The 57,671-nt window shown below is 52.9% G+C and carries 55 protein-coding genes (1 of these 55 cut by a window edge); 32 read left to right on the forward strand and 23 right to left on the reverse strand.

Going from position 1 to position 57,671, the window contains the following annotated elements; genetic code table 11:
- Positions 1-8 precede the first annotated feature (8 nt).
- From FN082_RS19590 to FN082_RS30005, 7 genes are all read left to right on the forward strand, one after another.
- On the forward strand, positions 9-1,040 hold the full coding sequence (locus tag FN082_RS19590; RefSeq protein WP_139539836.1) for a LacI family DNA-binding transcriptional regulator: 1,032 nt from the start codon (positions 9-11) through the stop codon (positions 1,038-1,040).
- A 322-nt stretch (positions 1,041-1,362) separates the two neighbouring features.
- Positions 1,363-2,316 (forward strand): ABC transporter substrate-binding protein, encoded by a 954-nt coding sequence (locus FN082_RS19595; RefSeq protein ID WP_142982191.1) that lies wholly within the window; start codon positions 1,363-1,365, stop codon positions 2,314-2,316.
- A 62-nt stretch (positions 2,317-2,378) separates the two neighbouring features.
- A complete protein-coding gene (locus tag FN082_RS19600; RefSeq protein WP_142982192.1) occupies positions 2,379-3,911 on the forward strand; it encodes a sugar ABC transporter ATP-binding protein in 1,533 nt (510 codons plus the stop codon).
- Positions 3,898-4,917, forward strand: a complete 1,020-nt coding sequence (locus FN082_RS19605; protein ID WP_142982193.1) for an ABC transporter permease subunit — start codon at positions 3,898-3,900, stop codon at positions 4,915-4,917. Before FN082_RS19600 ends, FN082_RS19605 begins: the two co-directional genes overlap by 14 nt.
- 77 nt (positions 4,918-4,994) lie before the next feature.
- Positions 4,995-6,365 carry a hypothetical protein gene (locus FN082_RS19610; RefSeq protein ID WP_142982194.1) on the forward strand — a complete coding sequence of 457 codons (1,371 nt, stop codon included), beginning with the start codon at positions 4,995-4,997 and terminating at the stop codon, positions 6,363-6,365.
- Positions 6,362-7,282, forward strand: coding sequence for a carbohydrate kinase family protein (locus tag FN082_RS19615; RefSeq protein WP_142982195.1), 921 nt, complete (start codon positions 6,362-6,364; stop codon positions 7,280-7,282). Before FN082_RS19610 ends, FN082_RS19615 begins: the two co-directional genes overlap by 4 nt.
- Before the next feature lie 234 nt (positions 7,283-7,516).
- On the forward strand, positions 7,517-7,660 hold the full coding sequence (locus FN082_RS30005; RefSeq protein ID WP_180349615.1) for a hypothetical protein: 144 nt from the start codon (positions 7,517-7,519) through the stop codon (positions 7,658-7,660).
- An 18-nt stretch (positions 7,661-7,678) separates the two neighbouring features.
- On the opposite strand, the gene FN082_RS19620 is transcribed toward FN082_RS30005, so the two are convergent.
- The 5 genes from FN082_RS19620 to ecpA form a co-directional block, all read right to left on the reverse strand.
- Positions 7,679-8,344 (reverse strand): fimbrial biogenesis chaperone, encoded by a 666-nt coding sequence (locus tag FN082_RS19620; RefSeq protein WP_139539842.1) that lies wholly within the window; start codon positions 8,342-8,344, stop codon positions 7,679-7,681.
- Between the two features lie 11 nt (positions 8,345-8,355).
- On the reverse strand, positions 8,356-9,969 hold the full coding sequence (locus FN082_RS19625; protein ID WP_142982196.1) for a fimbrial protein: 1,614 nt from the start codon (positions 9,967-9,969) through the stop codon (positions 8,356-8,358).
- On the reverse strand, positions 9,956-12,508 hold the full coding sequence (locus tag FN082_RS19630) for a TcfC E-set like domain-containing protein (protein WP_142982197.1): 2,553 nt from the start codon (positions 12,506-12,508) through the stop codon (positions 9,956-9,958). The genes FN082_RS19625 and FN082_RS19630 overlap by 14 nt, the downstream gene beginning before the upstream one ends.
- Before the next feature lie 10 nt (positions 12,509-12,518).
- The gene (locus FN082_RS19635; protein ID WP_235892136.1) at positions 12,519-13,193 is read right to left on the reverse strand and encodes an EcpB family pilus assembly chaperone; all 675 of its coding nucleotides are present in this window, start codon (positions 13,191-13,193) and stop codon (positions 12,519-12,521) included.
- A gap of 61 nt (positions 13,194-13,254) precedes the next feature.
- The gene (gene ecpA, locus FN082_RS19640; RefSeq protein WP_142982199.1) at positions 13,255-13,842 is read right to left on the reverse strand and encodes a common pilus major fimbrillin subunit EcpA; all 588 of its coding nucleotides are present in this window, start codon (positions 13,840-13,842) and stop codon (positions 13,255-13,257) included.
- An 812-nt stretch (positions 13,843-14,654) separates the two neighbouring features.
- Between ecpA and FN082_RS19645 the strand changes: the two genes are divergently transcribed.
- The 6 genes from FN082_RS19645 (at position 14,655) to FN082_RS19670 (ending at position 20,708) form a co-directional block, all read left to right on the forward strand.
- A complete protein-coding gene (locus FN082_RS19645; protein WP_139539846.1) occupies positions 14,655-15,446 on the forward strand; it encodes a class I fructose-bisphosphate aldolase in 792 nt (263 codons plus the stop codon).
- Positions 15,447-15,460: 14 nt separating this feature from the next.
- Positions 15,461-16,012, forward strand: coding sequence for a glycerol-3-phosphate responsive antiterminator (locus FN082_RS19650; RefSeq protein WP_139539847.1), 552 nt, complete (start codon positions 15,461-15,463; stop codon positions 16,010-16,012).
- Between the two features lie 20 nt (positions 16,013-16,032).
- Positions 16,033-17,571 carry an FGGY-family carbohydrate kinase gene (locus FN082_RS19655; RefSeq protein WP_142982200.1) on the forward strand — a complete coding sequence of 513 codons (1,539 nt, stop codon included), beginning with the start codon at positions 16,033-16,035 and terminating at the stop codon, positions 17,569-17,571.
- Between the two features lie 11 nt (positions 17,572-17,582).
- Positions 17,583-18,344 carry an SDR family NAD(P)-dependent oxidoreductase gene (locus FN082_RS19660; protein WP_139539849.1) on the forward strand — a complete coding sequence of 254 codons (762 nt, stop codon included), beginning with the start codon at positions 17,583-17,585 and terminating at the stop codon, positions 18,342-18,344.
- 16 nt (positions 18,345-18,360) lie between these two features.
- On the forward strand, positions 18,361-19,356 hold the full coding sequence (locus FN082_RS19665; RefSeq protein ID WP_139539850.1) for a 2-hydroxyacid dehydrogenase: 996 nt from the start codon (positions 18,361-18,363) through the stop codon (positions 19,354-19,356).
- A gap of 89 nt (positions 19,357-19,445) precedes the next feature.
- Positions 19,446-20,708: a PTS galactitol transporter subunit IIC gene (locus tag FN082_RS19670; RefSeq protein ID WP_139539851.1), complete on the forward strand. Its 1,263-nt coding sequence runs from the start codon at positions 19,446-19,448 to the stop codon at positions 20,706-20,708.
- A gap of 124 nt (positions 20,709-20,832) precedes the next feature.
- On the opposite strand, the gene ompC is transcribed toward FN082_RS19670, so the two are convergent.
- On the reverse strand, positions 20,833-21,915 hold the full coding sequence (gene ompC, locus FN082_RS19675) for a porin OmpC (protein WP_139539852.1): 1,083 nt from the start codon (positions 21,913-21,915) through the stop codon (positions 20,833-20,835).
- Between the two features lie 564 nt (positions 21,916-22,479).
- Here ompC and FN082_RS19680 point away from each other — a divergent pair.
- Positions 22,480-23,199, forward strand: coding sequence for an SAM-dependent methyltransferase (locus tag FN082_RS19680; protein ID WP_142982201.1), 720 nt, complete (start codon positions 22,480-22,482; stop codon positions 23,197-23,199).
- A 46-nt stretch (positions 23,200-23,245) separates the two neighbouring features.
- On the opposite strand, the gene fucO is transcribed toward FN082_RS19680, so the two are convergent.
- From fucO to FN082_RS19715, 7 genes are read right to left on the reverse strand one after another with little or no spacing between them, the layout of a single operon-like run.
- Complete coding sequence (fucO, locus tag FN082_RS19685; RefSeq protein ID WP_142982202.1) at positions 23,246-24,397, reverse strand: lactaldehyde reductase; 1,152 nt, start codon at positions 24,395-24,397, stop codon at positions 23,246-23,248.
- A gap of 17 nt (positions 24,398-24,414) precedes the next feature.
- Positions 24,415-24,867, reverse strand: coding sequence for a MaoC/PaaZ C-terminal domain-containing protein (locus tag FN082_RS19690; protein WP_142982203.1), 453 nt, complete (start codon positions 24,865-24,867; stop codon positions 24,415-24,417).
- A 21-nt stretch (positions 24,868-24,888) separates the two neighbouring features.
- Positions 24,889-25,221, reverse strand: coding sequence for an L-rhamnose mutarotase (locus FN082_RS19695; protein WP_200780541.1), 333 nt, complete (start codon positions 25,219-25,221; stop codon positions 24,889-24,891).
- A 19-nt stretch (positions 25,222-25,240) separates the two neighbouring features.
- Positions 25,241-26,143 carry a dihydrodipicolinate synthase family protein gene (locus FN082_RS19700; RefSeq protein WP_139539856.1) on the reverse strand — a complete coding sequence of 301 codons (903 nt, stop codon included), beginning with the start codon at positions 26,141-26,143 and terminating at the stop codon, positions 25,241-25,243.
- Positions 26,144-26,191: 48 nt separating this feature from the next.
- Positions 26,192-27,061: an amidohydrolase family protein gene (locus FN082_RS19705; RefSeq protein WP_142982204.1), complete on the reverse strand. Its 870-nt coding sequence runs from the start codon at positions 27,059-27,061 to the stop codon at positions 26,192-26,194.
- A 19-nt stretch (positions 27,062-27,080) separates the two neighbouring features.
- Positions 27,081-28,136 carry a Gfo/Idh/MocA family protein gene (locus FN082_RS19710; protein ID WP_142982205.1) on the reverse strand — a complete coding sequence of 352 codons (1,056 nt, stop codon included), beginning with the start codon at positions 28,134-28,136 and terminating at the stop codon, positions 27,081-27,083.
- A 16-nt stretch (positions 28,137-28,152) separates the two neighbouring features.
- The gene (locus tag FN082_RS19715; RefSeq protein ID WP_142462407.1) at positions 28,153-29,163 is read right to left on the reverse strand and encodes an L-rhamnose/proton symporter RhaT; all 1,011 of its coding nucleotides are present in this window, start codon (positions 29,161-29,163) and stop codon (positions 28,153-28,155) included.
- Positions 29,164-29,429: 266 nt separating this feature from the next.
- Between FN082_RS19715 and FN082_RS19720 the strand changes: the two genes are divergently transcribed.
- The 3 genes from FN082_RS19720 to FN082_RS19730 are packed head-to-tail and all read left to right on the forward strand — an operon-like array spanning position 29,430 to position 32,850.
- Positions 29,430-30,572 (forward strand): extracellular solute-binding protein, encoded by a 1,143-nt coding sequence (locus tag FN082_RS19720; protein WP_139539860.1) that lies wholly within the window; start codon positions 29,430-29,432, stop codon positions 30,570-30,572.
- Positions 30,573-30,574: 2 nt separating this feature from the next.
- Entirely contained in the window at positions 30,575-31,729 is a 1,155-nt protein-coding gene (locus tag FN082_RS19725; protein WP_142982206.1) for a CaiB/BaiF CoA transferase family protein, read from the forward strand.
- A complete protein-coding gene (locus FN082_RS19730) occupies positions 31,729-32,850 on the forward strand; it encodes a CaiB/BaiF CoA transferase family protein (RefSeq protein ID WP_142462409.1) in 1,122 nt (373 codons plus the stop codon). The genes FN082_RS19725 and FN082_RS19730 overlap by 1 nt, the downstream gene beginning before the upstream one ends.
- Positions 32,851-32,993: 143 nt before the next feature.
- Here the strand turns inward: FN082_RS19730 and FN082_RS19735 are convergent, their stop codons facing one another.
- The 6 genes from FN082_RS19735 to FN082_RS19760 all read right to left on the reverse strand — a co-directional run bounded on the left by FN082_RS19735 (position 32,994) and on the right by FN082_RS19760 (position 38,403).
- Positions 32,994-33,731, reverse strand: coding sequence for an IclR family transcriptional regulator (locus FN082_RS19735; RefSeq protein ID WP_142462410.1), 738 nt, complete (start codon positions 33,729-33,731; stop codon positions 32,994-32,996).
- Between the two features lies 1 nt (position 33,732).
- The gene (locus FN082_RS19740) at positions 33,733-34,449 is read right to left on the reverse strand and encodes a FadR/GntR family transcriptional regulator (protein WP_180349617.1); all 717 of its coding nucleotides are present in this window, start codon (positions 34,447-34,449) and stop codon (positions 33,733-33,735) included.
- Positions 34,450-34,628: 179 nt separating this feature from the next.
- The gene (locus tag FN082_RS19745; protein ID WP_142982207.1) at positions 34,629-35,135 is read right to left on the reverse strand and encodes a hypothetical protein; all 507 of its coding nucleotides are present in this window, start codon (positions 35,133-35,135) and stop codon (positions 34,629-34,631) included.
- A 473-nt stretch (positions 35,136-35,608) separates the two neighbouring features.
- Positions 35,609-36,616 carry a FecCD family ABC transporter permease gene (locus tag FN082_RS19750; RefSeq protein WP_139539866.1) on the reverse strand — a complete coding sequence of 336 codons (1,008 nt, stop codon included), beginning with the start codon at positions 36,614-36,616 and terminating at the stop codon, positions 35,609-35,611.
- Positions 36,613-37,569, reverse strand: a complete 957-nt coding sequence (locus FN082_RS19755; protein ID WP_139539867.1) for an ABC transporter substrate-binding protein — start codon at positions 37,567-37,569, stop codon at positions 36,613-36,615. Before FN082_RS19755 ends, FN082_RS19750 begins: the two co-directional genes overlap by 4 nt.
- A gap of 24 nt (positions 37,570-37,593) precedes the next feature.
- Positions 37,594-38,403, reverse strand: coding sequence for an ABC transporter ATP-binding protein (locus FN082_RS19760; protein WP_139540102.1), 810 nt, complete (start codon positions 38,401-38,403; stop codon positions 37,594-37,596).
- 272 nt (positions 38,404-38,675) lie between these two features.
- On the opposite strand from FN082_RS19760, the gene FN082_RS19765 reads away from it, so the two are divergent.
- From FN082_RS19765 to FN082_RS19815, 11 genes are all read left to right on the forward strand, one after another.
- A complete protein-coding gene (locus FN082_RS19765; RefSeq protein ID WP_139539868.1) occupies positions 38,676-39,083 on the forward strand; it encodes a hypothetical protein in 408 nt (135 codons plus the stop codon).
- Positions 39,084-39,316: 233 nt separating this feature from the next.
- Positions 39,317-40,018, forward strand: a complete 702-nt coding sequence (gene deoC / locus FN082_RS19770; RefSeq protein WP_139539869.1) for a deoxyribose-phosphate aldolase — start codon at positions 39,317-39,319, stop codon at positions 40,016-40,018.
- A gap of 57 nt (positions 40,019-40,075) precedes the next feature.
- Entirely contained in the window at positions 40,076-41,005 is a 930-nt protein-coding gene (locus FN082_RS19775) for a ribokinase (protein WP_180349618.1), read from the forward strand.
- 5 nt (positions 41,006-41,010) lie between these two features.
- Positions 41,011-41,511, forward strand: a complete 501-nt coding sequence (gene rbsD, locus FN082_RS19780) for a D-ribose pyranase (RefSeq protein ID WP_142982208.1) — start codon at positions 41,011-41,013, stop codon at positions 41,509-41,511.
- A 12-nt stretch (positions 41,512-41,523) separates the two neighbouring features.
- Positions 41,524-42,570, forward strand: coding sequence for an alcohol dehydrogenase AdhP (gene adhP / locus FN082_RS19785; RefSeq protein ID WP_139540103.1), 1,047 nt, complete (start codon positions 41,524-41,526; stop codon positions 42,568-42,570).
- Positions 42,567-43,718: a mandelate racemase/muconate lactonizing enzyme family protein gene (locus tag FN082_RS19790; RefSeq protein ID WP_142982209.1), complete on the forward strand. Its 1,152-nt coding sequence runs from the start codon at positions 42,567-42,569 to the stop codon at positions 43,716-43,718. Before adhP ends, FN082_RS19790 begins: the two co-directional genes overlap by 4 nt.
- Before the next feature lie 16 nt (positions 43,719-43,734).
- Entirely contained in the window at positions 43,735-44,685 is a 951-nt protein-coding gene (locus FN082_RS19795; protein ID WP_208436573.1) for an aldo/keto reductase, read from the forward strand.
- A complete protein-coding gene (locus FN082_RS19800) occupies positions 44,682-45,563 on the forward strand; it encodes an amidohydrolase family protein (RefSeq protein WP_142982210.1) in 882 nt (293 codons plus the stop codon). Before FN082_RS19795 ends, FN082_RS19800 begins: the two co-directional genes overlap by 4 nt.
- Before the next feature lie 48 nt (positions 45,564-45,611).
- Positions 45,612-46,916, forward strand: a complete 1,305-nt coding sequence (locus FN082_RS19805) for an MFS transporter (RefSeq protein ID WP_208436574.1) — start codon at positions 45,612-45,614, stop codon at positions 46,914-46,916.
- 135 nt (positions 46,917-47,051) lie between these two features.
- The gene (locus FN082_RS19810) at positions 47,052-47,393 is read left to right on the forward strand and encodes an L-rhamnose mutarotase (RefSeq protein ID WP_208431167.1); all 342 of its coding nucleotides are present in this window, start codon (positions 47,052-47,054) and stop codon (positions 47,391-47,393) included.
- Between the two features lie 88 nt (positions 47,394-47,481).
- Positions 47,482-49,002 (forward strand): carbohydrate porin, encoded by a 1,521-nt coding sequence (locus FN082_RS19815; protein WP_185932136.1) that lies wholly within the window; start codon positions 47,482-47,484, stop codon positions 49,000-49,002.
- Between the two features lie 36 nt (positions 49,003-49,038).
- Here the strand turns inward: FN082_RS19815 and FN082_RS19820 are convergent, their stop codons facing one another.
- On the reverse strand, positions 49,039-49,911 hold the full coding sequence (locus FN082_RS19820) for an AraC family transcriptional regulator (RefSeq protein WP_139539875.1): 873 nt from the start codon (positions 49,909-49,911) through the stop codon (positions 49,039-49,041).
- 258 nt (positions 49,912-50,169) lie between these two features.
- Positions 50,170-51,006, reverse strand: a complete 837-nt coding sequence (locus FN082_RS19825; protein WP_142982211.1) for a helix-turn-helix domain-containing protein — start codon at positions 51,004-51,006, stop codon at positions 50,170-50,172.
- Positions 51,007-51,160: 154 nt separating this feature from the next.
- Between FN082_RS19825 and celB the strand changes: the two genes are divergently transcribed.
- Genes celB through FN082_RS19840 form a run of 3 tightly spaced genes read left to right on the forward strand, consistent with a single transcriptional unit; the run spans position 51,161 to position 54,899 of the window.
- Positions 51,161-52,480 carry a PTS cellobiose transporter subunit IIC gene (gene celB / locus FN082_RS19830; RefSeq protein ID WP_139539877.1) on the forward strand — a complete coding sequence of 440 codons (1,320 nt, stop codon included), beginning with the start codon at positions 51,161-51,163 and terminating at the stop codon, positions 52,478-52,480.
- Between the two features lie 4 nt (positions 52,481-52,484).
- Positions 52,485-53,438 (forward strand): N(4)-(beta-N-acetylglucosaminyl)-L-asparaginase, encoded by a 954-nt coding sequence (locus tag FN082_RS19835; protein ID WP_142982212.1) that lies wholly within the window; start codon positions 52,485-52,487, stop codon positions 53,436-53,438.
- Between the two features lie 3 nt (positions 53,439-53,441).
- Entirely contained in the window at positions 53,442-54,899 is a 1,458-nt protein-coding gene (locus FN082_RS19840) for a leucyl aminopeptidase family protein (protein WP_142982213.1), read from the forward strand.
- A gap of 99 nt (positions 54,900-54,998) precedes the next feature.
- On the opposite strand, the gene FN082_RS19845 is transcribed toward FN082_RS19840, so the two are convergent.
- Positions 54,999-56,198 carry an MFS transporter gene (locus FN082_RS19845; protein WP_142982214.1) on the reverse strand — a complete coding sequence of 400 codons (1,200 nt, stop codon included), beginning with the start codon at positions 56,196-56,198 and terminating at the stop codon, positions 54,999-55,001.
- Between the two features lie 108 nt (positions 56,199-56,306).
- Here FN082_RS19845 and FN082_RS19850 point away from each other — a divergent pair, with 108 nt between their 5' ends.
- Positions 56,307-57,263 carry an AraC family transcriptional regulator gene (locus tag FN082_RS19850; RefSeq protein ID WP_142982215.1) on the forward strand — a complete coding sequence of 319 codons (957 nt, stop codon included), beginning with the start codon at positions 56,307-56,309 and terminating at the stop codon, positions 57,261-57,263.
- Here the strand turns inward: FN082_RS19850 and FN082_RS19855 are convergent.
- Positions 57,260-57,671 carry the 3' portion of a pyrroline-5-carboxylate reductase family protein gene (locus tag FN082_RS19855; RefSeq protein WP_142982216.1) on the reverse strand. It continues 377 nt past the right edge of the window, so only the last 412 of its 789 coding nucleotides appear in the window; the start codon falls outside the window, past its right edge; the stop codon is at positions 57,260-57,262. The two genes, FN082_RS19850 and FN082_RS19855, sit on opposite strands and share 4 nt — an antisense overlap.

Genomic DNA, 57,671 nt, shown 5'->3' on the forward strand with positions numbered 1-57,671 from the left:
AGCGAACAATGCGCAAAGCAACGATGCGGGACGTCAGTGAGGCTACCGGATTTTCCATGTTTACCGTCTCACGAGCGCTAAACGGCGGCGATGGCGTTGCTGATGATAGCCGGGAGCTTATCTTAAAAGTAGCGCGTGAGCTTGGCTACGTCCCTAACCGCGCGGCCCAGGCGCTGCGCCGCTCCAGCCGGGACTCGGTGGCGGTGATCACCGCCCATGCCTCGAACTCGTACTATCTCAATCTGATGTCCGGTATTCAGCAGATGCTACAGCCTTCGCAGTGGACCGTGGTGCTTGGCGATATTGCCGTAAACGGTACCTACGAACGGGCACAGGAAGATCGCATGATTAACCGTCTGATCGAATCACGAATGGCCGGGATCATTTCGACGGTCACGCTACAGCCAGAAAGCCTGAACCTTCTGGCAAAATGGGATATCCCGGTGGTATTTGTTGACTCCCCTCCCCGCGGCGAGCACAACTTTCCCAGCGTCACCACCGATAATTACCACGCCAGCCTGTTGGTGGGTAATCATCTGGCGCAGCATGGATACAAAAACTGGCTACTGCTTATTTATCCGGACCGCTGGACGACGCGTTTTGAGCGCGAGCGCGGGATCCGTGAAGCGGCTGACCAATGCGGCGCAACGCTCCAGGTGCTTGAGACGGAAAATGACGCACTATCGGCCTCTGCCAAACTGAGCCATTACCTCGACGGTCAGATGCCGTTACCTGATGTGCTTATTGCCGGTAACAACCCTCTTCTGCTGGGTTCGCTCAAACAGCTCCAGCAACGGCAGATAGACATTCCCGGGGATATGGCGCTTATTGGCTACGACGAATTTGACTGGGCGCCGCTACTCAATCCACCGTTGACGGTACTGAATGAAAATAGTGAAGAGATAGGCAGGCAGGCAGCTGAAATGCTTATCCAATTAATTAATCAGGAAGGAAAAGGAGAAATAAACACTCAACGTACAGTTCCTGCCGAGCTGGTTATTCGCCAGTCCTGCGGCTGTAGAAAAGGAAATAAAAACTAAAAAGAGATTATTCAGATTGCTGACAAAGTGCACCTGGCTGGAATTGCCCGGTGGCGGCTAGCGCCTTACCGGGCCTACGAAAAAAAGCACGTTTTATTGCTATTGTGGGTTTTGTAGGCCGGACAAGGCGTCAGCCGCCGCCCGGCAGAAACGCGAGCACAATCTATAAACCTGGTTTGTCATCAGTCTCAGATTATTTTACCTATTTAAATAACGACAGAATTTTTCAGTTGCAATCACCAAACAACATCAGGGGATTATTTCTGAGGTTCCCCCACACCTGGCCGTACGTCATACCACCAGAAAATGAAAGGAGCAGAATATGACCAAATTTCGCAAAGCATGGCTGGCTGTCGCGGTTACTGCGGTAATAACCACCATGACGGGGTTTATTCCCGCTGCCAGCGCCGCGCCGCAGCACGACAAAAAGATTTCCCACATCGGCTTAATGGTGCAGGACATGTCCAACCCTTTCTTCTCCGCAATGGAAAGGAATGCAAAGCAAGCCGCCAACAAAATCGGCGCCACCATTAACGTTCAGGATGCGCAGGTTGATCTGGCAAACCAGAACACGCAGATTGACGCGTTTATTCAGCAAAAAGTGGAGCTTATTATTATTTCTGCCGTCGATGAATCAGGAATTGAGCCGGCCATTCAGCGAGCAAAAGCCGCCGGGATTATTGTTATCGCGGTCGATACGCCCGCTAAAGGCGCTGATGCAGCCATCATGACCAACGCCATCCAGGCCGGGGAAACCTCCTGCGAGTATCTGTTCAGCCAGATGGGCGGCAAAGGCAAAGTGCTGCTGGTGGACGGTACGCCGATTCAGACCATTATCGATCGTATTAAAGGCTGTAAAAACGTCGCGCAAAAATACCCGGATATCAAAATTGTCGGCCAGCAGGCTTCACGTAACGATCGCGCTTCCGGCCTGATGGTAACGACCGATATGCTCACCGCCAACCCGGACGTCTCCGGTATTTTCGGCATGAACGACCCTTCTGCCCTCGGCGCGGTACTGGCCGTTGAACAGGCAGGCAAAGCGGGCACTATCAAAGTGACCGGCGTTGACGGTAGCCCGGAAGCAGTAGAAGAGCTTAAACGTAGCGGTTCCCCGTTTATCGGCACCGCGACGCAAAACCCAGGGGAGATGGTACGTCAGGCTATATCGCTGGCTCAGGATATCGTGGCTAATAAACCGGTTCCCTCCCATACCATTTTAATCCCCAGCGTATTGGTCACGCGCGATAACGTGGATAGCTATCCAGGTTGGTAAAAATACCACTTTAAGATGCGATAAACGGGATGAATCTCAGGTTCATCCCGGAGGGCAAAATAATGGCCGACAGAACATCACAACCCCTACTGCGACTTGAGGGGATCTCAAAACGCTACGGCGCGACGCTGGCGCTGAACAACGTACGCTTTGATTTATTTGCCGGAGAGGTCCATGCCCTTATGGGGGAAAACGGCGCGGGTAAATCCACGCTGATGAAAATCCTCTCCGGAAATGAGCAGCGCGATAGCGGCGTTATTTTTAAAGAGGGGCACGAGATTGATATTCGTACGCCCCGGGATGCCCGCAAATACGGCATCGCGATTATTCACCAGGAGCTGAATACGGTTCCGGATATGACGGTGGCGGAAAACTTGTTTCTCGGCCAGGAGCCGACCACTTTCGCCGGCATTCTCGACCGAAAACGGATGCATCGGGAAGCAAAGCAAAAGCTGGATCGCATCAATGCGGATATCGATCCTCAGGCACCGCTTGGCTCATTGAGTATCGGGCGTCAACAAATGGTGGAAATTGCCCGCGCCGTCAGTGAAAACGCCAAAGTACTGGTGCTTGATGAGCCGACTGCGGCCCTGTCGCGAGCAGAAACGCTGCAATTATACCGGCTGATCGAGCAGATGCGTCAGGACGGCGTTGGAATGGTCTATATCTCACACCGGATGGAAGAAGTATGGCAGTTGGCAAACCGGGTCACCGTATTCCGGGACGGCAGCTGGATCGGTACGGAAACCATGGGTAGCGTCTCGACCACCGATATCGTACGCATGATGGTCGGCAGGCAAATTGTCGATCTGTATCAGCATGAGCCGCGTATACCTGGCAACGTCCTGCTGGAAGTCAGAGATCTTGCGGGCAGCACGACCGGCCCGGTCTCTTTTGAGGTCAAAGCGGGCGAAGTGGTCAGCATGTCCGGGCTGGTGGGATCGGGCCGAACCGAAGTTGCCCGTCTGATATTCGGTGCTGACCCGCGCAACCAGGGAACCGTGCGCATTGATGGTAAAGCAAGCCACCCATCAGACCCTACCGCAGCTATCGCGGATGGCATCGGGATGGTCACCGAAGACCGAAAAACCCAGGGGCTTTTTCTTGGGCACTCGGTCGAGCACAACATTGATATCAGCTCGCTGGATAACTTTGTCGCCAGCGGGGTCGTCAAGCGCAAAACCATCCGCACCGCCGTCCTTGAGCAGATGCGCAGGCTGCGGTTGCGGGAAAATGCGGTCGAGCTGCCCGTCAGCGCCCTCTCCGGCGGAAACCAGCAAAAAGCGGCGCTGGCGCGCTGGCTGTTGCGCGATTCCAGACTGCTGATTCTTGATGAGCCCACTCGCGGCGTCGATATCGGCGCGAAGAGAGAGATATACGAGCTGATCGACAAGCTCGCCCGCGCCGGGAAAGCCATTCTGGTTATCTCTTCTGATTTGCCAGAAGCCATCGGCATCAGCGACCGTCTGCTGGTCATGCGCGGCGGGCAAATCGTTCACCAGCTCTTCTCACGTTCAGCAACGGAAGAGGAAGTCATGCTGCACGCAACAGGAACCTTTACCAGTCAATCCGGAGAATGCCATGGACAACAATAAACCTGTGACGGAACTGCCGGTCAAAGCGCCGTTTGATTTTGCAAAATGGTGGGATCGGGTGGGGATCTTAATTGTGCTGCTGGTGCTACTGATCCTGATGTCGACCTTCGCCCCAAACTTTAACCGCGTTGATAACTTGCTGAATATCGCCCGTTCGATTTCCGTCAACGCCATCCTTGCGGCGGGCATGACGTTCGTTATTTTAACCAGCGGGATTGATTTATCGGTCGGTTCGATCGTTGCCGTTTCCGGCGTGGTTTCCGTCGTCGCCGCCATGGCGGGACTTCCCGCACCGCTGGCGATTCTGGCCGGCGTTGGCGTCGGCGCGCTCTGCGGCCTGCTTAACGGCGTGCTCTCCGCTTACCTTGCCCTTGCGCCGTTTATTGTCACCCTCGGGACAATGACGTTCCTGCGCGGTATGGCCTACACCATTACTGAAGGGCAGCCGATTGTGTCGAGCAGTCTCAGCTTCCGCGAGCTGGGAAACGGCTATCTTGTCGGTATTCCCATCCCGGTGATTATTATGCTGGTGGTTTATCTACTGGCGTGGTTCATTCTTGAACGTACCCGCTTCGGTCGTCATATTTACGCCGTCGGTGGCAACGCGCAGGCCGCCCGCCTGGCCGGTGTCCGTGTAAAACGCGTGCTGGCGGCAGTGTATATGATTGCTGGCGTCTGCGCCGGCTTGGCGGGCATTATCTTTGCCGCCAGGGTTATCTCCGCCCAGCCAACCGCCGGAACGGGATATGAACTGGATGCGATTGCGGCGGTCGTCCTGGGAGGCACCAGTCTTGCCGGAGGCCGCGGCAGGATTATCGGCACCCTGATTGGGTCGATAATTCTTGGCGTCCTCAGTACCGGGCTGATCCTGCTGAGCGTGCCCTTTTTCACCCAGCTATTAATTAAAGGCATCGTCATTATTCTCGCCGTGGCGATAGATGGCCTGAAGCAGCATCCGGAACTGTTCACCTTCTGGCGGAAAAAAGAGATCGCCCCAACCCGCTAGTTTTCCCTAACGCTTTGTTTATCCGCCGCACTGGCGGCGGGTCTTCGCTTGCTTAAATTCTGATGGAGTACACGCCCATGACATATCACATCACGCTGACGGACCCGATGAGCGGCACCAGGGATCGCGAACCGATTACCTTTACTCTCCCGATGATGCTGCAGGAACCGCTGTGGTGGGCCATCACCGAAACGGGAGACAGGATCCTTTGCCAGCGCCTCAACCACGCGTCCACGGACAGCACGACTGTCTTTATCGCCACGGTCAGCTTCAACGGCACGCTTAATATGCGGCTTGAACGTCCGTGCACGGCGGCTGAAGCCAGCGAAACTCCCGGCATCACCAGGCTAGCGGGCAAAGAGTCTGACTGTTTTGTCCGTCTCAACACCGGCTGCTTCGACCTGGAAATGTGTCGGGGAACCGCTCAGGGAGTGGGATCATCCAAATGGGGTTTGCGCCACTTTCGCCGCCTGGAGGACAATATTGAGCTGCTTCCTTCGGGAAATAATGCCATCGGCGGTTTTTACGGTCCCTTCTTCACTCCTGAAAACGGGCTGATTAACCCGCCGGAGCATACCGTCGTTGATATTGAAATCATTGAAGAAGGACCGGTCTACCATCACTACAGAATGCACGGCGAGATCCCCGACGGACTGTTACCGGAGCTACGTGGTAAGCATTTCGCCATTGACTGGAAGTTCAGCTGGAATACGCCGTGGTTCCAGCGCCGCTACTGCGTGGATGATTTCTCGACGGTGATTAACGGGCGCTCGGTGACCAACAAGATAACCGTTGGCGACGAGTTTGAAAGCGGCCAGGGAAAACTGGTGTTCGACCGCTTCGCCGCTTACGGCAGTACCCGCTATCGTGCGGGAGATCCCTATGCCGAAGAGCTGGTCGCCATGGTGGCTCATACGGTCACTACCTCGGAGAACCAAAGCCCGAAATTTGCCGAATTCCGCGAGCAGCTCGCCGATATGGCCTCCGCCCACTGGGATCTTTACTGGCGAATGTTCTGTCGCTGGGAAAACGTGCTGGAGGAGGCGGAAATTCGCGAAAGACTTAGTTTAGTTCGCGCCCGGGCGCATCTCCGGGCAGACCTGACCGAGCGGGAGTGGATCCTGACCGAATCACCCGTCGATGTTTCTGCGGCACCGGATGAAACCATATTTCCCGGCCCGGCCAGTAAAACCGTCGAATATGACTCAGCAAGCGGTCGGGCAATGATCTGGTGGACCTCGCAACCCTCCGGCGCTTTTCAGATAGTCCAGCGCCGTCAGTCAGGATGGGTCAACTGGGGAAGCAACGGCGAAAACGAGTGCCCGGAACTGCCTGTCGGGGTTGATATCAAAACTGCCTGCGGAATATTTGCCGATAACTGGATGCATATTGCCAATCAACTGGAAACGCCGCCGTACATATCAGTGAGCAAAGGAGACGACCAATGATCCTGTGCTGTGGAGAAGCCTTAATCGATATGCTGCCCTGTCGAACCCGTGAGAATGCCTCAGCATTTATTCCCTGCGTCGGCGGTGCGGCGTTTAATGCCGCGATCGCATTGGGTCGCCAGGGAATGCCGGTGAGCCTGTTTTCCGGTCTCTCAAATGATTTTATGGGCGATATGCTGCGCCAGTCTCTTGAAGCTTCCGGGGTTGATTTCTCACCTTCCACGCGAGCGCCGCTGCCGACGACGCTGGCCTTCGTCAGACTGGTACACGGGCAGGCGCGCTATACTTTCTACGATGAGAATAGCGCGGGCAGAATGCTGGCAGACAGCGATCTGCCCGCGTTGAAAGATGATGTTTCCGCCGTTCTGTTCGGCTGCATCAGCCTGATCGCCGAACCCTGTGGCAGCGTGTATGAATCGCTGATGGTGCGAGAAGCACCGCGCCGGGTGATGTTCCTCGACCCGAATATCCGCGAAATTTTCATCCAGGACCGCGAGAAACACCTGGCGCGGATGATGCGGATGATTGCGCTGGCGGATATCGTCAAGCTTTCCGATGAAGACCTTGCGTGGTTTGGCGAGCCGGGCGATGAACATCAAGTCATTAACCACTGGCTCACTCTGGGGCCAAAGCTTATCGTCGTGACGCGCGGAGCCGACGGTGCCGATGCCTGGACCGCTGATTTCCATATTCATGTTCCCGGTATTGACGTGGTGGTTGCCGATACCGTCGGCGCGGGTGATACGGTGAATGCCGGCATTCTGGCCAGCCTCTCTACTGCGGGGCTTCTGGAGAAAAGCAAGCTAGTGACACTGTCACGCAATCAGGTTCGCCATGCTGTCGAGCTTGGCATGCGCGCTGCAGCGGTGACGGTTTCCAGGCCCGGAGCTAACCCGCCGTGGGATCATGAACTTTGAATTCTGACCCCCGAAAGAATACAGGGAGCAGATGATGGCCTGAAATAATCGTCTATTGACAGGCCATTAGTATTATTTATTTGGTGAATGAATTAGATCTCAATTATTGAATGAAACTTAAACCAGCGTCATTTATTAATGGATATTGTCGTCTAATCCATTAATATCAGGTGATTAGATCATCATTCATTTTCTGCCGGGATTACGACAGACCCCAGAGACAGGACGTCATCAATGAAAAATAATAAATGGTTCACGCGTTTGCGCAACACGCCTATACCGGAACACAAATTCCGTCCGGCGAAGTGGCTTGCGTTTCTTGCTTTCCTTCTGCTCCTGGCGCAGCTGGCGGTTGAATCGTTGCTGCTGTCGGAATAAACGTTGCTATATCAGGCGTTACCGGGCCTCAGCGCAGGCATTCCCTAGCGTAAAGTAACGTTGATTGGCGACAACGAACTTTCTGTTTTTCCCGCTTAAGGCAGCATCGCGATAGCTTTCGCCAGGCAGCATATAGAACTGTGTGGAATGTTCATCATTTCCCGCGCACCCCTGATGAATGATCACGCGGAAAAACGTATTTCCGCTATTGCGAAGTATCCCCTTTTGCTCATCAAGCTGCCATTCAAGCCGCTGCTGGCGAGGCCTGACCACCAGAATGGTGCTCATTGCCACCACCGGCAGCACATCCATTTTTTGCGGCGAATCCCTGAACGGCAATAACGTCACCGGCGTCTCTTTAAACACCACCCGATAATAGCGCTCCTGGCTATCTTCAGGCCCTCTGTAATAGAGGCGAAAATATTCGCTGCTTCGCGGCGGTAAATTAAAACGCAGCGGAGCATAAAGCAGTTCCCCCTGACCAGGCAGAACCGGTTCATCTCCCGCGCCGGGTTTAGCGATTTTCCACGCGGAGATCGTGTACATATTGTTACGCGGCGTGTCGTTATACAGCGGCTGTGAGATAAAGGCCTGGTCAGAGGACATCTCATAAATGACGGCGTTAAAAAATGCGCCCGATACAGCCAGAGGCGCGGCGGCCGCCAGCATGACGGGCGCTTGCATTCGCATAACCATCAGTCAACACCCAGCCATTTAGCGGTGACTTTTACCTCACCGCTGGCGCTGACCGTTCCCACCCAGTCGTTGCCATCCAGCGTGCGCCTTGAACGCGGATCGTCCATCGGAAACAGCAGCTTCAGGCGGGTAGAAAAATAGTAGCCGTCATCGATCGCCGCATTCCACGGCGTCTGCGTCCAGCGCGCCTCGGTCATGTCGATCTCAGCATCAATGCAGCTATTACGAGCGCTGACCGTGTCTCCGGTAGAGGCTGTATATGAAAGCAGCGCTGGAATCGGCACCTGCCAGCCGCCCTCTGGCGAAGTGAACAGGCAATACGATACCCCATCAATAGAGGTGCCTTCTCCCGTCACCTGAGCCGTGACCGAGTCCGCCATACGAACAGAAGATACCGTCACCTGATATTCAAACTCAATTGGCGTCGGGTCGCCGATATTGCCCGACTCTTTTGGCGCAGAATTTCCGTCAGTCGAAAGAATACTGATGCCGTACTCCTTCGGCAGAATATTGATCATGCTTGACGCCGTGAACTGATAAAACCCGGACTGCGCGGTATTGCTGTTATCAAAATAAAAGGTGAACAGCTCATCATTGTTGGTAATGCTGATTCCGCGCTGAACAAGATTCTGAAAAAAGGTTTTCGACAGGAACACATAAACGTACTGGCCCTCAGTGGTAAACACATTGGAATACGTCGTCGAGGCGCTCCAGTTGTACCAGGTTGAGCCATTGCCGCTGTATTTAATCGTTCTGGCTGCCGGACTAAAGCCCAGCGTCGCGGTATCGACCACCATCTTAAATGATAATGAGGACGTCACGCGTTTGGTTTCCCGATAGTTATACGACACCATTTTGCAGGTCAATCCGCTTTCACCTGCAACAATACTCACCTCACAATGTTCGCTGCCCACGTTCACGCTGGGCGTCCCGTCGCTGGCAATCCAGATCTCTGCCATTGAGCCGGTACTATTGAGCGTTAAATGCCCGACTTTGGTCGCATTAATAGTGTAATACCGCCACGTCGCTCCTGAGGCGAGATCCCGGCAGCGCTGGCCTGACGCCGCGTCATAATCCGTTTTGGTATAACAAAGATTCAACACGAAAGCGTCGGTCTCTCCCGGCTGACGATTACGCAGATATTCATACATAGAAGGCGAAAACGTGGCGTAGCCGGTCCCTCCGTTGACCAACGTATTACCGGCCATCGTATGGTAAAAACCTTCACTATCAATCACCTCACCGGAAAGATACCCTTGTGCCGGACAATTCGCCCCGGTAGACATGCAGCGAATACCAACAAACGGCGAGTTTACCGGGGAGTCGGATAGCCACATATCATAGTAATAGGAACGATAACTCCAGCTGACGAACCCCATATAGCCCAGGCTTGTTTGGTTAGTGGAGTAGCGGGTCCAGACGTTCGCACCGGAAAAGCGCGGATCCAGCGTACCGGGCGTCACAAAGTATTCGTTATCAATATGGTTTTCGATAAACAGATAATCTTTATTTCCTGAGCCGCTATTGCTGGCGGTCACCGCCCCACCCTGAAACGACGTTAAGGTCAGGAAAGTGCCCAACGCCAGGCCGATAAATGATTTACAGAGTCCCACGTTGTCTCTCCCCTTGCGACGCCATACGCATTTGCGACTCGCACTGCAAATCGCCCATCCACACCGCACCGCGCGCTTCATGTAAATTCAGCTCCAGCTCGCACCGCTGTCCGTTTTTCTCCACCAGAGTGATGGTCGGGTAGCGTTTGTCTACATCCATAGCGAATTCTCCCTGTTCATCGGTGCGCCCTTTACCGATGTGGTTGTGAATATCGAGGTGCGCGGCGACGGTGCCGTTATCGCGCCGAATGCGGCCAAACACCGTGACCAGCTGTTTTATTTCCGGACGTATAACTTCGACATTGCCGGGGTACAGTACTGACTGATGGCTTCTGCCGCTGACAATATCCACGCTATCGGCGCTGCGTTTGTCATTCATTAACTCCACGCTGTAGCGACCGTATGCAGGCAGTGGGATAAAGTTTTTCTTACCGCTGAGCGGGTAATGCTGGCCGTTTATTTTGGCGGTCATGGTGGCGTTGTCGCTGAAATCGGTATGGATCAATACGCCTGAGGCATAGCTCCCTTTTGCCGGAACCACGTCTCGCCCGGTCCAGGCGACGCTGCCCAGGGTACTGAAATTGACGTTGGTGCTGTTATCCGAGGCGTGGGTGGCGGAGAGCGTTCCGCTGCTGTATTTACTGTCATAACTGACAAAACCGTTGATCGCGCGCTTATCGCTACGGTAGCTTTCGCTCTCTTTGCTCTTCACCCGCTGAGAAGCTGAAAGACCGGCCTGGGTAATCGTGCTGTCCGCAAAGCGCTTTCTGAGCGCCATATTCGCCAGCATATTGCCGTTTTCGCTGGATAGACCCGCGCTGAACCACGCCGCCAGCGGCAGCGAGAAGTCAAGATTGACGTATTTATCCCGTGTGGTGTCCTGATCGCGCTGATAGTGATAGTTCTGCACCCCGGTTCTCAGGGTTACGGTGCCGTAGCGCCCGGAGGCCAGAGTCTGCGAGTAGTCGAGGTTGTTATAGCGCGTTTTATTGGTGTAGTTTTCCGTTCGGCTGAAGGTCAGAGAGCCGAGATAAGGCGTCAGCGACTGCAAAGGCAGCGTCGCGCCATAAGTAAAGTAGTCCCCTTTACGCAGCGGTAAGTGGTTGCCGATATGGGTAAACTCTCTGGAGCCCCAAAGTGAACCGTACCCGGCTGGCAGGCTCAGGTTGAGGGTGGTGATGCTTTTTCGACTGCCGTCATTAGCCAGCAAGACCTGCTGATTGGCCCGCAGAAGTTCGTTAAACATCACATCGATTTCACTTTCATTCACGGCGTTACTGTCGAAACCATATAGCGTCGATTTGAACGATGTCCCGGCAAGCCACGGCAGCGTGACCGCCGCCGCGCCGCCGCTCAGCCAGGTCTCCTGCTTACCCTCGCGCACGGCATTTTGCGGACGATAGTCGGTTTTATGGTATTCCAGCAGCCCGCCAAACACCTGCCACGACCACCGTTCCGTGACGCTCGAACCACGTGCATAGGTTTTATTGATCTGTTCGCTGCGGCTGCTGGCCACTTTACCGTTAATAATGACCTGTACCTCAACGTTATAAATCCCGAACGGCAGCGTCGCGGTATTCACTTCATAACTGCCCATCGCGAAGTTCTGGATGCTCAATAATTTTCCGTCGCGCAGAATATGCACTTCACCCGCAGCCGGTAAAAAGACGGTGATCGGCGTCAGGGACAAAGTGGTATCTTCCAGACGTGAGTTGCTTTTATTGCCATAGCTGACGCCGTAGATACGGCTGGAATTAAGCGCGTTCATACTGGCGATGGATTGCAGATTCCAGGTATCCACCATCCCCAGCGCCAGGCGATTACCGTCCATATCGCGTTCATACATTGCCCGGTAGAGATTGCCGCTGCTGTTGGCCGAGCCGATGCCATAGAAAGATCCGTTCAGATTTAAATGGTGCTCGCGCAGCGCCGAAGTGTTGTCCAGGGTCAGATAGCTGCTGGTGCCGTCATAACCGTTATAGCGATGATGATAGGTGCCAAAGGTGTAGTTAAGTACGTTCGATGGCGCGCTGGCGGTAGAATCTCCCAGCGAACTATGTCTCGCGAGAGTGGTCGCTGCCAGCGCGCTGCGGTCTACGGTCATTTCGAGATAAAACGCCCTGACGTCAAAGGTTATCTGCGCCGCATCAGAGAGGCGCAACGTCATATCGGAGGAGAATTGTTGGTCCTGTAGATCATTGACAATCTCTTCTACCGGCGCAGAAAGCGAGAGATTATCCGCCGTGGAAACCAGGGTCAGTTCGCGGATTGTCAGCGTGCCGTTTTCGGTGGCGATCAGCGCATCGGCGATTTTTTGCCTGCTACGCGTCGGCAGTTCCGTCTGTTTATAGCGGATAAACACCGGCACCCGCATGCCCTGCTTGAGCGCATCGGCAAAAACGGGGGGAATAATATAGTCCCCCACCCGAAGCAGCTTTGTTTTTTCTGTTTCAGCGATATCGCGTGCTGAGGCATCAACCGTGCAGACCAGGCATAGTCCCGACAGCAGCATTCCTTTTCTGAATAACCATCCTGACATCTGTAATTCTCTATTTGACGTGAATGTATTTACCTTCGTGCCAGATGCCGATTCGCGTCTGTTTATCCGCCACCTGCGTTTGTTTTATTTTTGCGCTCAGTCCAGGCATGACGTAATAACGCTCACGGCAGCCTTCACCTTTATTTTTTGCAGGGTCAGCACATGGGCCATAGGAAATAACCCGGAAGGTGACATTACCGGTATTGGTCACCGTATCGCCGCGGTGTTGGTAATTAAATTTTGCCTTGCGCGGCGCCACGACCAGAATGGTGTTAATTTGCGCCGACGTGGTCGCCAAACCGTGACGTGAATTGCTGCTGGCCTGATGATCGCTCACCGGCTCATCCAGCCATGACAGCCGGTAATAACGTTCCTTATCATCTTTCGGGCCATGATAAATAAAACGGAAATGCTCTCTGGCGCCTGCGGGTAGAATCATATTTGCCGGAGTTGAGAGCAGCTCTCCGCTCTGCTCCATCGGGATGATTTTTCCGCCGGACATCGGCGTAGATATCCGATGCGCGCTGACGCTGACGAACCGCGCTGAATCGCTGGCATTGTCGATCTCTTTAGCCAGCATCTGGTCATCGGCAAACATTATCGAGGTCACTTCTCCAACGCCAATAGCCGATGCGCTGCCGCTGATAAACAGCGTAAGAAATAAAAGGTTATCTGATTTTTTCATTATTAATATAAAGGAGGGTTGCCCCTCCTTTTATGCAGGTTAGGATTTAACTATGAGGAAATTACAGCGTCCACTCGGCGGTAAACTGTACTTTAACGTCACCGTTCCAGTAGCCATCGGCCAGGGAAGCGAAAGGTGTCGCAGTCAAGCCATCGGAAGTTGCTGAATCGATGGTAAACAGGAAAGCGCTCTGGGTGCTGGTACGGTCAGCATTGTTGTCATAACCTGCAGCCAGGGATTCCAGGCCGGAAGAGGTATTGATGACCTTGTTACTAATATCAATCATGGTTACCGGAGCGGTTTTAGACAGTTTCTCACCGTTCCATGCTACGCCAACTTCCAGCGTCGAACCATCAGCTGCGCGATTCAGAGTATTTGTCACCAGTTGAGAGGTTAAAACAAAGTCAGAAGCGTTCTCCTGGCCCTGAATAGTGATATCAAACGCACCGTCCTGAGAATTAAACGCCTTCAGACCTTCGGCATATTCAAAAGAAACAGAGCGCAGCGGCGTAACGACCAGCAGGCTGGTGGTATCTTTTGTTGCAGAAGCATCCCAGCTTGCCGTTGCGGAAGCTTCTACATCCGCTGCCATTGCGCCGGAGCAAAAGAGAATAGAGGTAGCGCATGCTGCCAAAAGAGACTTTTTCATTGTATATCCTTAATAAACATTTCCAGATGTATTGCTTTGGCGTTGCCGCCCACAGAGATATTCTGCCCGGAGAGCAAAATAATATTAATTAATGATTATCAATAAGATACATTAGGCCATAAGGCAGATGACAAATGCCGAGCTAAATGTATATTCAAATATGAATGCGGCAGAGTATAAATTTACACGCACTCGCTGTCTATTGCATACCCCCTTAAGAAAAATCATGTTGAAATCCCCCTGCAAAAATACACATTCGCGCCCTGTCAATCCTGAAAGTAATTTCATTAAGAATTTTCTTGCCGGTCTGAAAAAATGGATTTATTTCAACAGAACAAAAAACCTCATAACCTGAAAGATGCAGGCTATAGCGATGAATCCAAACATCAGTTTGGCATAAAAAAACACAGAAATAGCCGAATAGTGAATCAGGTTAACATTACCCTAAGAAAATATGCGTCTTGAATGTTTACTTCTGAAAAGCCCGGACATAAGGTTAGCGTGACAAGATCAGAATCGACTAAAATTAACAAAATCAATTAAGATTAAGCTCAATTTAAATTTGTGATGCGCATCTCATTTTGCCAATAATGACTGGACAGAAAGAACTCGGACATGCTAGTAATTTAGGCAAGCAGGAGAATGGATTTAAATTAAACAGCATTTAAACCCCTTCTCAAAAGGCTGAAAAATTGCATTGATAATGGTTTGGGTTTCTGAACGATTATCAAAAGGGTAAGTGAATCGAAAGCCCTCAGAGACGAAAGTCTCTGAGGGCTTTTTTTGTTTTTTTCTATCTCAGGAGTAAAAAAATGTCTAAAGAACGTCGTCTCTCTCGCATTTTCGCAAAAGATGGTAAATCGGTCACGCTGGCGCTGGATGGCTACTATTTTTCAACCAAAACAAATGGTATTGATAATACAATAAACCAGCTCCCCGCTCTGGTCGAAAGCGGCCTGGACTGCGCGCTGGTGACTTATGGCATGTTGAAAAATTTCCGCGAAGTTTTCAATAGCGTTCCTGTTGTATTACGCGTCGATAGCACAGTGAGTATTTTTGATAATACCGTTCCTGATACAACCCCTGTTTTTTCCATCGAAGATGCGCTGAAAGTTGGTGCTGAAGGCGTGGTTTGTATGACCTTCCCCGGCGCGTTTAATGAAGAAAAAACGCACATCATGGCGATGCAGTTGGCACAGGCAGCCGATCGCTGGAATGTACCGCTGATCGTTGAATCTCTGCCGTACGGCTACCCCGTCACCAGCGATGACTCCAATAACCCGGCCATTATCGCCGCGTCGGCCCGTATCGCCGTTGAGCTGGGCGCCGACGTTATCAAAACCCGTTTTACCGGTACCGAAGATGACCGGCTCATCGTCGAAGCGGCAGGCGTGCCGGTTCTTGCGCTGGGCGGGCCGAAAACCGGCATCGACGGTTATTTTAAATTTGTTCAGCACTGTATGCAGGTTGGTGCAAAAGGAGTGGCTGTGGGCCGCAATATTACCCAGGACCCACAGCCCGCAAAAGTAGTAGCAGGTCTGAATGCCATCATCCATGAAAATGCCACAGCGGAAGATGCCTACAGCCTCTACATGGCTAAATAACATCGGATATTAATATGTTCTTAAATAACACCATCATTCCTTCAGTTAGAAAATATAAACATTTTGAACAGGCATTATCTTGTTCGTCAGAATATGTACTGTTATCCGAAGCCAATATCGGTAATTTGCAGTCGTTGATTGGCAAATGTCATCAGAGCGGCAAAAAAGTGCTTATTCACCTGGAGCTATTAGGTGGTTTTAAACCTGACCAGGCCGGGATCGGCCTGCTAAAAAGTTACTACAAGGTTGATGGTGTTATTTCATCCAATCTCTCGGCCCTACGCTATGCCAAAAAAGAGGGATTGTTAACTATCTTTCGGGTACTGCTTATCGACTCACGTTCGCTGGATCAATCCATCGACATTGTTAAGCATAACCCGCCGGATGCCATTGAAATCTTACCTGCTGAATATGCCTGCCAGTGTCTGGAATTGATTAGCCGGAATTTAAAGGGCTTTGAAGTGATATTCATCGCCGGAGGCTTTGTTAAGCGGAAATACCTTGTAGATAAAATATTCCATGCCGGATTTAAAGGCATTACCACCAGCGAACCCGGATTATGGTAACTAATAAGGAGTCCACGCGAATGAAAGAACAATATGTAATGGGCATTGATAATGGCGGAACCGTCACTAAAGCGGCGATTTATGACCGCGGCGGCAACGTAGTGGCCATTGCGTCGAAATCAACGCAAATGCTGACGCCAAAAGAATTTCATACCGAGCGCGATATTAACGAACTGTGGGCAGCAAACGTTGAAGTGATTAAAAAAGCCATTGAGAAATCGGCTATCGACGCCAGTCAGATCAAGGGTATAGCTGTGACCGGCCACGGCAACGGACTATATATGGTTGATGAAACAGGCGCTCCGGTGCGTGACGGGATTATCTCCACCGATAGCCGGGCAAAAGCTTACGTTGAAAAATGGTACCGCGAGCCAACGTTTCTCAGCGAAATTTTACCTAAAACCATGCAGTCTATCTGGGCCGGACAGCCCGTTGCCCTCCTCGCCTGGCTAAAAGACCACGAGCCTGAAACGCTGGACAAAGCGCGCTACATTTTTATGGTCAAAGATCTGATTCGTTTTTACCTGACCGGTGAAGCCTTCCTCGAACTCACCGATATCTCTGGAACTAACCTGATTAACGTCCGCGACCGGGACTACGACTCGTCGCTGCTGGCCTGGTGGGGTCTTGGCGAACTACGCGACAAACTTCCGCCGATTAAGCGTTCCACCGATTGCTGCGGCTATATTACCGACGAGGTGGCCCGGTTAACTGGGTTATGCGCGGGAACGCCGGTCTCCGGCGGGGTCTTTGATATCTCCGCCTCCTCCGTCGCCTCGGGCATTAATACCCTGGATAAGCTAGCCATCATCACCGGTACCTGGAGTATCAACGAATACGTGACTGACCATCCGGTTATCGACAAAGACTTGTTTATGACCTCTATCTACCCTATTGAGGGCAAATGGTTAATCACCGAGGCTAGCCCGACTTCCGCCAGTAATCTGGAATGGTTTATCAATAACTTTATGGAAGGCGATCGCACCGCCGCCTCGGCGCAGGGATCGTCGGTCTACGATCTGTGCAATGAGCTGGTTTCTACGACAACGCCCGATGAGAGCCATCTGCTGTTTTTCCCGTTCGTATTTGGCTCCAATACCATCCCGGATGCCTCAGCCGGTTTTATCGGCCTCAATAGTTTTCATAAAAAAGCGCATTTTCTGCGCGCAATCTACGAAGGCGTCGCGTTCAGCCACCTTTATCACACCGAACGGTTACGCAACATCAACCCGGACTTGAGCCGCACGATCCGTATTGCGGGCGGCGTCACCAACTCACCGGTCTGGCTACAGGTGTTTGCCGATATTTTCCAGTCCACTCTGGAAATTGTTGACGTTAAAGAGCACGGCACGCTGGGAACCGCGATGACCGCAGCGGTCATGATTGGCTGGTTTGATGATGTCTTCGCCGCCTCAAACGAAATGGTCCACGTTTCGCGAACCGTCACCCCGAATCCGGACAACAACAAGGTCTATCAGGATAAATATCAGCTCTACAAAAACCTGTTATCGGAAATGCAGTCTCCGTGGAAAAGCTGCAGCAACTACATCACGCATTGAGTGAGGAAAGTATGGATCTGAATTTACACAACCGCACCGCTATCGTCACCGGCGGCGCAACGGGTCTGGGCAAAGAGTTTGTCCTTTCACTGGCCAAAGAAGGGGTCAATATCTGCTTCACGTATATGCGTGATGAAGAGCGCCCGGAGCTGCTGGTCGAAACGGTGAAAAGTACCACCAACGTCGAGATTATAGCGGTTAAAACCGATCTTTCCGCTGAGCAAAGCCGGGAAAACCTGTTCGCGACCTGCATCGACCGGTTAGGAAATGTCGATATTCTGGTGAACAACGCCGGCATCTGGCTGAGCGGCTACGTTAGCGAAATTACGCCGCAGGATTGGGATATGGTGATGAACGTGAATCTGAAGGCGGTCTTCCACTTAAGCCAGCTGTTTGTTAACCACTGTCTGGCTAAAGAACAGGCGGGCAGCATTCTGAACATCACTTCGCAGGCGGCCTTCCACGGCTCAACCACCGGTCATGCCCACTATGCGGCCAGTAAAGCGGGTCTGGTGGCATTTTCTATCTCGCTGGCGCGTGAAGTGGCCAAACAGAAAATCAATGTCAATAACATCGCCGTCGGCATTATGGATACCGCGATGATCCGTAAAAACATTGAACAGAATCCTGACTATTACGTCAGCCGAATTCCGGTAGGCCGGGTGGCCCAGCCGCAAGAAATTGCCGACATCGGGGTCTTCATGGTTTCTCCTAAAACCAGCTATATGACGGGAGCGACTCTGGATGTCACCGGCGGTATGTTGATGCGTTAATTTATGGAGAATCATTATGAAATGTCTGGCAATTGCCGATCTTTTTATCAATGCAGCGATGATGGACGCAGGCCTGAAGGCGCTCAGAGATAAAGGTATAGCAGTGGAAGTACGCGAATGGTCGCACGAGTCGATTGAGAAGCTGCAGGAGGATAATTTACAGGTTGAACAACAGGGCGCTGAAGCGGTGGCATTACCTGCCGCCCTGCTTGAGGGGGCGGAGGACGTTGAGATCCTGATAACCCAGTTTGCCCCAGTTAACACGGCGGTCTTTGACAAATTGCCAAAGCTAAAGTACGTGGGCGTGCTGCGTGGCGGAATTGAAAACGTCAACCAAACGGTGGCAAAAGCGCGCGGTATTGAGGTGATGAACACGCCGGGCCGCAACGCCCGCAGCGTGGCGGAATTTACCGTCGGGATGATCCTGGCGGAAATGCGCAACATCGCTCGCTCGCATGATGCGCTGCGCGATAAGTTCTGGCGCAAAGACAGCCCTAATCACCAGGCCATTCCTGAGCTAGGCGGTAAAGTGGTCGGTCTGGTCGGGCTGGGGCACATCGCCCAACTGGTCGCTGGTTTTCTGCGCGGTTTTGGCAGCGAGATTATCTTTTACGATAAATACGTTTCCGGACACGATAGCTATGAGAAGGTGGATTCGCTGGATGAACTGGTCCAGCGAGCGGATGTCGTTTCCCTTCATGCCCGCATGACGGCGGAAACCGAAAACCTGATCAACGCCCATCATTTTGCCTTAATGAAGGAGAGCGCCATTATCGTTAACACTGCCCGCTCCGGTTTAATTAATGAAGGCGACCTGATTGCCGCGCTACAAGAAGGGAAAATCATGGGCGCGGCTCTCGACACCTTTGATGATGAGCCGCTGCCGGACGATAGCGCATTTTACACGCTGAATAACGTCACGATAACGCCGCATATTGCCGGTAGCACGATTGACGCGTTCAGCAATTCGCCAAAGTTATTTTCTGAGATCTTATTAAAGAAACTCGGCTAATTTTTAAAAGAACCAGTTAAGGTTTTTATACGGCCCATTGGGCACGGGTTCGCTCGCGCCCAATTCGCCCTCCTGTTTAAGGAATCATTATGGATATTATCAACAGCATTATTAGTCTGGGGGCATCAGTAATGATGCCAGTAATATTCTTTATTATCGCACTTTGCTTTGGGGTAAAAATCGGCACCGCATTTAAAGCCGGGATGTTAGTGGGCATCGGTTTTGAAGGGGTTGGTCTGGTGATTGGTCTGCTTTTAACCAACCTCGGCCCGGCATCACAGGCCATGGTCGAGCGTATTGGGCTGCACCTGACGGTCGTCGACACCGGCTGGCCAACCGCCTCGACTATCGGCTGGGGTTCGCCGCTGATGCTACCGGTGGTAGTAGGTTTTATCGTTATCAATATCGCTATGCTGCTGCTGAAGTTAACCAAAACGGTGAATATCGATATCTTCAACTACTGGATTTTCCTGATTATGGGATCGGTAGTATATGCCGGAACCGGCAACTACTGGCTCTCCGTCGGTATTACTTTCGGTATATTTGTCTTAACCCTACTGGCGGCAGATTTAACAGCCCCCTATTTGCAAAAAAATTATAACCTTAAAGGGATTTCGTTTCCCCATCTTACCTGTATAACCTACGTACCGTTTGGTATTGCCTGTAACTACATTATTGATAAGATCCCGCTGATCAATAAAATTAATTTCGACCCGGAAAGCATTAATAAGAAATTTGGCGTCTTTGGCGAACCGCTGACGCTGGGCTTCGTGCTGGGGCTGCTGCTGGCCTTCCTTGCCGGGTACGATGTTTCGGCTGCAGTATCGCTGGCGATTAAGGTTTCCGCCGCCATGCTGCTGCTGCCGAAAATGATCGAAATTTTAGTTCAGGGCTTACTGATCGTTCGCGATGCTGCCGAAGCCAAACTGAAGGCGAAATTCCCTAACCGTGATTTCTATATCGGCATGGATACCGCGTTGCTTATCGGCGAGCCTTCGGTGCTGGCGACCGGGCTGCTGCTGATCCCAATGGCGGTAGTGCTGTCAATTATCCTGCCGGGCAACCGCGTGCTGCCGTTTGTTGATTTGGCCTCGCTGATGTTCCTGCTGGCAATGGTCACCCCGTTCTGCAAACGCAATATGTTCCGCATGTTCGTGACAGGAACTCTGGTTATAACCTGCATTTTATACGTCGGGACGGATATTTCGCAGGAATACACTCAGGCCGCGGTCAATTCCAATATTCCGGTACCGGAAGGGATGTCCGAAATCACCAATATTGTCGGAGGAGCAACCACCCCGGTTGGCTGGCTGGCGGTGAAATTCGGTGAGTTTTTCAGCACTGCGCCTTAAATTTCCCTTCTCTCCCTGCCCGGCGCTGGAAACGGCGTCGGGTTTTTTATCACCCTGCTGCCAGCAAAAAAAAATGCCTGCCAGGAGGGTTATCTGGCAGGCATCGCACGATAAAACGCTTTACTTAGAACTGATAGGTCAGACCCACAGCAACGATGTTGTCGGTGCTGATGCTGGCATCTTTGGTGAACGTATTGTCATCCAGCAGGTTGATTTTATAATCCACATAAGTAGACATATTTTTATTGAAGTAGTATGTCGCGCCTACATCAATATATTCAACCAGATCCTGGTCGCCGTAGCGGCCCAAATCTTTACCTTTTGATTTCAGGTAGGCGATGGACGGACGCAGGCCGAAATCGAACTGATACTGGGCAACCACTTCAAAGTTTTGCGCCATGTTCGCAATGTTGCCATCCCCGAACTTGGTCATATTGCGGGTTTCAGCATAGGTCGTCGCCAGGTAGATGTTATTGGCGTCATACTTCAGACCGGCAGCCCAGACTTCCGCTTTTTCGCCACGAGCATAGGCGTTCGGGAAATCACGACCGGCTTTAACCTGAGCATCGGTACGATCGGAAGCCGCATAAGCCGCACCTACGCCAAATCCTTCGTACTCATAGGTAGAAGCCAGACCCCAGCCATCACCATGCTGTTTAGCCAGAGAACGATCGCCCTCTTCCTTACCCTGGTACTGAACGGCAATGTTCAGGCCGTCAACCAAACCGAAGAATCCGTTGTTACGGTAAGTAGCAACACCGGTAGTACGACCGGTCGCATAGACATCGGTCTGCGTCCAGGTATCACCACCGAACTCTGGCAGCATATCGGTCCATGCGCCGATATCATAGGCGACGCCGTAGTTACGGCCATAATCCAAAGAACCATACTCGCCAAACTTCAGGCCCGCGAATGCGAGACGCGTTTTGTCGCCGGAATTGTCGCCTTCAACGTTATTCGCGCTGAATTCATATTCCCACTGGCCGTAGCCGGTCAGGCGATCGGTGATTTGCGTTTCACCTTTAAAGCCCAGACGCGCGTAGGTATGGTCGCCATCTTCACCTTTATCGCTGGAGAAATAATGCAGGCCGGTCACTTTCCCATAGAGGTCGAGTTTGTTTCCGTCCTTGTTATACACTTCTGCTGCCTGCACGGTTCCTGCAGCAAGAAGTGTAGAGACGGCCACTGTTAGTAATTTTAATTTCATATTATTTCGTCCCTAACTATTAATAGAATATCAAATCTCAGAAACGTTCTGAGCGGATCCATTATGCGATAATTCGCAAGCTGACTTAAAATTAAAAGTTCCTGCTTTTTACATTAAATACTATAACTGTGACAACAGCAGTGGTTGTTAATTGATGCATGTCAATTAATCGCTCCACCAAAATCACTTTGTTCTGAATCAAAACCCTTACAACCCGTGAAAACAGGATGTTCAGCCAAAATATAAAATTTATCATAAGGAAATTCTAATGATAAGAATAGTTAATCATTTTAATATGTTAAATCATAATAAAATCAATAGTTTAAAAAAGTAAAATCACCAGGAAAATTCTTATACATAAACAGATTAATTAGCCAGATCGGCTTTACAAAGGTATATTCAGAGCTTTCCATGCTAAGGGTGTTTTGTCCTGATTTATTGAATCCGTTTTATTGATGTTTTTTTACAAAACTCAAAAACATTATACCACCGCTGTTTAATGTTTGTTTAGTATTTCTGTGAAAGGGACGTTAGCGATAGTATTTTTAAGGGATGATTTGAGTAATGAATAAATTTAGTCCTGGAAATTGCCCGAGAGATTATCTTAATCAGAATATGATGGGGCCGAATGTACTGAGGCTGGTTGAAGAGCTTAGCCGTTCCCTGGAACTTTGGCCTGGCATGCGCATTCTCGACCTGGGCTGTGGGACCGGGTTGTCATCAATGTATCTGGCGACTGAATTTGGTGTCGAAGTTGTGGCAGCGGATTTGTGGGTTAACGCCGATGATAATGCCCGCCGCTTTGCGTCCGCAGGCATGGAAAACAAAATTACTCCCATTAATCTTGATATCACTACCTCTCCGGGACTGGGCATTTTCGCCCGCGACGCTTTTGACGCCGTCGTCAGCATCAATGCCTGGCACTATTTTGGCGCCGATGGCTGTTTTTTCGACCAATGCATCGCTCCGTATATCAAAGATGGCGGCACGGTGGCCGTCATTATTCCGGGGTTGCGTACTCAAAACGCAGAAGCACTCCCCGAAATGCGTTCTCTTATTGATAGCGGCGTGAATCTCCTGACCACCGATCGCTGGCGTTCCGTCTGGTCAAGAAGCCAGCATCTTGCCGTCAAACAATGTCGTCATATGACATCCGGCCGCCAGGCGTGGCTCGAGTGGCAAAAATGCGAAAATGCGTTTGCCGCAGCGGATACCGCCTGGCGAAATGAGGAGACGGGTAAGCAACTGCGTTTTATCGAAATGATCGGTCAGGTTAATAAATAAGTATTTTGCGCAGGCTCGCCATCGGTTGTCCGATGGCGAGGCGTGATTACATCGCCTGTTGATAGAGCGCTTTAATCTCTTCCAGAGAGGCGGTACGTGGGTTGCCGCCTGTGCATACATCGTCCAGAGCCGCCTGCGCTAGCTGAGGAATATCCGCGCGGCTTGCGCCAGCCAGAGTAAGCCCCTGAGGAATACCCACCTCGCAACATAGCTTGCGCACGGCATCTACGGCCAGTTTGCGAGCGTCGGCAAGGCTCACGCTATACGCATTCTCTACCCCCATCGCATGGGCAATATCGCGATATTTCTCCCCGGTATAGTCGGCATTCCATTCCATAATGTGGGGCAGCAAAATGGCATTGGCGACCCCGTGCGGCATGTTATAGAACGCGCCTAACGGGTGCGCCATTCCATGAACCAGGCCCAACCCCACGTTGGAAAAGCCCATCCCGGCAATGTACTGCGCCAGCGCCATCCCCTCGCCACCTTCAGGTCTTCCCACGACGGAAGCGGCAAGGCTGCGGGAGATCAGCGCTATCGCTTTGAGGTGCAGCATATCCGTCATTTCCCAGGCTCCGAGGGTAGTGAACCCTTCAATTGCATGGGTTAGCGCATCAATCCCGGTTGCCGCCTTTAACGCTGGCGGCATGGTGGCCATCATGTCGGGATCAATAATCGAAACCAGCGGAATATCGTGCGGGTCGATACAGACAAATTTCCGCCGCTTTTCTTCATCAGTGATGACATAGTTGATAGTCACTTCCGCAGCGGTACCCGCCGTGGTCGGCACGGCGATAATCGGCACGCTGGGCTTGCGGGTGGCGGCGAATCCTTCCAGACTGCGGACATCGGCAAATTCCGGGTTATTGATAATTATGCCAATGGCTTTGCAGGTATCCTGGGGCGATCCGCCGCCAATGGCGACCAGATAGTCAGCCGAGGCGCGTTTAAATACCTCAACCCCCTGCTGCACCATGGCAATAGTCGGGTTAGGCAGAACGTCGGCAAAAACGTCAAACTCCAGCCCGGCGTGCGCCAGCAGGGAGGTGACTTTATCCACTGCACCGCACTCCACCAGTACCCGATCCGTCACCACCAGCCCCTTTTTGTATCCTCTGCGTTTGACTTCATCAACGATATGGTTAATCGCCCCGGCGCCAAACCAGGCAGTTTCATTAAGTATCATTCTCCAGGTCATGATTCACTCCTTTTGATTTAATCCACAAGATCCCGTTTTTCCACCAGCAGCACGTGTTGCGTCGCCATGACGCACTCATTACGTTGATTAACAACCTCGAGCTTTTCCGTCACAAAGCCATATTTTGTATTACGTGGGTGATCGCGTTTGTCGCTAATAGAAATATTGACCCGAATGGTATCGCCAATAAAAACCGGGTGCGGGAAACGTAACTTTTCATAGCCATAGGTCATGGCTTTAGAATTAATAACGCCAGCCGTCATTCCTACGGCAACGGCAAACGTTAAGGTGCCATGAGCAATACGCTGACCAAAAGGTTGAGTTTTACACCACTCGGCATCCATGTGATGAGGATAAAAATCCCCGGTCTGTCCGGCATGAATAACAATATCGCTTTCAGTAATAGTACGCCCCGTAGTTGTCCGGCATTCAGACAGAGAGAAATCTTCGAAATATTTATCGATAAACATAATTCTTACCTCGACAGGCGGTTACTCCAGGTGATAAACCTCTTCCATTGATGCCCACAGCTCCCCCTCTTTCCTGCTTTCAAGAGGCGTCAGGCAAGGGATGCACTCATCCCACCAGCGCTGAGTAACGGGGTCTGCGGCCATCTTCGCCATATCCTTTTGATAATCATCGCCGTGATATTCGTAATAGCTAAATAGCCAGCCATCTTTAAAATAAATTGAGTAGTTAGAGATATTGCAGGCTTTAATCATAGCGTTCACTTCCGGCCACGGATTAGCATGCAGCTGCGCATAATAAGCATATTTATCAGGTTTGACCTGAATGACGCCACCGAACCGCTGGATAGTTTTCATATTAACCCTCATAAATTCATTAGATAATGGCGCTTTGCTTCAGCACCTCACGAACTTTAATTCTCCGCTCTTCAGTTAATGGGCCGGTTGGGCGCAACGAATTAACCGGCACATCAAGCCCGATAAGCTGCAAGGCATATTTGATGACATTATAAAAAGGCACATCCAGGCCGTAGAGCGGCGGGATCCAGGAGAGCCGCTGCTGCAACGCGACCGCTTCACTCAGCTCACCGTTACGCCAGTGCTGATAAATGCCGCAGGTGAGTTCCGGAGCAAAGTTAGCACTGGCGGGGATCGCGCCGTCACCACCTAAAATTAATGTACCGAACAGATATTCATCATATCCGGAGAACACAGCAAAATCCGGGCGCAGCGGTTTCACCGCATGAATCACTTCGCGAATATGATTTAACGTGTCAACCGTATCTTTCAGACCCACGATATTCGGGCATTCCAGCGCCAGACGCTGAATACAGGAAACAGGGATCGACTGGCCGGTCAGCGCCGGGAAGTTATACAGAACGATCGGCACCGGCAGCTGTTCAGCGATATAGCGGAAATGCTCGAACAGATATTCGTCTGCCAGCGGGTTGTACCACGGGTTGATCACCACTACGCCGTCCGTACCCGCCTCCAGTGCCAGGCGACCAAACTCGATGGTCGCCTGGGTGCCGGGACAAGAGATGCCAACCAGCACGGGCTTACGTCCCGCAACATATTCAATACAGAACCGCATCACCTCCAGGCGCAGGCTATCCGACATATGGGCGAATTCGCCCGCACTGCCGAGAAAAAAGAGTCCATCCACATCGCTGGCAAGTAGATGGTCAATCAGTCGCGACATCGCCGGACGATCCAACTGCTCGTTTTCATCAAACAACGTAGGTACCGGGGGAATAATGCCGCTAAATTTCGTACTCATGTGTTACTCCTGATGTTCTAAAAGATATCGGTTAAAGACGCATGCGCGTCATGCTTCCCTTAACCGATAGAGTTCGTGTGCATTGTGGTTAAAAAAATTCTCTTGCCAGGCCCGGCCCTGCCCCTTGGTAATGTGCACAAGCGTATCGACCCACGGGATCAGTCCAGTATTCAGTAAGCAGACCGGGAAATTACTGGCAAAAACGATCCTGTCGGCGGAAAAGATCTCCAGACACTGCTCAATGGCCGGACGCACCAGATTGATATCGCCATCAGCGGGAATATTGACCCCAGAGACTTTGCACCAGACGTGTGGCTGCTCCGCCAGCGCCTGCAAACGTTGTCGCCAGTTCGCCGCGTAGGTCGCCTCTTCCATCAGCCGGACGCTATCAACATTGCCCATATGATTTAACACCAACGTCGTTGACGTCCGCTCAGCCAGCGCCACCGCATCCGCCAGTTCTTCATTACGCAGACATACTTCAAAACAGAGTCCCGCGTTGCCCAGCGCATTGACATTATCGATAAAGTCAGAGGTCAGGCAGGCTCCGGGCGGCTGGCTGGCAACGTGCAGTACATGACGTACGCCTTTCACCGCCGGGTGCCAGGCGTCGGTCTCCAGCCAGCGCGCTACCACCCCGGGCTGCTGCAGGTCGAGCGAGACAATGCCGCCTTCGACAAAATTCGTCGGGTCTGCGCATAACTCGCGTAAAAAGAGGCTTTCTGCCTCGCGCTGCTCGGGCGCAACGTCAACTTCAACGTATAGCGCGCGATCGATGCACCACGTATCCTGATCGACCAGCCCGCGATAATCTTGCCAGCTAACATCATGATTCAGCGCCGGTACCGCACTAAGCCACGGTAGACGAAAGCGCGACAGATCCCAAAGATGAAGATGGGTATCGGTAATGTGCAACATGCCGGACCTCCCGTAATTATCAGTATTTCACCGCGGTCGCGCCGCTGGCGGTTGACTGGTAGCAGGCTTCAACGACGCACATGGTTTTCCACGCATCGTTAATGTCGTTAAGCCAGACATAATCCGGGTTTTCAAGCTTGCACTGTAGGCCAGCCATCGGGCCAATAAAAGCATCCGGGAACCAGGTTCCTTCAACAGGCAAGGTTCGCCATCCTTTACCATCATCAAGAATAAATTCGAATTTATCGTCAGCGCCCTGCGGGTAGTTCAAAATAACCCCGATCTGAATTTTAATCGCACCTTTAGTCCCTTCTATTTTAAAGAAACACTCCTGTTTATCCGGTGCATAATCGTGGCCGTGATTAGTATGAATATTGGCGCGAATAACATCGCCGTAGTCCATAATGATCGACGAGCGAGTTTGCGCCAGCTCCATCATTTTAGGATGTTTCATGGTTTTACAATAAACGGATTGCGGGTCGCCAAGGAAGAAACAAATCGCATCTATATAATGAATACTATGATAATTGACCTCCATGCGCTCCTTTTCAAATAAAAACTTCCAGAGGTTCCATGGCGTCTGGCAAATAACGCGCATTTCAACATCATGAATATCGCCAAGCAAACCTTCATCAATCATTTTTTTCGCTGCAATCATAAAAGGTGCGCGACGCAGCTGGAAATTAATGCCGGCGGTAATATCTTTCTCATGACAACAATCAAGAATTGCTTTTGCCTGTTCAATGGATTCCCCCATCGGTTTTTGAATCAATGCACCGACGTGGCAAGGTATTTTTTGCAGGATAGGCAAAATCTCAGAGGCTGGTACAGCGATATCAAATACGCAGCCCTCAGATTGCGCCAGCGCGATCAGTTCATCAATCGTCTGGCAGGCGTGAGGAATGTCCCACTGCCCGGCCACGTTTTGCGCTTTTTGATAATCACGGTCATACAGACCGAGAACCTGAAACCCGGCCTTACGATAAGCAGGTAAGTGCGAGTCAGTGACGATTCCACCCGCGCCAATAATGACCACCGGTTTACTGTGTTGCGGCATGTTCAGTTGCGTTGTCATTTCTTTATCCTCTGTTTTAAGCTAATCCGTTGGCATATCCGACAATAACGACGGAGAGAACCAAAATCACATTACCCAGCAGCATAACTTTTTTCGGTTTTTCATAGCCTTGCCACTCCCCCGTTTTGAGACCCCAGGCGTTGGAAATAATCAGCGCTCCCGACAGGAACGCTATCCAGCCGATGACCGGACCCAGGTCGCCCAGCAGCGCAGTTGACTTGGCATATAATCCTAGCGCAGCGAACCAAATCCCTCCGGTTAACAACGCCTTAAACCATGCAAAGGAGGAACCCGGTCGGGCAAAATCACTGAAAGTGTTATTTTTTCTCAATACCCACAGCGCATAGCCGATATTGGATATGAAGCCGCCGGATGCAAAAACGATCACATAGGCGATCAGGCTGGCGCTGACCGGATTAATACCATCTTCCACCGCCAGCGCGCTGGCCCGACTGGCGTAGGTATAGCCAACGTTCATCGCCGCGGTGCCAAACCCGGAAGCCAGCGCCATGAGCAGACCGCTGACAAACTTGTCATTTTTTACCCGCGATTCATCCTGTTTTGATTCTTTATCTTTAAGAATACCGGCTTTAGTAATCACCCCGACACCAATAAGCATCACTGCCATTCCGGCCAGCAGCCAGCTTAATGAATTTGCCGGCGGAATTTTATTAAGGATAAAGAGTGGAATTAATGAACCGAGAGAACATCCAACCCCGGTATTAATCCCGACGGTTAGCGACATACCGATATTATCAATACCTTTGCCATACCAGATGGCGCTTATACCCCACAAAAAACCGCAGGCGGCGGCGATAGCTAAAATCCAGCCGGGCGTCATCAGGATATACTTTAAAAATCCGGGCACTTCAATCCACGTCCAGACAATCGGAATAATTAATATTCCGATAATGGAAAATATCACCCAAAAGGCTTCCCAGGAAAATGGTCGATAGTTTTTCATACCAAGACCAAAGCTTCCCTGGAACATACAAGCGATCATCAAGACAAAAAATCCCGCCAGCATAGAGCTTCTCCTGTTAATTAGATTATGTACTCAAGAATCATCCTTACTCAGTTGTTCATATATGTGAACTTATGACCACAAATAGAAACTAATCGAAAACTAATCCTCGTTTTTTTTATGGTCAACAGAAAAAACAGATCAATCATTATTTTTCAAAGTCGATCACAATTTCACCTAATCTGACTACAAAAGTATCAGTAGCTGTGACTCAATGGTAGTGCGGTAGTACCAATTTTATGTGAAGTTCATTGCAAAAAGGAGTTCTTATGGTGACGTTGAGGGGCATTACCTGGGGTCATAGTCGCGGATTTACATCCGTAGTGGCCACCGCGCAGCGGTTTAGCGAGCTAAATCCTGATATCGAAATTGTGTGGGAAAAGCGTTCATTGCAGGCCTTCGCGGATGGCGATTTGGATGAACTGGCGCGACGTTACGATCTGCTGGTTATTGATCATCCGTGGGCAGGATTCGTCGCGGAGAAAGCGATCCTTTTGCCCCTGCAGGACCATTTACCAAAAGCGTATCTTGACGATCAGGCGGCGAATTCGGTGGGCGGCTCTCATGAAAGCTATCTTTTCAACGGCTTTCAGAGCGCGCTGGCGATTGATGCGGCAACGCCTGTCGCTGTCTATCGCCCGGACCATCTGCAACAGGGTCGATTCTCCCTACCAGAAACCTGGCAAGATCTGCTCGCCCTCGCCCGTTCCGGTAAGGTCATTTATGCCGGGATCCCAATCAACTTGTTAATGGACTTCCTGATGCTTTGCGCCACCCGCGGCGGCACCTGGTTTAACGAGGAGAGCATCGCTAGCCGCGAAACCGGTATTGAAGCGCTTGAAGCGCTGCGCGAACTGGCCAGCTACTGTTCGAAAGAGATTTTTGACTACGATCCTATCGCCGTTCATGAACAGCTTTCGACCCGCGATAACTGGAACTACTGCCCCTTCGCCTACGGCTATTCAAACTATTCCCGCGCCGGATATGCCCGTTACCTGCTGAAAGCAACTGACGTTGTCTCCTGGCATGGCGAACCGCTGAAAACCGTTCTCGGCGGAACCGGTCTGGCCATTTCCGCAAAATGCCAGCATAGAGAAGCGGCCCTCGCCTACGCCAGCTATACCGCTTCGCCGGAGGTGCAGAAGACGCTGTTCTTTGATAACGGCGGCCAACCGGGTCATCGCGGGGCCTGGCTTGATGACGAAGTGAACCGCCGCAGCCTGGATTTTTTCACCGACACCCTTCCTTGTCTCGACCGCTCGGCTAAGCGTCCACGCTACAGCGGTTTTTTGAACTTTCAGGACCATGCCGGCGATCTGGTACGGGAATATGTGATGAATGGCGGTAACAGCAGCGCCGTTTTTGCCAGCATGAACGCGCTTTATCAAAAATCACGCGGCTTAATGGAGTAACTATGCTTCCTTTAACAGGTTTAGTGGTACTGGATTTCAGCCAGTTTCTGGCCGGGCCTTCCGCTGCGCTGCGTCTGGCGGATATGGGGGCCAGGGTCATCAAAGTGGAACGTCCTCGGGGCGGGGACGCCAGCAGAAACCTGAGTCTTAACAATCAATGGATCAATAATGACAGCCTGCTTTTTCATACCATCAATCGCGGTAAAGAGAGCTTCACGGCCAATCTGAAGGCGCCCCAGGAACTGGCGCAGGTTAAGCAACTTATCGCCCAGGCCGATATTCTTATCGAAAATTTTCGCCCCGGCGTGATGGACAAAATTGGCCTCGGTTATGAAGAAGCCAGGCGGCTTAATCCACGGCTGGTCTATGCCTCCGTCACCGGGTACGGTACCGAGGGACCCTGGGTTAAAAAGCCCGGTCAGGATCTGCTGGTGCAAGCCATGTCGGGCCTCACCTGGCTCAACGGTAACAAGGATCAGCCGCCGACGCCGTTTGCGCTGTCGGTTGCCGATTCACTCGCCGGAGCGCATCTGGTGGAGGGGATCCTCGCCTGCCTGATCCGTCGCGGTAAAACCCGGCTCGGCGGACGGGTTCAAGTCAGCCTGATGGAGTCGCTGCTCAGCATGCAGTTTGAAGTTCTGACCACCTGGCTTAACGATGGTCACCAGGCCCCCTGCCGTAGCGCGGACAATAATGCTCATGCTTACCTCGCCGCGCCTTACGGTATTTATGCAACCCGGAAAGGCTATATCGCGCTCGCCATGGGATCGGTGGTTGAGCTTGGCAAAATTTTGGGTTCTCCAGCCCTCGCCGAATATCGCGAACCGGGCGAATGGTTCTGCCGTCGGGATGAGATCAAGCAGGTGATTGCCGGGATTCTGGCCACCGAAACCGCCTCCTTTTGGCTGAAAAAGCTTGAAGAAGCCGGTTACTGGTGCGCCGAGGTGAGCGACTGGTCAACCTTGATGACAAGCGAGGGATTCCGCGCACTGGACATGGTTCAAAATGTTCAGGTCGATGACGGAAAAACAATAGTGATGCTGAAATCGCCGCTGCGTTTCAACGGCGAGCGAACATCTTCCTCCGGCCCTGCGCCAGCATTAGGTGCCAATACGGCGCAGATTCAGGCCAACTTTCACTTAGTGGAGGCTGATTGATGAAACCACTAACGGGCATTAATGTGCTGGATTTCAGCCAGTTTCTTTCTGGCCCTTCGGCGGCGCTTCGGCTCGCCGACTTAGGGGCTAACGTAACGAAAATTGAGAATCCTGACGGCGGCGATATCTGTCGTAAGCTCTATATTTCAGAGCTGCAAATTGATGGTGATAGCTCGCTGTTTCACGCGATTAATCGCAATAAAAAAAGCATCACCGTGGATCTCAAAGACGAGGAGCAAAAAAAAGGCCTGCGCCCGCTGATCGAACAGGCGGACGTAGTTATCTTTAATTACCGTCCCGGCGTCTCGCAGCGCCTCGGTCTGGACTATGCATCGCTGCGGGAAATCAATCCCGGTCTGATTTACGGTGAAATCTCCGGCTACGGCGACAGCGGTCCCTGGGTTTCACGTCCGGGCCAGGATTTACTGGTACAGGCGCTTTCAGGGCTGTGCTGGCTCAACGGTAATCAGGATCAGCCCCCGCTTCCCTTCGGTCTTTCCGTCTGCGATATTTTCGCCGGAGAGTATCTGGTTCAGGGGCTTATGGCCGGGCTGGTACAGCGGGCCAGCAGCGGTAGCGGATGTCTGGTCCAGGTGAGCCTGTTGGATACCATTCTCGACCTGCAGTTTGAAGTTTTAACCACTTGGCTGAACGACGGTCAACAGCCGCCGGTCAGAAGCGCGGTCAATAATGCCAACGCCTATATTTCCGCGCCCTACGGTATTTATCCCACCGCCGATGGTTTTATCGCGCTGGCAATGGCGCCTATTCCTCTTCTGGGAAACCTGCTGGGATGCCCGCCGCTGCTTGAGTTTAACGAACCAAAAGAGTGGTTCAACCGTCGGGATGAGATCAAACGAGTTCTGCTGGAGCACTTGCGGCATAAGAAAAGTGAGGAGTGGTTAAGCATTCTGGAGGCAGAGGATATCTGGTGTGCGCAGGTAATGGACTGGCAGCAGTTAATTTCCAGCGAAGGCTTTCAGTCGCTGAAGATGCTGCAGGAAGTTCGGTTGAACAGTGGCAAAACGCTGCAAACCACTCGCTGTCCGATAAAAATCGACGGTGAGATCTTCACAAGTGCCGTTGGCGCGCCGCCGCTTGGCGCGCACAATCAGGGATGATGCTGCAACACCCTGCGGTCTTCCCCGGGGGCGGCGCAAGCGCCTTGCCCGGGCTACGGGACCGCAGATTTCTGAAAGCTGGTAGCCCGGACAGATGCGCAGCATCGCCTCCGGGATGGTTCGGCAATATTCTGAAACTGTCGCTATTGCGCCAGTATCCGGCACTCTTTCATCACCGCCAGTACATCATCAAGCACCAGCGACTCCCATTCGTAGGCCAAAGTGGTCACGCTAAACGCCGCGACCATTTTTCCTGCGCCAGAATAAACAGGAAGAGCAATGCAGGCCGCGCGTTCATTGGCCTCGCGTTGCTCAATGGCGTAGCCCTGCTGACGCACTTCACCTAATTCGGCAAGCAAAACCGGCAACGTCCCAATTGAATCGACCGTCATTTTCTCCAGCGGCGTGTCGCCATAAAGCTGCGTAATCTCCTCATCGCTGTATTGGCTCAGCAGCACTTTACCGACGGCGGTACAGTGCGCCGGAAGATGATTGCCAATATGCCGCATTAATGAGAGATCGTCCTGAGCGAGCGCTTTTGCCAGGTAAACTACCTGCCTGCCGTCCAGAATCGCCGCGTGGCTGGTTTTTCCCAACCGTTTGCTCAGAAATGCGGTCAGCAGCCGCAAATCGCGGACCAGATCGGTGCTTTCAATACAGTTAGCGGCGATTTTTATCAGCGCCAGACCCGCGTGATACAAGCGGGTATCCGGCATATACAGCAGGTAGTCGTTATCGAGAAATTCCTGAATCAGGCTATGGGCGGAACTTCTGGGAATATCAAGACTGGTTTGCAAGTCGGTGAAGCTTAGCCCCTCACGATGACTGGCAATCAGTTCCAGCAGGCGGAAAGCCCTCTCAGCAGATTTAACCCTGGCCATATTATTTATCTTTATTATCCGCAATACGATCGTAGAATTTGCGCGAAGACTGGTAGAAAGACTTCAGATTTTTACGCAGTTGGACCTTATCCCGCTGGATAAAAGCCTCATGAATACTCAATCTGAGCTTAAAACTGTGCGCCATCGCGCCATCGGCATTAAGCAATTTGCGCGAAAAATCCTTACGCAGCATCACGATGGTCTGCATCAGTTTGTCATAAATCTGATTGCCGCATAGACGGCCCATCAACAGGTCATATTCATCAAGAAGCTGGTGATAGGCCTCCGGCTGACCGTCCTGGCTAATCAGCTCCGCCATCTGGTCAATTAATGCCTGAAAGCGTATATGATCGTTATGGCTTACCACATTAATCGCGGTGAGATAGACCTCTTCTTCTATTAGCTTTCTTGCAGCATAGATCTCATCAAGATTGTGAATCTCTTTATGGAAGATCCAGGTCATCGTCTCTTCGGGAAGCTGCGGTTTGTTTTCGCAGACATAGCTACCATCACCGGGTTTTATCTCGATAAGTCCAATCAGCGATAGCGCGCGTAGCGCTTCACGCACCCGACTGCGCGTGACGTTGAACATCTCCCCCATTGCTCGTTCGTTCGGCAGGCGCTGACCCGGCTTGAGCTTTCCGGAGGTGATTTGCGAAGCAATCTGCTCCATAATCTGCTCGGTCAGCGTAGTTTTCTTAAGTGCTGTCACATCCATGATATTTCCCATATACGGACAAGATTCATATCTATGAATTTACGGAAGCCAACTCCGTTGTGCAACACTTTGATGTTCACTATATCGGCAAGATCGCAGAAGCGATTAGCGAGCGTTTGAAAACGATATAAAGAGGAGTCTGCAAAAAGCAGAGACTGCAGCGCACAGTTGCGGGGTAATTAATCTGGCGTAAATTTATCAATCATCGAAGATGCGTGTAAATAATTCGACAATGCCAACAGCGCATGAAATGAGTTAAAACCAAACTTGTCAATTAACTTTCTTTTATAACTACTATACGCCTTCGGCGTAATGCCAAGTAGTTCCGGATAGTCTTTTGCCAGCACGTTAAACTTCATTATAAAAATATACTGAAATTCTCTTTCCGTTAAGCAGATATCCTCACCTACGGGAATACCATCGGTGACTCTGGAAATTATGTTGGCGATATGCGCAGTGCGTCTTTTGTTTATCAAGCAAATGATATTATCCTCAACTTTGAAACAGACAAAATTCTTTTTCATTTCAAAGCTATTGATTAGAAAATGGAACTGCGCATCACTTCCAGATGCATACTTCGTCAGGCACAAGTCGACCAGATTTGCCTGCCTGACAGCTTTTAAGTCATTTATTTTCAGCCGCATGGCTTTTTTAAAAAAATGATTAGGGCTGAAAATAGTCAACATTTCTTTCCCTCACGAAAGTTCAATAATCCTTTACAGAAATGCGTATAATACGCGTTATGGGGTATACCCATAAGTGAAGTGGGTGAATTATAAATTTGTTTAATATTTATTGTCCACACGGCCGATTTTCAGAATAATCCCGTGACAACTCAAGCCATACTATTTTATGCCAGCCCCGTATGACGTGATAAAACCGCCAGTTCCACCAGGATTTTTCTTATTGTCCAGTAATAAAATTGAAAAAATCAGCACAAAACCCTGAGAACACAATGATTTTTGAGAAATAAAGTTGAAAAACTAAATTTATCAACATATAACCCCATCGACGTATTCTTTATATCCGGGAGATTTAAATTTTCAATATTTCTTATGAATGCTTGTTTAACATCCGTTTAGATAGAATAGGGTGACGCCGCTTGCCTGTACGTCTCTGTGAAGTAAAAACGCCAGGCGATGACCCGGCGTTGGGAGGTTTACGAACGGTTCCTGGCTAACAGAATAATAATAAACAATCCTCCTATTCCTGCCGTGATGATCCCAATCGGCAGCTCCTGCGGGGCCAGCAGCGTCCTGCTGACAATATCGCCGCCGCACAAAAGCACCGCTCCCCACAGGCCGCATAAAGGAAGCAGCAGCAGATGCTTAACGCCGGAAAAATAGCGGCACATATGCGGCACCATCAGCCCGATAAAACCAATCACCCCGGTTAACGCGACCAGAAGTGAAGTCGCCAGCGCACAGCAGAAAAAAACTTCCATTCGCAGACGGCTGACGTTAATGCCCAACGACTGCGCCGTCTGCTCACCGGCCAGTAAGCCATCCAGCGAGCGCCAGCGTAACAGGATAAAACCGCAGAGAAACAGCAGACTAAATGCGGCATAGGGCAAATTATCCCAACGCGCCAGACCAAGTCCCCCCAGAGACCAGAACAGCACCGAGCTGGCGGCCCGCTGGTCGCCGGAGAAAATCAGATAGCTGGTGAGCGCGCCAAATAAAAACGAAATCGCCAGCCCGCAGATCACTAAATGTTCGGCACCGCGCTGCTTTTTAAAATGGAACAGCAGCATCACCGCTACCGCCGAGCAGATACCGCCAACGAAGGCCGATACCGGCAGCGTCAGCGCGCCAAGCCGCTCACCGAACCGGGTGATCACCAGCACGGCTCCCGCCGATGCGCCGGAGGAAAGCCCGAATAAAAAAGGATCGGCCAGATCGTTGCGCGTGGTCGTCTGCAACAGCCCTCCCACCATGGCCAGAACGGCCCCTGCCAGCACCGAGAGCAACGTTCTCGGCACTCGCAGGTCGATGACGATACGACCGACCATCTCTGTAACCGGCACATCAAGGATCCGTAAGGCCCCCAGAACCTGCGCCAACGATAACGGCACGCTGCCCTTAGCAACGCTGAGCAGCATTAATCCGGCTAATACTGGCAGAGCGCCCCACATTGCCCAGTAATAGCGATATTGAGTACCACTCATTGGTTCGCCGCTGGATACATCGCATGAGCCAGTTTTTCGGCCGCTTTGATATTCGCCGGACCCGGCGTCAATTCAGCATATTGCAGCTTCAGATAGCGATGATTCTTCACCGCCGGAGTCTGCTTCATTAACGGATGATTTTCGAGGAAGCGACGCAGCGAATCCGCCCCGCTGCCGGTCTGATAATCGAGAAGAATAATAAACTCGGGCTCCGCTGTGGCGACACTCTCCCAGGAGGTTGTTCCCCAACTGATATCCAGCCCGTCCATCACGTTTTTCCCCCCCGCTGCTTCGATAATAGCGGTCGGCATAGCGTATCGCCCGCTGGTGAAGGGCTTGTCTTCGCCAGAATCATAGACAAACACCTTTAATGGCTGAGCGCCTTGCGGCGGCTTAGGCAGCGCATCGAGCGTTTTTTTCCAGCCATCGACCAGCGCCTGCGCTTCCTGCTGCTTGCCGAAAATCTTGCCCAGCGTCAGTTCATCGTGATACAGCAGGTCCATGCTCGCTTTGCGTTTATTATCAGAGGTAAACACGCAGCTCTCGCTCAACACAAACGTCTTGATGCCATATTTATCAAGCACCGAAGGGGTGACCTCTCCGCCAACTTTCATCCCATAATTCCAGCCCGCAAAAAAGAAATCGGGATTTGCCGCCAGCAGCGTTTCCAGCGAGGGGTATTTAGGCGCCAGCTCGGGAATTGAGCCCATCTGTTGTTTAAATTCCGGGGTCATTTTATACCAGCCGGTAATACCGGTTAGCCCAACAATACGGTCCTGCAATCCGAGAGCAAAGGCCATTTCAGACATATTAAGATCGTGTATGACCGCCCGTTTCGGCGCCTGTGTAAACGTCACCGGCGTCCCGCAGCTCTCAATCGTGACGGGATAATCAGCCGCGTTTGCTACTGAAACGGATAGCACAGCCATCATCCCTGCAAACCATTTATTCATGACTTTTTTTTCCTCAATAATTTATTACGCATAGCCCGGAACCTCAAAAATCCGCAGCGCCTTCCCGGTCTCAGGATGCGGTACGGTAAAGCTGGTCAATCCAAAAACGGGATAAAGCCGTTGTGAAACCAGCACGCGCTCCGGCACATCCCACACCACGGCGCGCCCCTGCGATAAAAGCAAAACGCGGTCGGCAAAGGATTCAATCAGCGAAAGATCGTGCAATACCGCAACCACCGTGATTCCCTGGCTTTTCACTAACGAAAGCAGTTCCACCCGCCCTGGCGGATCAAGATGGTTGGTTGGTTCATCCAGCAACACCAGTTTTGGCGACTGGGCCAGTACCCGCGCCAGCGCCGCCCGCTGTCTCTCCCCGCCCGATAACGCGGATAGCGAACGCTTGCGCAGTTTTAGCAATCCCGTATCGTTAATGGCGCGGGTCACGATGGCTTCGTGTTCACGACGCGACATATCCCGGGCATGAGGAATGCGTCCTAGCGCGACATAATCTTCAAGCGCCAGCCGCAAATCGGGAGCGTCATTCTGCGCGAGCACCGCAATCTGCTGGGCCCGCTGCTGCCGGGTCAAGGTCGCAATGGAACGACCAAATATCCGAATGTCGCCATCCCGCAATGTGAGTTCCTGATCAATCGCACGTAATAAAGATGTTTTACCACTGCCATTCGGCCCAATGACCGCCAGACACTCCCCTTTAGCGGCATTAAAATGAATCCCGGAGAGAAGTTCCCCGCCGCCGGGTCGCGGCAATGATTCGATATTGACGCTGAGCACCGGGTCAACGGCCGTACCACAATTTGTCAAACTCTCCTCCATTAGCAGGCGAACTTTTTTCATCTTTCACTACCCAGAAAAGATGATAATCATTATCATTTAAAAAGAAAGGTGAATAGTCACATATTTTATAATGATTTTTTAATTATGTTATAACATAACATTTAATCTGTTATATGTACAATGCATCGCTTAGAGGCTTCTCCCACCCAGAGGCGACAATACAGAATGCAAAGTGATAAATTGAATAAAAACGAGTAGTTAAGCTAAGAGGCCACGTGAGCAGGAAAAAGAAGAACCCAGGTAAAAGCAGGATGCGGCGTTTAGCTAACAATACCACCCAGCAGCAGCGGCACCCTGCACTCCGGTTTATAAACAGTACTGACTTTCTTGGAAAATTTGCGGTGGGAATTATTCTCTACGGTATAATTATTTATAATTTCAATGAGATAATTCAGCACTGGTGGATTAATGCCCTGTTGTGGCTCTCCATGTTTCTCTGGCCATTTGCTAAACGGATGGCCGACGATCTCTTGCTTTCAATCGTGTCTGAGCGCGTGTTTGAAGTCATTAATGGTGGTGGCATAGGTAGATTCGGTGCCCTCTATTGGTTTGTACTGGCCCCCCTGACGCTACCGCTCGCGATAGGCTATTTTTTCTATCACAGTTGTAAATGGAAGAAAGCCCTGGCAAATGAGCGCGCGGGCTCCGCGCTAAAGTAGCGAAGAGGCTTCGCTTCCAGGCCCTGGACCTATTGAAGCCCGCCATCGCCAGCCATTTTCAGCACCATAAACACGCTCGTTTTGCCAACTCCCTCACAAAATTATCCGTCTGAAAATTCTGTCCATATGGTCGGGATTCTTGCCTATCACGCCTTTTCTGCCACCTCCTTACAGTAAGCCCATGTCATTCACATCGTAACGTATGTTTTTTCAGCCAACAGGAGTAGTGGTACATGATCGATTTTAATGATCCCCGCCAGGTCGCGAAGGCCATCCAGTTCACCAACGTCAACCCGGACCTGACGCGCGAAGGGCTTATTCAGCATCTGAACATCTGCATGGAGTATCAGTTCGATGCGGCGATGATCGCACCGTGCTGGGTTTCCGTCGCCAAAGACGTATTGAAAGGAACCGGTATTCGCGTCGCCACCACCGTGAACTTCCCTCAGGCCAACGATACGACGGCCATGAAAGTCGCCGTGGTGAGAGAACTGGCCAAAGAAGGTGCAGATGAGTTTGATTTCCCACCGAACCCAGGCTTTTTACTCGGCGGAATGGATGATCTCTATTTCAATGAACTGAAGGAAGTCACCCACATCGCCCACGACCTGGGAATGAAAGTGAAGGCAATGCTGGAGTTTGGTTTTATCACCGAAGAGGCGATGAAAATCAAAGCCACTCGCTACGCCTATGAAGCAGGTATTGATTGGGTGAAACAATCCAGCGGCTGGGGCAAAGGCGGCTGCGCGGCAACGGTAGAAGACGTTCAACTTCTCAAAGCCAATATCCAGGCCCCTTGCCGGGTCAAAGTATCCGGTAAAGTGAACACTCTGGAGAAGATGAAAGAGATGTTCGTTGCAGGCGCAGAGCTGGTTGGCACCAGCTCAGGACCCGAGCTGGTGAAAGGTCTGGTCGGCGACATCAACGCCTATTAACCGAACGGTACCGCCGGAAACGGCGGTACCGCACCCGCACAATTTAAGGAGTATGTGATGAGTGTATTTATTCTCGGCAGTTATGCAAAGGCCCTGGTAATGACTGCCGAGCGCATTCCGCTGGCTGGTGAGACGCTAATCGGGCATGACTTCCGCCAGACCTGGGGAGGAAAAGGCTCCGATATGGCGGTTCAGGCCGCCCGCCTGGGAGCAGACGTGGTCTATAGCGGCGTGGTGGGTAAAGATACTTTTGGCACCGAATTCGTTGAATTGATGCTGGAGGAAGGAATCAATATCGATGGTCTCACCCTGACCACCGAGCTGCCGACCGGCGCTGGCTTGATTATTAAAGATAAAGAAGCCCGTAACGTCATCGTCGTGGATATGGGAGCGAACAAACTCTTTACCCCGGCGCTGGTGGATAACGCCCTGCATCAAATCAAAAGCTGCGGCGTGGCGTTGGCTCAGCTGGAAATTCCGCTGGAAACCGCGCTCTACGGGCTGAGACGCGCAAAGTCGCTGGATAAAATCACCATTCTTAACCCCGCGCCGGCCAGAGATCTACGCGGTCTCGATCTGAGCGCGATCGACTACCTCACCCCCAATGAAACTGAAGCACGCGTGGCGCTGGGCCTGGCGCCGGACGACGCTCGTAGCAACCGGGAAATCGCCAGCATGCTGCTGGAGACGGGCTGCCGTTATGTGGTGATGACGCTGGGCGATGCGGGATCCGCAGTATTCGGCCCGCAAACCACGCAGGAAATTCCCCCTTGTCTGGTTGAGGTGGTTGACAGCAACGGTGCGGGCGACAGCTTCAACGCTGCCCTTGCGGTGGCGCTGGACGAAGGTCAGCCGATAAGCGAAGCGGTCCTGTTCGCCAACGCCACCGCAGCGCTGTGCTGCTCTGACTGGGAAACCGTGCCCTCTTACAAATACCGCACCGACGTCGATGCCTTTTTGCAATCGCACGCCGTGACCGAGGAATAACAATAATGAGACCCGATAGAATCTTACACCCTGAACTTGCCGCTGCCCTGGCGACCCTCGGCCATACCGATATTGTGTTGGTAACCGACGCCGGTTTTCCAATTCCCGCCAGCGCGAATCGCATCGATCTTGGTCTGTGGCCCGGCACCGTTGATGTCCGTGACATCCTGCGCGTTTTGCGCAAAGAGATTTTCGTTGAAGAGGTGCATTTTGCCAGCGAAGTGCGCGACTGCCATCCGCAGCTGTATCGCGAAGTGCAAACTATCTATACCGGCTCTGGCGCGGAGTTTCAGGCCGCCAGCCACGAAATGCTATGCCACGACATCGCGCACAAAGCCAAGCTGATTATCCGTTCCGGATCGTTCGAGCCGTGGGCGAATTTCGCCCTCGTCGCCAGCACCGATCCTTTTGCCTGGTTTACCGACGCTTCAGGCGTGCAGCCCCTACCCGCTTACGTCGCACGACGCCAGCGGATTATCGATAACGTCACGCCGCAACTGAACTGACGGGAGGTCATGATGAAAGCAGCTGTAGTGAGTCAAAGTCATCCCGGTCAGGTCGAGATTCGCCAGATGCCGGTGCGGCCGTTAGTCTCCGGTGAAGCGCTGGTCGACGTTGAGTGCTGTGGCGTCTGCCATACCGATCTCCACGTCGTGCAAGGCGATTTTGGCCCGGTGCCGGGACGCATTCCCGGCCATGAAGGGATCGGCATCGTTCGCGCTGTCGCCGATGACGTCACCAGCCTGAAGCCTGGAGACCGGGTCAGTATCGCCTGGTTTTATGAAGGCTGCGGCGTGTGCGAATACTGCGTCAGCGGTCGGGAAACCTTTTGCCGTAGCGTGAAAAATGCCGGGTACAGCGTTGATGGCGCGATGGCCGAACAGTGCATCGTGAAAGCCGACTACGCGGTAAAAGTCCCCGAGGGCCTCGACCCATTGGTTGCCAGCAGTATTACCTGCGCTGGCGTGACCACTTACAAAGCCATTCGCGTTTCCGGCGTTCGCCCCGGACAGTGGCTGGCGATCTGGGGTGCCGGAGGCCTTGGCAATATGGCTATCCAGTTCGCCCGTAACGTCTTTAATGCCCGCGTTATCGCCATTGACTTGCAGGACGACAAGCTGGAACTCGCCCGCGAGTGCGGCGCAGAAATCACCCTCAACCCGAGCCGGGATGACGTTCCCGCACGCATCCAGCAGATTACCGATGGCGGCGTCCACTGCGCCGTCGTGGTTGCCGTCGCGCGCGCCGCCTTTCACCAGGCCGTCAATAGCGTCCGCGCCGCAGGCAAAGTGGTGTGCGTCGCCGTACCTCCGGGCGATCTGGATCTTAACATCGTCAAAACCGTGCTCGATGGCATTCAGATAGTCGGTAGCCTGGTGGGCACCCGTCAGGATCTGGCAGAGGCTTTTCAGCACGCGCTGGCCGGACGCGTTCGCCCGATAGTACAGACCCGCAAGCTGGAAGAGATTAACGCTATTTTCAGCGAGATGGACAACGGCACCATCCAGGGACGCATGGTGATTGATTTACGCACCTCGCGACAGAAAGAGGAGTCAGGCGCATGAAAATCACCGGCTGGCGCACGATTAAAACCTGGCATCGCTGGGGACGTCCGATTGGCGATGTCAACGGTACCCTCACCTCTGGCGTTACTGAAGTCCCGGTACTGATCCTCGAAACCGATGAAGGCATTAGCGGAATCGGCGTTGGCGGACACGCGGATATTGAACGCATCTTCCCGGCCATTGAAGGCGAAGATCCGCGCGCGGTGACGGCACTCTATGACCGGATGCAGGCGTGGGTTTTTAAAAGCGGCCATGCAGGCAGCGTTTTTGGGACCATCGGCGTCGTGGATATGGCGCTGTGGGATTTGAAAGCCAAATGTGCCGGGGAACCGCTCTGGCGTCTGCTCGGCGCGAGAAGCCCTTATGTTCCCGGATACGCGTCGGGGCTGGACTTTCCGCTGTCGCTGGAGGAGTTAACCACGCTACACCAGCGTTTTGCCGAGCGTGGATTCAGCGCTTTTAAGCTCAAAGGCGGTCTCGATGTTGAAGACGATTTACAGCGCCTGCTGGCGGTACGCGAAGTGTATCTCGCTAACAGCCCATCGCCGACGATGATGATTGATGTCAACGAGTCGATGAGCGCTAAGCAGGCCGTACGCTATGTCAGCCGTTTACAGGATGCGCTCGATCTGAGCTGGATTGAGGAACCCGTGCGCCGCTGGGACGCCGCCGGGCACGCCGCGATTCGCCAGCAGGTGCGCTGCGCGGTCGCCACAGGGGAGAATCTCACCGGCCTCGAACAGTTTCTGCCGCTGCTGAAAGAGAACGCGGTGGATGTTCTTCAGGCGGGCATGTGCTGGGGCATTACCCATTTTCTGCGCGTGGCCAACCTGGCGCAGGCCTTTAGTCTGCCGGTCAGTCCGGTGGGCTACAACGCCAACCCGGTGGCCCACGCGGCGGCGGCGGTCAGCAATCATCTGAGCTGTGAGATACAAGATCTAAGCTTCCCGAACGGATTGCGTGTGGATCAGCGCATTGAAAACGGCGGCATCGTGCTGGGTAACAAACCGGGGCTTGGGATCGCCATCGACGAAAAGGCATTGCAACAACAGTCCAGCGACGGCAACTGGACGATAGCGCAAGGCCCGCACGTCAGGCCCGAACGCGCCGGGCTGCGCCTGAGCCTGCGGACGTCTGCCAACGATTAATCATAAGGAACAAATAATGAAAACAGTACCTTTTGGACGCACGGGGATTCAGGTCCCGGTGCTGGCGATGGGCGCGGCATCACTGGGCAGCATCTATCACCCGGTGTCGCAACAGCAGGCCAACGAAACCGTGGCGACGGCTCTCGCCCACGGCGTGAACTATTTCGATGTCGCTCCCTATTACGGGCTAACCAAAGCGGAAACCGCGCTGGGCGTCGCGTTAAAAGGCGTACCGCGCGAGAGCTACACCCTGGCAACTAAAGTCGGCCGCTACGGCGACAGCCTGTGGGATTTCTCCCGTGAGGCCACCCTGCGCAGCATCGATGAAAGCCTTACTCGCTTAGGTTGCGACTATATCGATGTGATTCAGTGCCACGACATTGAATATGGCGACATGCAGCAATTGCTCGATGAAGGGCTGCCGACGCTACGTGAACTGCGCGATAGCGGCGTCGTGCGCCACGTTGGCATTACCGGCTACGACCTGGCGCTGCTTGAACGCGTGGCCTGCGAGCAGAAAGTGGATACCGTGATGGCCTACTGTACCTGGACCTTACAGGACAGGCGGCTGGGAGCGGTGGCGCAGCGGCTGAATCAGGCGGGTATCGGCGTCCTCAACGCTTCTCCGCTTTCGATGGGGTTGCTGACCCGCACCGGCGCACCGGAGTGGCACCCGGCGCACCAGGATGTGCAGGCTATCTGCCGCAAAGTCTCCGAATTATGCGACAGCCACGGCGTGAATATTGCCCAGGTTGCTCTCCAGTTTGCACTCACCACCGCGGCGGATAACGGCATCGCTTCGACGGTTATCGGCACCGCCAGCGCCGACAATATGCTGGATAACATTCGCTGGTGCACGCAGCCGCTTGACCCGGAACTGCTCGCGCAAATCGATGATCTGATGGCTCCGGTACTCAATATTGGCTGGGATCTGCTGCCGGGCAACGGAGGGAAAGCGCAAAAATGAGTACCCTCGATAGCCATCTGCATCTCTGGGATCCTCGCATGCTGCGTTACGACTGGCTGCGTGAACTCCCGGCGCTGAACCGGCCTTTTTTGCCCGCCCGGTTGGCAGAACTGGCCCAGTCGCCGGACGCCGCCATCGTAGTTCAGGCCGACTGCGCCACGCAGCAGGCGCTTTTGGAGGTGGAGTGGATAAACCAACTGGCGAAAACCAGCGCGATTAAGCTTGCCGGAATTGTCGCCTGGGCGCCGCTGGAAACAGGCAACGCCGTGGCACCATATCTGCGCCATTTACGTGAGCTGCCGCGCGTGGTGGGCATCCGGCGCTCCTTGCAAAACGAACCGCTGGAGCTGTTTTATCACGCCGGTTATCGCGACGGTTTACTGGCGGCGGCCTGCGAAGGCTATGTGCTGGATATGTGCGTCAGAGCGTCCCAACTCACCGCGCTTCATGACTTACTGACGTGGCTGTTTCAACGCGCCCCTGAAGCCCAGGTCGTGCTGGATCATATGGGAAAACCTGCTATCGCTGATAACCAGTGGCAGACCTGGCAGAACGCGTTGACCGCCCTCGCCGCCTTTCCTCAACTGGCGTGCAAAATTTCCGGTTTGCCGACCGAAGCGGACTGGCAAAACTGGCAGCCTGAGCAGCTACTCCCCTGGATCCAACAGGCGATAACGACATTTGGCCCGCAGCGCTGTTTATTCGGCGGCGACTGGCCGGTTGTCGAACTGGCTGGCGGCTACGCGCGCTGGAAAACCTGCGTAACGGATGCTATTGCCCACTTATCTTGCGAAGAAATTAACGCGGTGATGGGCGACAACGCGCGTCGTATATATCTGACGCCATCAGGAGGGGAAATTAATAGAACTAAAGGCTGATAACGTTTATTTCAATTTACCCTACTGAATAATAACGAGGAAATAAGCATGTCCGATAATATCAATTCATTGCCCGACTGTAAGATTGACGATAAATCGCAAAGCACGCCGCCCGCAAATAATATTATGGTGACGGGACGTAAGAAAAATATTTTGCTGGCCTCGCTGTTTACCAATTTCTTTGTTCTGCTGGCGCTCTACTGCGGGGTTATCTCTGTTCTTCTCCCCAATCATGTGGCGCAAATCGACCCGGCAAATAAAGCCAATAACCTGGCGATTGTCATGACCACGGCGCTGTTGTTTACCATTTTCGCCCAGCCGATTGCCGGGGCGTTATCCGACCGCTGCCGTTCAACGTGGGGACGCCGCTCGCCGTTTATTGTAGGCGGCGCGCTGCTCGGCGGACTGGCTATCTTCGGTATTTCCATGACCACCACTATCGCCGGTATTGCGGTATTCTGGTTGATGGCTGCCGTCTCGCTGAACTGTATGAACGGCCCGCTGGCCACGGTGGTCGCGGATCGATTTTTACCACAGAATCGCGGTATCGCTTCCGGCTTCGTCGGCGCGGGTTCCACCGCGGGCGGTACGGTGGGGATTATTCTTGCCGGCTATCTGGCGTGGAATCTACAGCTGGGGTATCTGGTTTTCGCACTGGCTATCGCCGCCTGCTGCGTGGCCTTCGTATTGATTAACCGTGAACCCTCGACCCGCGCAATGGAGGTTGAACCCTTCCGCTGGGGGGCGTTCTTCAAAAATTTCTGGGTCAGCCCGCGCGAATATCCTGATTTTGGCTGGGCATTCTTTGGACGCTTCGCCATGTATCTGGGCTACCAGGGCGTGGTCACCTATCAGCTGTATATCCTGCAGGATTTCATTGGTTTAAGCGTTGAAGATTCTAACTACGCCATCGGTACCATCTCGGTCATCACCCTGGTGACGCTGCTGTTCTCCGGCCTGGTTTCCGGCATCATCTCCGACAAACTGCAGCGGCGGAAAATCTTCGTCTTCCTCTCAACCCTGCTGATGGCCGCCGGTTTATGTATTCCGCTGTTTATGCCAACGCTGACCGGAATGTATATTTACGCCGCGATTATGGGGTTGGGTTACGGCGCTTATACCTCCATTGATATGGCGTTAATGACCCAGGTGCTCCCCGGCGGTGGCAAACAGGCCGGTAAAGATATGGGGATCCTGACAATTGCTACCGTATTACCGCAATCATTCAGCCCAATATTATCCGCATGGCTACTGGCGACGTTTAATAATGATTACTCATCGCTGTTTATTGCCGCTATTGTTTTTGTCTTTGCTTCATCGTTTTTTGTATTGCCGATTAAATCCGTTAAATAAATAACGTTTTATTTGCAGGTGAGAGCACACTCAGCAATGAGTGTGAAGGCCCTTGCCTGCGCAATTTAAGGCACAAATGGTATTTGATACTCCGCATATTTACGCCGTCCACTGGCGGCACGTTAAGGAATAAGAATGACTACGATGAATAAAGTTCGCCGCTTTGGCTGCGTGGTTAAAGTCCGTCCAGAAAAGCTGGGTTATTATAAAGAACTGCACGCTAATCCCTGGCCGGAAGTCAACGCCATGATCAAAGAGTGCAATCTACGTAACTTCTCTATTTACTATAAAAATGGATTATTGTTCAGCTATCTCGAATATGACGGTGACGATTATGAAGCTGACCAGAAGAAAATGGCCGCGCATTTAAAAACCCAGGAATGGTGGCGGGAAACCGGGCCATGCCAGATGCCGCTCGACGGCGAGCCGGAAGGTACGTTGTGGGTGGAAATGGAAGAAGTTTACCACTTAGATTAATAGAAAGATAAATAACAACCTCTGCGCTTATTAACCAGCGCAGAGCTTCTGCCCTTTTTATTTATGATAGTGACCTAATGAGAATAATATGAAAATAACCTCTATAACCCTACCCGGTTTCTGCCTGATAAATATTATGGCCATCCCTTACGCTTTTTCCGCACAGAATGTCAGTATCGAACAACGCCTGAACCAACTGGAATTACGGCTTCAGCAGGCGGAAAACCGCGCGGCTATCGCGGAACAAAAAAACGTTGAATTAGCGACTCAGTTAAAACAAACGGAAGAAGGTTCGCACCAGGCGCAAAAAAAAGTCGAAGACCTTGAAACCCGCACGAAAAAAATTGAAAAAATCACCCCGGACGATAATGGTTATTTTGAACTTCACGGCTACGCGCGCGCCGGGATGATGACCAACCACAACGCTCGCCATACCCAGGGTGGCCCATTTATGACCCCTGCCGGGCAGACCGGCGGCGCGATTGGCCGTTTGGGTAACGAACCTGACACCTACGTCGAAGTCTATCTGGAGAAAAAACAACGTCTGGATAATGGCGCGACAACCCGTTTTATGACCATGATCGCCGACCAGCAAAAAAGCTACAACGACTGGACCGCCGACTCCAGCACCCTAAACGTCAGCCAGGCGTTTGCCGAAATCGCCTCCCTGCCCAGCTTTACCGGGCCGCTCAAAGACACCACCTTGTGGGCCGGGAAGCGCGTCGACCGCGACAACTTTGAAATTCCGTGGCTGGACTCCAAGTTCGTGGCGCTCAACGGCACCGGCGGTGGTATTTATGACGTTCGCTGGTCAGAGAACACGCGCAGCAACTTCTCCTTTATCGGGCGCAGCTTTGGCGATGTCGACGTGGTGAATAACGATGTGCAGAACTACATTCTCACCGCCAACAACTATTTCGGTCCCGTGCAGCTTTTCGTCAGCGGCATGCAGGCCAAAGACAACGAGGAACGCGAAACGCTCAGCGGCTATAAAGTCTTCAACGCCGCTAATAAAGGCTACACCGTACTTCTCGGTTATCAGGGCGATAGCTTCTATGGGATGGCACAAGGCGAATCACGTAGCGTGCTGTCTTGGGGGCAAGGGCTGGGCGCGGAGGTGAAAAATATCGGTACCGACCCGGCACTGCTTTCTGACGCCAGCACCCTGCGTTTTGCCAGCTATGGCATGGTTAACCTGGCCCGCAACTGGGATTTCGCACCGTCAATTCTTGCGCAATACAGCAGCGATCGCTACGTCAAAGGCGATGACTATCGCTGGGTAACGTTGAACGGTCGCGTCATGCAAAATATCACGCAGAACTTCGCGTTAGGCTATGAAGCCACCTGGCAGTATATGGATCTCGATCCTAACGGCTATCAGCAGTACCAGAAGGTCCACGGCAACTTCTATAAGCTCACCTTTGCCCCGACTTTCCGCCCGGACGATGTCTCGCCGTTCTTCACCCGCCCGGAACTGCGCGTTTTTGCCACCTGGATGAACTGGGATAAAGCGCTGGATAACTACAGTCCCAACGATACGCTGGGCCAGAAAGGCTTTACCTCTGGTGGAGAGTGGTCGTTTGGTATTCAGATGGAAACCTTCTTCTGATCGCAGCGAACGGCTTCCCTGCGAAGCCGTTCGTATTCACTCTCCATCCGAGAGCTGTTTCTCCTGACGGCGAAACTCGCTGGGCGACACCCCCACCGCACGATGAAAATCACGCGAAAAATGCAGCGGATCGTTATAACCCACCTGCCCGGCAATTTTGCTAATTGTGTCATCGGTTTCGACCAATAACCGCCGGGCCTGAGACAGGCGATAATTTTTCAGCCATTTTAACGGACTTTGATTAAAGGTCTCCTGAAACAGGCGAAATAGCTGTGATTTACTCACCTGGCAGTACTGCATAAATTTTTCAATATCCCACTCGTCATGATAGTGGCTGTGGATCTGATATATAAGCCGCCCCAGGCCGCGATGGGTAATTACCGGCGATTTCTCCGTTTCCTGGCTGCGATTCTCCAGTAAAGTAAAAATAAGCTTTGCGCACAGCGCATCGCAATGCGCATCCGATACCAGCGTATGACTTTTCATTAAGCCGAAGAGCTGATAGTAAATTTCGGTGACGTTCTCCGGCTGTTGAAAAGCAAATACCGGCTCCTGGAGAACGTTGAGAATATGCATGATGTTATTTAATTTTGAGCTATCAATTCTCAGCCATAATATTTCCCACGGTTCAGCGCTATCAGGATAATGTTCATGGGGCCAGCGTACCGGCAGCCAGGCAAGATTTCCCTCCTGTACATGATGAAGGTTATTTTCCAGCTTAATAACCCCGCGACCTTTGAGGCAAAATATAAGCTCATGCCCGACCACGGACTGGCGCTGAATATGAAAATTGGCGTTGGCCCGAATATGCCCTGCCCGGAGAACCCGATAGTTAACCAACGTCGAAAAATCGTCAGACTCGCGATACCAGTTTTCGATGACCTGCGTTCGCTGCGCGGGCGAATTCATATGCCACTCTCCAAACCTTATCAAACGTATAATGACCTATCGTGACACGGTACGGTGCGATTCAGGGTTGTTAGGTTATGGATTTTTGAGCTATCTCACAACAAAGCGATAAGGAAATTCAACGTTACTGTTTTGAGTAAAAAGAGCAGTATTGTTGAGTTCAGGCATAGAGCCCCGGCTCGCGCTGCACTTAGCCGGGCTACTGGTCCGCACTAACCTATAGCCCGGATAAGGCGTTTACGCCGCAATCCGGGGATGTTACCGGTTCATAGAAACACAGCCATCCAGCGACTCAAGAAACCCCTGCGGCGTCATATCGCCCAGCTTTTTTTGCGTTCGCCCCTGGTTCCACAGCGCGCAGAGACGCTGGAGAGTAGCATCGGGTTCATCCAGCGCCGGGATAACGTCGGCTAATCGTTCACTCAGTTGCACCGCCCCAACCTCTTGTGCCGCTACCGCTCTACACAACAGCCCCGAGCTGGAAGGATGAAAGCCTTTTTGCACGTAAGTCTCAAGACATTGTATCTGAGCCGGACAAACTTCCAGCACCTGCTCCAGCCAGCTATCAACCAGCGCGGGCGAAATCCCGCAATAGATGCGGCCAAAGCACCAGCCGCTAATCGGCTCCTGCGCCCACAGCAGATGATGCTCGCCGCCGTCGTCCATTAAGAGCGTCAGCAGGCGGTAATGGAGCATCAGCGTATCCGCGCGCAACCCGGCTTTTAATGCCTTCTTTCCTTGCGGCGCGGCATTTTTTCGCCCTTCATGGGCCGGACGGAGATAGCGGTTTAGCGTCGCGCGGGAAATGGCGATACCCAGCCCCTCATTCACCATAAACAGCAGCTCGTCCAGCGGCGCACGCAGTACATCGCGTAGCGCGTTAATCAACGCCTCTTGTTCTTGTCTCAATACTTTGTGTATTAAATGCGGCGTAGTGTGATTATCTGAAATCTGGCTGCGGTTACGCCAGCGACGAACCGTGGTGATGGAAATCCCCAGCTCTTGCGCCAGTTCCCGGTCACTTTTATCTGATTCCTGGAGATATTTACGCGTTCTTGGGGTGGTCGTAGCATTGGCATGCAGCTTAATTTCCATACAATCCTCTACAGAAAACATAACTAATCATATGAGATATATATAACTACAGAGAATACAATGTGAACCGCTTCACCTTTCAGCCCACCGCTTTCTCGCATAATTCGCCATAAATAACACACACAACCCCTGTCGATCTTGTACGGAGTTCACAATGAACAATGTTCTGGGATTTCTTGAAGCTAAACTGATGCCTCTGGCGGCCAAAACCGCCCAGCAGCGTCACCTCGGCGCTATTCGCGGCGCCTACGTTTCATTCATGCCTTTTATTATTGTCGGTTCAATTCTGCTGGTGATCTCTTCTTTCCCTAATCAGGGCTACCAGCAATTTATGGCCAGCACCTTCGGCGCCAGCTGGAGCGCGATTATCGAAATCCCGTTTAACGCGGTATTTTCAACGATGTCGCTGTTTATTAGCTTCCTGGTCGCCTACCGCCTGGCGGAACATTACGGTGATGACCGTATCTCCTGCGGTATCCTCTCGCTGGTAGGTTTTCTTATTCTGACGCCGTTTATCAAGGTGGCAGAAAACGGCGGCATCACGGTGATCCCGGTGGAATGGATTGGTACCAAAGGATTATTCGTCGCCATGATCGGTTCGCTACTGTGGACCGAGCTCTTCTGTTGGTTAAAGCGTAAAAAACTGGTGATTAAGATGCCGGAAGGCGTTCCGCCTGCGGTGCAGGAATCTTTCGCCGCGCTGATCCCGGCGCTGCTGGTGATGATTCTGATCCTGGCGATTCGTATCGGGTTTGAGCACACCCACTACGCGACCATCCATCAGTTTATTTATGAGGTCGTCGCCTCGCCGGTGCGTCACTACGGCACCTCCTATTTTGGCGCGCTGATGACCGTCTTCAGCATCACTATTTTGTGGTCGGTCGGCATCAACTCCGGTTCGATGATCAACGGCATTATTCGTCCGCTGTGGATGGAAAACCAGACCGATAACATTGCCGCTATTCAGGCTGGCGTGACGCCTCCGCACATTATCACCGAACAGTTCTTCGATATGATCTGGATGGGCGGCGCGGGCGCAACGCTATCGCTGGTGATTGCGATGCTGATTTTTGCCCGCAGCAAAAATATGCGCGAAGTCGCCCGCCTCGGCGCTGGTGCTTCCATCTTTAATATCAACGAACCGATTCTGTTCGGCCTGCCGGTGATCATGAACCCGATCATGCTGATCCCCTTTAACCTCGTGCCTTTGGTGCTGGTGACGGTGCAGTACGCAGCGATGAAGATCGGCGCGGTGGCGGTCACTACCGGGGTCTTTATTCCCTGGACGCTGCCGCCGGTGATCAGTGGTTTTATCGTCACCGGGCATCTTAGCGGCAGCGTGATGCAGATCCTTAATTTGCTGATTGGCGCCATGTTGTATCTGCCTTTTATGCGCATCGTCGATAAGCAGTATCGCGCGGCAGAAATCACCGCCCGTGCCGCAACGGACAACACGCTTGCTAAACAGGAGTAAACCAATGTGGGGAATTATTGCCACCTGGCGAATGGCGCTGGAAGGCGTAACGGAAGCGGCGAACGCGCTGGCGTCCGGTGCTGACACCTCTACCGCCGTCGTCAATGCGGTAGCGACGGTAGAAGATTTTCCGCTTTACAAATCGGTAGGCTACGGCGGCCTGCCGACCGAGAACGGCGAAGTCGAACTGGACGCCGCCTATATGAATGGCGATACCCTGGCGTTCGGCGCGGTTGGCAATCTGGTGGACATTGCCAATCCGGTCAAGGTGGCTCACGCCCTGAGCCGCCAGCGATACAACAGCCTGCTGGTCGGTCAGGGCGCCCGCGAGTGGGCACTGAGTCAGGGATTCGCCGCCAAAGAGATGCTGACCGAGCGGGCGATGCAGCACTACCACAAACGCTGTCGCGAAACGCTGGATCAAGGCCTCAGCCCCTACGACGGCCACGACACCGTCGGCATTATCGGCCTCGATAAACAAGGTTCCATGAGCGTCGCAACGTCAACCAGCGGCCTGTTTATGAAAAAACGCGGGCGGCTGGGCGACTCGCCGATTATCGGTTCCGGTTTTTATTGCGATAGCGAGATCGGGGCCGCGACGGCAACCGGCGTAGGCGAAGATCTGATGAAAGGCTGTACCAGCTACGAAATTGTACGACGAATGGCCCAGGGCATGACGCCGCAGCAGGCGGCGGACTCGGTGGTCAGCGAGCTGGAGGACAAACTGATGTCACGCTTTGGCCGCGCGGGAGATCTTTCGGTGGTCTGCATGAACCGTCAGGGCGAATTCGGCGCGGCCACCAATATCAAAACCTTCTCCTTTGTTGTCGCCAGCGCAACGCAGCCACTCACCGTGTTTTGCGCCGAGCGCGTGCAGGAGAAAACCCATTACCGTCCGGTGGACGACGAATGGATGCAGGCCTATGCCGCACGTATTCGCGCACCCATCGAGGAGTAAGTCATGTTGAATTATCGCTTAATGAATCAGCTGGATAGCACCTGCGATGGCGCACATCTGGTAACGTGGCCGGGCAGTCCGCTGTTAGCAACATTTCCGCTCAACTCCAGCCCTTTGCTTATGGAAATGACCAAACAGGCAGAGTGCGGCGAGATCGCGGATTCCCGCTTCGGCTGCTCGCCTTTCGCCCGTATCACCCTTATTCCACGGTCTCAGTGGCAGGATGCGCTGAACGACAGCCTGACCGAGGCGCTGCGCCCGTTATGCAAAACGCCGGTGAGTGAATCGCTACTCCTGGATTGCTCGCTGGAAGAGGCGCACGGCGCATTAACCAAAGCGCTGCGTTATCTGTTTAACCTGGCCTGGCATCTCGACGATCTGGGCCTGCATCGGGTAAATACCGAAAAACGGCGGCTGCGCCAGCTCTCGCTTTACGCCTTGCCTGAACAGCAGACCGTGCTTGAAACCCTGGCTCATCGCCAGCAGGCCACGGCGTACGGCATGATCGCCGCACGGCGGCTGGCGGACCTGCCTTCCGAGCAGTGCACGCCGCAGTATGTGGTGGACGAAGCTGCACGTTTATGCGCCGATATTCCCGCTCTGCGCTGCGAAGTGCTTGATGAAAAGGCCATTATTGAGCAAGGGCTCGGGCTGCTGCATGCGGTCGGTAAAGGTGCCGAGCGCCCGCCGCGCCTGCTGGCGATTCATTATGATGGCATCAGCCATGGCCAGGTGCGCTGCTATGTGGGCAAAGGTGTGACCTTTGATACCGGCGGGCTGTGGCTGAAGGAAGGCACCGGGATGTATACCATGAAGTATGACATGTGCGGCGCGGCCAACGTGCTCGGCCTGATGCTGAGCATCGCGAAGCTTGCGCTGCCGGTGCGGGTGATGGGCGTGCTGGCGCTGGCGGAAAACGCCATTGGCCCTAACGCCATGCAGCCCGGCAGCGTCGCTCGGGCCTGCAATGGCTTAACGGTAGAAATCAACAATACTGATGCAGAAGGCCGCCTGGTGCTGTCCGATGCCATTGCCTGGGCCAGCCAGCGGCATCCGCAGGCGCACTATATTATCGATATGGCAACGCTGACCGGCGCGGTGGTGAAAGCGCTGGGTTATGACCTCAGTGGTTTAATGACCCAAAACGAAACCCTGCGCTCGGCGTTAACTCAGGCGGGAATAGAGAGCGGAGATGAAGTCTGGTCGCTGCCGCTGGACAGTCGGCTGAAAAAACAGACCGAAAGCGCGATTGCCGATCTTTGCAATACGCCGGGCAACAACGCGGCAATCAGTGCCTCCGCCGCCTGGCTGTTGCAGCATTTCTGTCCACCGGAAATCCCATGGGCCCACCTCGACGTCAGCGGCACGGCGCTGTGGCGAGAAGGCGGTAAAAGCGTGGCCTCCGGCAGGCCAATACCGCTGCTGATCCAGCATCTGCTCAACGATATCAGCCATGTTTAAAACCTTCCCGGGGGCGGCGCGTTGTCCGGGTTACACCTATAACGCACCTGCCGTAAAGTAGCCCGGACAGGTACGCCAGCACCGCCTCCGGGGAATCATCTACTCCTCGCTCACCACCGGCTTAACCCTCACCGCAAACAACACAATCGCCATCGCGCTGACCAGCAACAAGCCGCTGCCGGCGAACACCCCGCTGGCGCCGTTAAGATCGAACACCGCCCCGCCGCCTGCCGCACCCGCGCCTATCGCCAATTGAATAGATGCCACCAACAGCCCGCCCGCGCTTTCCGCCTCATCCGGTACCGTGGTGGCAAGCCAGGTTGACCAACCCACCGGCACCAGGCCAAAGGCAAAGCCCCACATCGCCACCAACAAACCATCCAACAGCGCGAAGTGCCCGAACGTCACCATCATCAGCGCCAGCACGCTCATCGCCAGCGGCACCAACGCCAGCGTCATGCGCAGGCTTCTGGAGAGAAAATGTCCGGCAATCGAGGTACCAATAAAGTTCGCGACCCCAAAACCCAGCAAGATCAGGGAGACCCCTTCGACGCTGGCCTGAGCTACGGTTTCCAGAAACGGTCGCAGATAGGTAAAAAAAGCGAAATGACCGCTGAAAATCAGGATGGTCGCCAGCATCCCGCCCATCATGCCCGGACGGCGCAGCACCTTAAACAGCGTCGCAAAGCTGCCCGCGCTCTCCGGGCGCATCGAAGGCAATACCCACAGCTGCCACAACAGCGCAACTACGCTCGGCACCGCACAGATAATAAATACGTTACGCCAGCCTATCAGCGCACCAAAATAGCTCCCCAGCGGCGCGGCAACGACGGTGGCTATCGACACGGCAGAAAAAATAATCGCCAGCGCTTTTGGCACCATCGCCGCCGGAACCAGACGCATGGCGGTCGCGGTAGACATTGACCAGAAGCCGCCGATGGCAATCCCTAACAACAATCGTCCAAGCAGTAAAAATTCAAGCGTTCCGGCGAACGCCACCATCATGCTGGAGATGATCTGCAAAACGGAAAAAAACATCAGCACCCAGCGGCGATCAATATTCCTGGTCGCGGTAGTGATCAGCAAACCAGTAAGCAACGCCACCAGCGCCGTCGCGGTCACCGCCTGCCCCGCCATACCTTCACTCACCCCGAGACTGGCCGCCATCGGCGTTAACAAACTGGCGGGCAGAAATTCGGCGACAATCAGGCCAAACACCCCCAGCGCCAGCGCGTAGACGGCGCGCCATGCGGGCTTAGCGTTTGCCAGACTCTCTTCAGCGGCAATGCAGGAACTCATATACATCTCTCCAGAACAATTAACATTTCGTTAAGATTAGGGTGTTCCTGCCGGACGATCTATGATGCATACTCTGCAATTATTGATAATTCGTCCGGGAATGATGTAATGACTCAGCAAGCTCTCGATCTCACCAGCGAACTGCTGCGCGGCATGCGCCTTTCCGGCGTCAACTACCGGCGCATTGAGACCTCTCGCCCCTTCGGCGTTGAGTTTGGCTTCGTGCCGGGTAAAGCCCAGTTTCACTTCATTAGCCGGGGGCCGGTATTATTGCGCATGGTCAGCGGTCAGCGCCTGATGCTGCAAAGCGGCGATGCCCTATTTATTCCCAACGGCGATGGTCACGTGCTGCTCTCCGATGACCAGGCGTCAGTGGTCAACGTCTCCAGACTGCCCAGCGAATCCGTTTGCGACTCGGTAAGCTGCGTTAAAACCGCATGCGATGATACGAAAAACGACAGCGCCATTATTTTCAGCGCCTGTATGGACTTTGAGCTGGGCGGCATGCAGCCGCTGGTCAAAGCGATGCCGGAAGTCATGCTGGTCAGCAGCCTGCTGACCACCCGCCCGGAGATCCAGCCGATGCTCGCCGCCATGGAGCGTGAAACCCTGACGCGTCAGGCGGGCTATGCTGGCATTCTGGCGCGGCTGGCGGATGTGGTCGCCGCGCTGATTGTGCGGGGTTGGGTGGAGTGCGGTTGCGGCAATGCCACCGGCTGGGTACAGGTGCTGCGCGACCCGAAACTGGCTAAAGCCATTTACGCCATGCATCAGCAGCCCGGCATCAACTGGAAAGTCGAAGATCTGGCCCGCGAGGCGGGAACCTCCCGCTCGGTATTTGCCGAACGCTTTCTCTCCGCCACCGGCACCACGCCAGCCCGCTACCTGACCGAGCTGCGGATGCGGCTGGCGGTGCAGTACATTTCCCATGAGGGACAGGCGCTGGAAAAAGTGGCCTTCAAACTGGGCTACAGTTCGCATGCCGCCTTTAGCCGCGCCTTTAAGCGCATCACCGGCAAAGCGCCGGGCGCACTGCGTGACCTGTCGCAGGGAGAAGAGTTTTAGCCCTGCCCTAATTCGCGAGTGCGCCTGACCGCCGCCAGCACGCTACGCTGAAGCCCGGCGGCGAAATCGCTGTTGTTCAGCTCGTACAGACCGTGAATCCCCACTCCCGCCGGTGAATTGTTGATATCCAGAAGCTGGCGCGGATGCTTCTGGCTGTGGCGCAGCATCTCTACCGCGCCGAGCAGATTTTCCAGCACCACTTCAGTGGCCTGAACCCGCGACAACCCCGCCAACACCCCGGCATCGGTAAAGGACTCGATAAAGTAGTAGATATAGTTGGGACCTGCGACGCCAAAGCCGGTGAAGATATCGATTAATCGTTCCGGCAGATACAGTACTTTGCCGAAACCACGCAGAAACGGCTCGACCCGCTCCGCGCTGGCCCCGGCGTTTAAGGTCACCCCGCTA

Source organism: Klebsiella spallanzanii (genome assembly GCF_902158555.1).
GTDB classification, from domain to species: Bacteria; Pseudomonadota; Gammaproteobacteria; order Enterobacterales; family Enterobacteriaceae; genus Klebsiella; species Klebsiella spallanzanii.

Excerpts from the sequence above, each read along its gene's own strand:
- FN082_RS19805 (WP_208436574.1), top strand. The coding sequence starts at position 45,612 with ATGTCCGATAATATCAATTCATTGCCCGACTGTAAGATTGACGATAAA.
- FN082_RS19795 (WP_208436573.1), top strand. The coding sequence starts at position 43,735 with ATGAAAACAGTACCTTTTGGACGCACGGGGATTCAGGTCCCGGTGCTG.
- FN082_RS19590 (WP_139539836.1), top strand. The coding sequence starts at position 9 with ATGCGCAAAGCAACGATGCGGGACGTCAGTGAGGCTACCGGATTTTCC.
- FN082_RS19730 (WP_142462409.1), top strand. The coding sequence starts at position 31,729 with ATGAAACCACTAACGGGCATTAATGTGCTGGATTTCAGCCAGTTTCTT.
- FN082_RS19735 (WP_142462410.1), bottom strand. The coding sequence starts at position 33,731 with ATGGCCAGGGTTAAATCTGCTGAGAGGGCTTTCCGCCTGCTGGAACTG.
- FN082_RS19790 (WP_142982209.1), top strand. The coding sequence starts at position 42,567 with ATGAAAATCACCGGCTGGCGCACGATTAAAACCTGGCATCGCTGGGGA.
- FN082_RS19630 (WP_142982197.1), bottom strand. The coding sequence starts at position 12,508 with ATGTCAGGATGGTTATTCAGAAAAGGAATGCTGCTGTCGGGACTATGC.
- FN082_RS19765 (WP_139539868.1), top strand. The coding sequence starts at position 38,676 with ATGCGGCGTTTAGCTAACAATACCACCCAGCAGCAGCGGCACCCTGCA.
- FN082_RS19845 (WP_142982214.1), bottom strand. The coding sequence starts at position 56,198 with ATGAGTTCCTGCATTGCCGCTGAAGAGAGTCTGGCAAACGCTAAGCCC.
- FN082_RS19650 (WP_139539847.1), top strand. The coding sequence starts at position 15,461 with ATGTTCTTAAATAACACCATCATTCCTTCAGTTAGAAAATATAAACAT.
- FN082_RS19820 (WP_139539875.1), bottom strand. The coding sequence starts at position 49,911 with ATGAATTCGCCCGCGCAGCGAACGCAGGTCATCGAAAACTGGTATCGC.
- adhP (WP_139540103.1), top strand. The coding sequence starts at position 41,524 with ATGAAAGCAGCTGTAGTGAGTCAAAGTCATCCCGGTCAGGTCGAGATT.
- ecpA (WP_142982199.1), bottom strand. The coding sequence starts at position 13,842 with ATGAAAAAGTCTCTTTTGGCAGCATGCGCTACCTCTATTCTCTTTTGC.
- celB (WP_139539877.1), top strand. The coding sequence starts at position 51,161 with ATGAACAATGTTCTGGGATTTCTTGAAGCTAAACTGATGCCTCTGGCG.
- FN082_RS19720 (WP_139539860.1), top strand. The coding sequence starts at position 29,430 with ATGGTGACGTTGAGGGGCATTACCTGGGGTCATAGTCGCGGATTTACA.
- FN082_RS19725 (WP_142982206.1), top strand. The coding sequence starts at position 30,575 with ATGCTTCCTTTAACAGGTTTAGTGGTACTGGATTTCAGCCAGTTTCTG.
- FN082_RS19665 (WP_139539850.1), top strand. The coding sequence starts at position 18,361 with ATGAAATGTCTGGCAATTGCCGATCTTTTTATCAATGCAGCGATGATG.
- ompC (WP_139539852.1), bottom strand. The coding sequence starts at position 21,915 with ATGAAATTAAAATTACTAACAGTGGCCGTCTCTACACTTCTTGCTGCA.
- FN082_RS19620 (WP_139539842.1), bottom strand. The coding sequence starts at position 8,344 with ATGCAAGCGCCCGTCATGCTGGCGGCCGCCGCGCCTCTGGCTGTATCG.
- FN082_RS19600 (WP_142982192.1), top strand. The coding sequence starts at position 2,379 with ATGGCCGACAGAACATCACAACCCCTACTGCGACTTGAGGGGATCTCA.
- deoC (WP_139539869.1), top strand. The coding sequence starts at position 39,317 with ATGATCGATTTTAATGATCCCCGCCAGGTCGCGAAGGCCATCCAGTTC.
- FN082_RS19815 (WP_185932136.1), top strand. The coding sequence starts at position 47,482 with ATGAAAATAACCTCTATAACCCTACCCGGTTTCTGCCTGATAAATATT.
- FN082_RS19710 (WP_142982205.1), bottom strand. The coding sequence starts at position 28,136 with ATGACAACGCAACTGAACATGCCGCAACACAGTAAACCGGTGGTCATT.
- FN082_RS19840 (WP_142982213.1), top strand. The coding sequence starts at position 53,442 with ATGTTGAATTATCGCTTAATGAATCAGCTGGATAGCACCTGCGATGGC.
- FN082_RS19800 (WP_142982210.1), top strand. The coding sequence starts at position 44,682 with ATGAGTACCCTCGATAGCCATCTGCATCTCTGGGATCCTCGCATGCTG.
- FN082_RS19695 (WP_200780541.1), bottom strand. The coding sequence starts at position 25,221 with ATGAAAACTATCCAGCGGTTCGGTGGCGTCATTCAGGTCAAACCTGAT.
- FN082_RS19810 (WP_208431167.1), top strand. The coding sequence starts at position 47,052 with ATGACTACGATGAATAAAGTTCGCCGCTTTGGCTGCGTGGTTAAAGTC.
- FN082_RS19750 (WP_139539866.1), bottom strand. The coding sequence starts at position 36,616 with ATGAGTGGTACTCAATATCGCTATTACTGGGCAATGTGGGGCGCTCTG.
- FN082_RS19715 (WP_142462407.1), bottom strand. The coding sequence starts at position 29,163 with ATGCTGGCGGGATTTTTTGTCTTGATGATCGCTTGTATGTTCCAGGGA.
- FN082_RS19615 (WP_142982195.1), top strand. The coding sequence starts at position 6,362 with ATGATCCTGTGCTGTGGAGAAGCCTTAATCGATATGCTGCCCTGTCGA.
- FN082_RS19755 (WP_139539867.1), bottom strand. The coding sequence starts at position 37,569 with ATGAATAAATGGTTTGCAGGGATGATGGCTGTGCTATCCGTTTCAGTA.
- FN082_RS19655 (WP_142982200.1), top strand. The coding sequence starts at position 16,033 with ATGAAAGAACAATATGTAATGGGCATTGATAATGGCGGAACCGTCACT.
- FN082_RS19700 (WP_139539856.1), bottom strand. The coding sequence starts at position 26,143 with ATGAGTACGAAATTTAGCGGCATTATTCCCCCGGTACCTACGTTGTTT.
- FN082_RS19825 (WP_142982211.1), bottom strand. The coding sequence starts at position 51,006 with ATGGAAATTAAGCTGCATGCCAATGCTACGACCACCCCAAGAACGCGT.
- FN082_RS19745 (WP_142982207.1), bottom strand. The coding sequence starts at position 35,135 with ATGTTGACTATTTTCAGCCCTAATCATTTTTTTAAAAAAGCCATGCGG.
- FN082_RS19610 (WP_142982194.1), top strand. The coding sequence starts at position 4,995 with ATGACATATCACATCACGCTGACGGACCCGATGAGCGGCACCAGGGAT.
- FN082_RS19635 (WP_235892136.1), bottom strand. The coding sequence starts at position 13,193 with ATGAAAAAATCAGATAACCTTTTATTTCTTACGCTGTTTATCAGCGGC.
- FN082_RS19760 (WP_139540102.1), bottom strand. The coding sequence starts at position 38,403 with ATGGAGGAGAGTTTGACAAATTGTGGTACGGCCGTTGACCCGGTGCTC.
- FN082_RS19605 (WP_142982193.1), top strand. The coding sequence starts at position 3,898 with ATGGACAACAATAAACCTGTGACGGAACTGCCGGTCAAAGCGCCGTTT.
- FN082_RS19835 (WP_142982212.1), top strand. The coding sequence starts at position 52,485 with ATGTGGGGAATTATTGCCACCTGGCGAATGGCGCTGGAAGGCGTAACG.
- FN082_RS19850 (WP_142982215.1), top strand. The coding sequence starts at position 56,307 with ATGACTCAGCAAGCTCTCGATCTCACCAGCGAACTGCTGCGCGGCATG.
- FN082_RS19740 (WP_180349617.1), bottom strand. The coding sequence starts at position 34,449 with ATGGATGTGACAGCACTTAAGAAAACTACGCTGACCGAGCAGATTATG.
- FN082_RS19595 (WP_142982191.1), top strand. The coding sequence starts at position 1,363 with ATGACCAAATTTCGCAAAGCATGGCTGGCTGTCGCGGTTACTGCGGTA.
- rbsD (WP_142982208.1), top strand. The coding sequence starts at position 41,011 with ATGAGACCCGATAGAATCTTACACCCTGAACTTGCCGCTGCCCTGGCG.
- FN082_RS19775 (WP_180349618.1), top strand. The coding sequence starts at position 40,076 with ATGAGTGTATTTATTCTCGGCAGTTATGCAAAGGCCCTGGTAATGACT.
- fucO (WP_142982202.1), bottom strand. The coding sequence starts at position 24,397 with ATGACCTGGAGAATGATACTTAATGAAACTGCCTGGTTTGGCGCCGGG.
- FN082_RS19680 (WP_142982201.1), top strand. The coding sequence starts at position 22,480 with ATGAATAAATTTAGTCCTGGAAATTGCCCGAGAGATTATCTTAATCAG.
- FN082_RS19670 (WP_139539851.1), top strand. The coding sequence starts at position 19,446 with ATGGATATTATCAACAGCATTATTAGTCTGGGGGCATCAGTAATGATG.
- FN082_RS19645 (WP_139539846.1), top strand. The coding sequence starts at position 14,655 with ATGTCTAAAGAACGTCGTCTCTCTCGCATTTTCGCAAAAGATGGTAAA.
- FN082_RS19660 (WP_139539849.1), top strand. The coding sequence starts at position 17,583 with ATGGATCTGAATTTACACAACCGCACCGCTATCGTCACCGGCGGCGCA.
- FN082_RS30005 (WP_180349615.1), top strand. The coding sequence starts at position 7,517 with ATGAAAAATAATAAATGGTTCACGCGTTTGCGCAACACGCCTATACCG.
- FN082_RS19690 (WP_142982203.1), bottom strand. The coding sequence starts at position 24,867 with ATGTTTATCGATAAATATTTCGAAGATTTCTCTCTGTCTGAATGCCGG.
- FN082_RS19705 (WP_142982204.1), bottom strand. The coding sequence starts at position 27,061 with ATGTTGCACATTACCGATACCCATCTTCATCTTTGGGATCTGTCGCGC.